The sequence below is a fragment of the Ruegeria sp. BI11 genome (assembly GCF_056538005.1).
Window position 1 is genome coordinate 276,436 of the sequence record NZ_JBQFSM010000004.1, and the last position, 55,241, is coordinate 331,676.

59 protein-coding genes (2 of these 59 only partly in view) are annotated in these 55,241 nt (G+C 58.9%); 29 read left to right on the top strand and 30 right to left on the bottom strand.

The features are described from left to right. The 4 genes in view from ACR0DT_RS11965 to ACR0DT_RS11980 are tightly spaced (at most 49 nt apart) and all read left to right on the top strand, a layout consistent with a single transcriptional unit that may run on beyond the window. Positions 1-708: the 3' portion of a GNAT family N-acetyltransferase gene (locus tag ACR0DT_RS11965; protein ID WP_480710955.1), read on the top strand. The gene continues 21 nt to the left of window position 1, outside the view; the window shows 708 of its 729 coding nt (coding positions 22-729); its start codon lies beyond the left edge, outside the window; its stop codon occupies positions 706-708. Continuing rightward, a complete protein-coding gene (locus tag ACR0DT_RS11970) occupies positions 705-1,277 on the top strand; it encodes a peroxidase-related enzyme (protein WP_480710956.1) in 573 nt (190 codons plus the stop codon). Before ACR0DT_RS11965 ends, ACR0DT_RS11970 begins: the two co-directional genes overlap by 4 nt. Next, the gene (locus tag ACR0DT_RS11975) at positions 1,274-2,176 is read left to right on the top strand and encodes an OmpA family protein (RefSeq protein ID WP_480710957.1); all 903 of its coding nucleotides are present in this window, start codon (positions 1,274-1,276) and stop codon (positions 2,174-2,176) included. Before ACR0DT_RS11970 ends, ACR0DT_RS11975 begins: the two co-directional genes overlap by 4 nt. Positions 2,177-2,225: 49 nt before the next feature. Further along, a complete protein-coding gene (locus ACR0DT_RS11980) occupies positions 2,226-2,945 on the top strand; it encodes an SDR family NAD(P)-dependent oxidoreductase (RefSeq protein WP_480710958.1) in 720 nt (239 codons plus the stop codon). A gap of 180 nt (positions 2,946-3,125) precedes the next feature. On the opposite strand, the gene ACR0DT_RS11985 is transcribed toward ACR0DT_RS11980, so the two are convergent. Both ACR0DT_RS11985 and ACR0DT_RS11990 read right to left on the bottom strand, forming a co-directional pair. Continuing rightward, a complete protein-coding gene (locus ACR0DT_RS11985; RefSeq protein WP_480710959.1) occupies positions 3,126-4,451 on the bottom strand; it encodes a methyltransferase family protein in 1,326 nt (441 codons plus the stop codon). Between the two features lie 24 nt (positions 4,452-4,475). After that, positions 4,476-5,387, bottom strand: coding sequence for a LysR family transcriptional regulator (locus ACR0DT_RS11990; RefSeq protein ID WP_480710960.1), 912 nt, complete (start codon positions 5,385-5,387; stop codon positions 4,476-4,478). A 227-nt stretch (positions 5,388-5,614) separates the two neighbouring features. On the opposite strand from ACR0DT_RS11990, the gene ACR0DT_RS11995 reads away from it, so the two are divergent. Together ACR0DT_RS11995 and ACR0DT_RS12000 are read left to right on the top strand one after the other, a co-directional pair. After that, positions 5,615-6,055, top strand: coding sequence for a DUF4399 domain-containing protein (locus ACR0DT_RS11995; RefSeq protein WP_480710961.1), 441 nt, complete (start codon positions 5,615-5,617; stop codon positions 6,053-6,055). 78 nt (positions 6,056-6,133) lie between these two features. Further along, positions 6,134-6,742: a LysE family translocator gene (locus tag ACR0DT_RS12000; protein WP_480710962.1), complete on the top strand. Its 609-nt coding sequence runs from the start codon at positions 6,134-6,136 to the stop codon at positions 6,740-6,742. Positions 6,743-6,755: 13 nt separating this feature from the next. On the opposite strand, the gene ACR0DT_RS12005 is transcribed toward ACR0DT_RS12000, so the two are convergent. Next, the gene (locus tag ACR0DT_RS12005) at positions 6,756-8,783 is read right to left on the bottom strand and encodes an FAD-dependent oxidoreductase (RefSeq protein ID WP_480710963.1); all 2,028 of its coding nucleotides are present in this window, start codon (positions 8,781-8,783) and stop codon (positions 6,756-6,758) included. Positions 8,784-8,920: 137 nt separating this feature from the next. On the opposite strand from ACR0DT_RS12005, the gene ACR0DT_RS12010 reads away from it, so the two are divergent. The 5 genes from ACR0DT_RS12010 (at position 8,921) to ACR0DT_RS12030 (ending at position 13,002) form a co-directional block, all read left to right on the top strand. Then, positions 8,921-9,406 (top strand): RNA pyrophosphohydrolase, encoded by a 486-nt coding sequence (locus tag ACR0DT_RS12010; protein WP_480710964.1) that lies wholly within the window; start codon positions 8,921-8,923, stop codon positions 9,404-9,406. Positions 9,407-9,412: 6 nt separating this feature from the next. Beyond that, complete coding sequence (sigZ, locus tag ACR0DT_RS12015) at positions 9,413-9,952, top strand: RNA polymerase sigma factor SigZ (RefSeq protein ID WP_480710965.1); 540 nt, start codon at positions 9,413-9,415, stop codon at positions 9,950-9,952. A gap of 64 nt (positions 9,953-10,016) precedes the next feature. Next, on the top strand, positions 10,017-10,727 hold the full coding sequence (locus tag ACR0DT_RS12020; protein WP_480710966.1) for a glutathione S-transferase family protein: 711 nt from the start codon (positions 10,017-10,019) through the stop codon (positions 10,725-10,727). A 71-nt stretch (positions 10,728-10,798) separates the two neighbouring features. Continuing rightward, positions 10,799-12,172: a radical SAM protein gene (locus tag ACR0DT_RS12025; RefSeq protein WP_480710967.1), complete on the top strand. Its 1,374-nt coding sequence runs from the start codon at positions 10,799-10,801 to the stop codon at positions 12,170-12,172. After that, positions 12,169-13,002 (top strand): DUF547 domain-containing protein, encoded by an 834-nt coding sequence (locus ACR0DT_RS12030; RefSeq protein WP_480710968.1) that lies wholly within the window; start codon positions 12,169-12,171, stop codon positions 13,000-13,002. The genes ACR0DT_RS12025 and ACR0DT_RS12030 overlap by 4 nt, the downstream gene beginning before the upstream one ends. Before the next feature lie 13 nt (positions 13,003-13,015). Here the strand turns inward: ACR0DT_RS12030 and ACR0DT_RS12035 are convergent, their stop codons facing one another. From ACR0DT_RS12035 to nth, 3 genes are read right to left on the bottom strand one after another with little or no spacing between them, the layout of a single operon-like run. Further along, positions 13,016-13,867 carry a glycosyltransferase family 2 protein gene (locus tag ACR0DT_RS12035; protein WP_480710969.1) on the bottom strand — a complete coding sequence of 284 codons (852 nt, stop codon included), beginning with the start codon at positions 13,865-13,867 and terminating at the stop codon, positions 13,016-13,018. 29 nt (positions 13,868-13,896) lie between these two features. Beyond that, positions 13,897-14,886, bottom strand: a complete 990-nt coding sequence (locus tag ACR0DT_RS12040; RefSeq protein ID WP_480710970.1) for an adenosine kinase — start codon at positions 14,884-14,886, stop codon at positions 13,897-13,899. Then, positions 14,883-15,527, bottom strand: coding sequence for an endonuclease III (gene nth, locus ACR0DT_RS12045; protein ID WP_480710971.1), 645 nt, complete (start codon positions 15,525-15,527; stop codon positions 14,883-14,885). The genes ACR0DT_RS12040 and nth overlap by 4 nt, the downstream gene beginning before the upstream one ends. A 118-nt stretch (positions 15,528-15,645) precedes the next feature. Here nth and ACR0DT_RS12050 point away from each other — a divergent pair, with 118 nt between their 5' ends. Beyond that, positions 15,646-16,497, top strand: a complete 852-nt coding sequence (locus tag ACR0DT_RS12050; RefSeq protein WP_480710972.1) for a methylated-DNA--[protein]-cysteine S-methyltransferase — start codon at positions 15,646-15,648, stop codon at positions 16,495-16,497. A 53-nt stretch (positions 16,498-16,550) separates the two neighbouring features. Here the strand turns inward: ACR0DT_RS12050 and ACR0DT_RS12055 are convergent, their stop codons facing one another. After that, a complete protein-coding gene (locus ACR0DT_RS12055; RefSeq protein ID WP_480710973.1) occupies positions 16,551-17,990 on the bottom strand; it encodes an aldehyde dehydrogenase family protein in 1,440 nt (479 codons plus the stop codon). A gap of 183 nt (positions 17,991-18,173) precedes the next feature. Here ACR0DT_RS12055 and ACR0DT_RS12060 point away from each other — a divergent pair, with 183 nt between their 5' ends. Next, the gene (locus ACR0DT_RS12060) at positions 18,174-18,824 is read left to right on the top strand and encodes a peroxiredoxin (protein ID WP_480710974.1); all 651 of its coding nucleotides are present in this window, start codon (positions 18,174-18,176) and stop codon (positions 18,822-18,824) included. 71 nt (positions 18,825-18,895) lie between these two features. Here the strand turns inward: ACR0DT_RS12060 and ACR0DT_RS12065 are convergent, their stop codons facing one another. The 4 genes from ACR0DT_RS12065 to ACR0DT_RS12080 form a co-directional block, all read right to left on the bottom strand. After that, complete coding sequence (locus ACR0DT_RS12065; protein WP_480710975.1) at positions 18,896-19,627, bottom strand: glycosyltransferase family 25 protein; 732 nt, start codon at positions 19,625-19,627, stop codon at positions 18,896-18,898. Positions 19,628-19,698: 71 nt separating this feature from the next. Next, on the bottom strand, positions 19,699-20,388 hold the full coding sequence (locus tag ACR0DT_RS12070) for an outer membrane protein (protein ID WP_480710976.1): 690 nt from the start codon (positions 20,386-20,388) through the stop codon (positions 19,699-19,701). 149 nt (positions 20,389-20,537) lie between these two features. Beyond that, complete coding sequence (locus ACR0DT_RS12075; RefSeq protein ID WP_480710977.1) at positions 20,538-21,050, bottom strand: helix-turn-helix transcriptional regulator; 513 nt, start codon at positions 21,048-21,050, stop codon at positions 20,538-20,540. A gap of 23 nt (positions 21,051-21,073) precedes the next feature. Further along, on the bottom strand, positions 21,074-21,346 hold the full coding sequence (locus ACR0DT_RS12080) for a PepSY domain-containing protein (RefSeq protein WP_480710978.1): 273 nt from the start codon (positions 21,344-21,346) through the stop codon (positions 21,074-21,076). 238 nt (positions 21,347-21,584) lie between these two features. On the opposite strand from ACR0DT_RS12080, the gene ACR0DT_RS12085 reads away from it, so the two are divergent. Continuing rightward, a complete protein-coding gene (locus tag ACR0DT_RS12085; protein ID WP_480710979.1) occupies positions 21,585-22,220 on the top strand; it encodes a DUF1326 domain-containing protein in 636 nt (211 codons plus the stop codon). A 52-nt stretch (positions 22,221-22,272) separates the two neighbouring features. Here ACR0DT_RS12085 and ACR0DT_RS12090 read toward each other — a convergent pair whose 3' ends face one another. The 3 genes from ACR0DT_RS12090 to ACR0DT_RS12100 all read right to left on the bottom strand — a co-directional run bounded on the left by ACR0DT_RS12090 (position 22,273) and on the right by ACR0DT_RS12100 (position 25,817). After that, complete coding sequence (locus ACR0DT_RS12090) at positions 22,273-22,611, bottom strand: putative quinol monooxygenase (protein ID WP_480710980.1); 339 nt, start codon at positions 22,609-22,611, stop codon at positions 22,273-22,275. Between the two features lie 124 nt (positions 22,612-22,735). Then, on the bottom strand, positions 22,736-24,886 hold the full coding sequence (pnp, locus tag ACR0DT_RS12095) for a polyribonucleotide nucleotidyltransferase (RefSeq protein WP_480710981.1): 2,151 nt from the start codon (positions 24,884-24,886) through the stop codon (positions 22,736-22,738). A 187-nt stretch (positions 24,887-25,073) separates the two neighbouring features. Then, entirely contained in the window at positions 25,074-25,817 is a 744-nt protein-coding gene (locus tag ACR0DT_RS12100) for a hypothetical protein (protein WP_480710982.1), read from the bottom strand. Between the two features lie 250 nt (positions 25,818-26,067). Between ACR0DT_RS12100 and ACR0DT_RS12105 the strand changes: the two genes are divergently transcribed. Continuing rightward, positions 26,068-27,669: a BCCT family transporter gene (locus ACR0DT_RS12105; RefSeq protein ID WP_480710983.1), complete on the top strand. Its 1,602-nt coding sequence runs from the start codon at positions 26,068-26,070 to the stop codon at positions 27,667-27,669. Between the two features lie 103 nt (positions 27,670-27,772). Here the strand turns inward: ACR0DT_RS12105 and ACR0DT_RS12110 are convergent, their stop codons facing one another. Then, positions 27,773-28,423 carry a Hint domain-containing protein gene (locus tag ACR0DT_RS12110; protein WP_480711029.1) on the bottom strand — a complete coding sequence of 217 codons (651 nt, stop codon included), beginning with the start codon at positions 28,421-28,423 and terminating at the stop codon, positions 27,773-27,775. 63 nt (positions 28,424-28,486) lie between these two features. Between ACR0DT_RS12110 and ACR0DT_RS12115 the strand changes: the two genes are divergently transcribed. After that, the gene (locus ACR0DT_RS12115; RefSeq protein WP_480711034.1) at positions 28,487-28,984 is read left to right on the top strand and encodes a hypothetical protein; all 498 of its coding nucleotides are present in this window, start codon (positions 28,487-28,489) and stop codon (positions 28,982-28,984) included. 326 nt (positions 28,985-29,310) lie between these two features. On the opposite strand, the gene ACR0DT_RS12120 is transcribed toward ACR0DT_RS12115, so the two are convergent. From ACR0DT_RS12120 to rbfA, 7 genes are all read right to left on the bottom strand, one after another. Beyond that, positions 29,311-29,457, bottom strand: coding sequence for a hypothetical protein (locus tag ACR0DT_RS12120; RefSeq protein WP_480710984.1), 147 nt, complete (start codon positions 29,455-29,457; stop codon positions 29,311-29,313). Positions 29,458-29,612: 155 nt separating this feature from the next. Then, positions 29,613-29,882 (bottom strand): 30S ribosomal protein S15, encoded by a 270-nt coding sequence (gene rpsO / locus ACR0DT_RS12125; protein WP_008757925.1) that lies wholly within the window; start codon positions 29,880-29,882, stop codon positions 29,613-29,615. 143 nt (positions 29,883-30,025) lie between these two features. Next, a complete protein-coding gene (locus ACR0DT_RS12130; protein WP_480710985.1) occupies positions 30,026-31,054 on the bottom strand; it encodes a calcium-binding protein in 1,029 nt (342 codons plus the stop codon). A 94-nt stretch (positions 31,055-31,148) separates the two neighbouring features. Then, the gene (locus ACR0DT_RS12135) at positions 31,149-31,652 is read right to left on the bottom strand and encodes a DUF1643 domain-containing protein (RefSeq protein WP_480710986.1); all 504 of its coding nucleotides are present in this window, start codon (positions 31,650-31,652) and stop codon (positions 31,149-31,151) included. A 21-nt stretch (positions 31,653-31,673) separates the two neighbouring features. After that, positions 31,674-32,579, bottom strand: coding sequence for a tRNA pseudouridine(55) synthase TruB (truB, locus tag ACR0DT_RS12140; protein WP_480711030.1), 906 nt, complete (start codon positions 32,577-32,579; stop codon positions 31,674-31,676). 60 nt (positions 32,580-32,639) lie between these two features. Further along, positions 32,640-33,377 carry a phosphodiester glycosidase family protein gene (locus ACR0DT_RS12145; RefSeq protein ID WP_480710987.1) on the bottom strand — a complete coding sequence of 246 codons (738 nt, stop codon included), beginning with the start codon at positions 33,375-33,377 and terminating at the stop codon, positions 32,640-32,642. Then, positions 33,374-33,769 carry a 30S ribosome-binding factor RbfA gene (gene rbfA / locus ACR0DT_RS12150; protein ID WP_480710988.1) on the bottom strand — a complete coding sequence of 132 codons (396 nt, stop codon included), beginning with the start codon at positions 33,767-33,769 and terminating at the stop codon, positions 33,374-33,376. The genes ACR0DT_RS12145 and rbfA overlap by 4 nt, the downstream gene beginning before the upstream one ends. 92 nt (positions 33,770-33,861) lie before the next feature. Between rbfA and dapB the strand changes: the two genes are divergently transcribed. Continuing rightward, a complete protein-coding gene (gene dapB / locus ACR0DT_RS12155; RefSeq protein ID WP_480710989.1) occupies positions 33,862-34,671 on the top strand; it encodes a 4-hydroxy-tetrahydrodipicolinate reductase in 810 nt (269 codons plus the stop codon). A 6-nt stretch (positions 34,672-34,677) separates the two neighbouring features. Here the strand turns inward: dapB and ACR0DT_RS12160 are convergent, their stop codons facing one another. The 4 genes from ACR0DT_RS12160 to tmpA form a co-directional block, all read right to left on the bottom strand. Then, positions 34,678-35,535, bottom strand: coding sequence for a hypothetical protein (locus ACR0DT_RS12160; RefSeq protein WP_480710990.1), 858 nt, complete (start codon positions 35,533-35,535; stop codon positions 34,678-34,680). Between the two features lie 106 nt (positions 35,536-35,641). Continuing rightward, positions 35,642-36,310, bottom strand: coding sequence for an ureidoglycolate lyase (locus tag ACR0DT_RS12165; RefSeq protein WP_480710991.1), 669 nt, complete (start codon positions 36,308-36,310; stop codon positions 35,642-35,644). Beyond that, positions 36,307-36,897 carry a (R)-1-hydroxy-2-trimethylaminoethylphosphonate oxygenase gene (tmpB, locus tag ACR0DT_RS12170; RefSeq protein ID WP_480710992.1) on the bottom strand — a complete coding sequence of 197 codons (591 nt, stop codon included), beginning with the start codon at positions 36,895-36,897 and terminating at the stop codon, positions 36,307-36,309. The genes ACR0DT_RS12165 and tmpB overlap by 4 nt, the downstream gene beginning before the upstream one ends. Further along, positions 36,894-38,030 (bottom strand): 2-trimethylaminoethylphosphonate dioxygenase, encoded by a 1,137-nt coding sequence (gene tmpA, locus ACR0DT_RS12175; RefSeq protein WP_480710993.1) that lies wholly within the window; start codon positions 38,028-38,030, stop codon positions 36,894-36,896. The genes tmpB and tmpA overlap by 4 nt, the downstream gene beginning before the upstream one ends. Positions 38,031-38,129: 99 nt before the next feature. On the opposite strand from tmpA, the gene ACR0DT_RS12180 reads away from it, so the two are divergent. Next, a complete protein-coding gene (locus ACR0DT_RS12180) occupies positions 38,130-38,984 on the top strand; it encodes a LysR family transcriptional regulator (RefSeq protein ID WP_480710994.1) in 855 nt (284 codons plus the stop codon). A 4-nt stretch (positions 38,985-38,988) separates the two neighbouring features. On the opposite strand, the gene ACR0DT_RS12185 is transcribed toward ACR0DT_RS12180, so the two are convergent. Continuing rightward, entirely contained in the window at positions 38,989-39,183 is a 195-nt protein-coding gene (locus tag ACR0DT_RS12185; protein WP_480710995.1) for a DUF1674 domain-containing protein, read from the bottom strand. Positions 39,184-39,272: 89 nt separating this feature from the next. Between ACR0DT_RS12185 and ACR0DT_RS12190 the strand changes: the two genes are divergently transcribed. The 7 genes from ACR0DT_RS12190 to ACR0DT_RS12220 all read left to right on the top strand — a co-directional run bounded on the left by ACR0DT_RS12190 (position 39,273) and on the right by ACR0DT_RS12220 (position 47,740). Continuing rightward, positions 39,273-40,529, top strand: coding sequence for an RsmB/NOP family class I SAM-dependent RNA methyltransferase (locus ACR0DT_RS12190; RefSeq protein WP_480710996.1), 1,257 nt, complete (start codon positions 39,273-39,275; stop codon positions 40,527-40,529). Between the two features lie 90 nt (positions 40,530-40,619). After that, the gene (locus ACR0DT_RS12195) at positions 40,620-42,359 is read left to right on the top strand and encodes a heparinase II/III family protein (RefSeq protein ID WP_480710997.1); all 1,740 of its coding nucleotides are present in this window, start codon (positions 40,620-40,622) and stop codon (positions 42,357-42,359) included. Between the two features lie 22 nt (positions 42,360-42,381). Further along, positions 42,382-43,971: a bifunctional phosphoribosylaminoimidazolecarboxamide formyltransferase/IMP cyclohydrolase gene (gene purH / locus ACR0DT_RS12200; protein WP_480710998.1), complete on the top strand. Its 1,590-nt coding sequence runs from the start codon at positions 42,382-42,384 to the stop codon at positions 43,969-43,971. Further along, complete coding sequence (lspA, locus tag ACR0DT_RS12205; protein WP_480710999.1) at positions 43,971-44,441, top strand: signal peptidase II; 471 nt, start codon at positions 43,971-43,973, stop codon at positions 44,439-44,441. The genes purH and lspA overlap by 1 nt, the downstream gene beginning before the upstream one ends. A 50-nt stretch (positions 44,442-44,491) precedes the next feature. Continuing rightward, positions 44,492-45,010 (top strand): DUF3035 domain-containing protein, encoded by a 519-nt coding sequence (locus ACR0DT_RS12210; RefSeq protein ID WP_480711000.1) that lies wholly within the window; start codon positions 44,492-44,494, stop codon positions 45,008-45,010. A gap of 82 nt (positions 45,011-45,092) precedes the next feature. Then, entirely contained in the window at positions 45,093-46,433 is a 1,341-nt protein-coding gene (locus tag ACR0DT_RS12215) for a M16 family metallopeptidase (protein ID WP_480711001.1), read from the top strand. Continuing rightward, positions 46,430-47,740 (top strand): M16 family metallopeptidase, encoded by a 1,311-nt coding sequence (locus tag ACR0DT_RS12220; RefSeq protein ID WP_480711002.1) that lies wholly within the window; start codon positions 46,430-46,432, stop codon positions 47,738-47,740. Before ACR0DT_RS12215 ends, ACR0DT_RS12220 begins: the two co-directional genes overlap by 4 nt. A gap of 21 nt (positions 47,741-47,761) precedes the next feature. On the opposite strand, the gene ACR0DT_RS12225 is transcribed toward ACR0DT_RS12220, so the two are convergent. From ACR0DT_RS12225 to deoC, 3 genes are read right to left on the bottom strand one after another with little or no spacing between them, the layout of a single operon-like run. Further along, complete coding sequence (locus ACR0DT_RS12225; protein ID WP_480711003.1) at positions 47,762-48,577, bottom strand: SDR family oxidoreductase; 816 nt, start codon at positions 48,575-48,577, stop codon at positions 47,762-47,764. Positions 48,578-48,601: 24 nt separating this feature from the next. After that, complete coding sequence (locus ACR0DT_RS12230) at positions 48,602-50,935, bottom strand: aldehyde dehydrogenase family protein (RefSeq protein ID WP_480711004.1); 2,334 nt, start codon at positions 50,933-50,935, stop codon at positions 48,602-48,604. Between the two features lie 11 nt (positions 50,936-50,946). Beyond that, positions 50,947-51,945 (bottom strand): deoxyribose-phosphate aldolase, encoded by a 999-nt coding sequence (deoC, locus tag ACR0DT_RS12235; protein ID WP_480711005.1) that lies wholly within the window; start codon positions 51,943-51,945, stop codon positions 50,947-50,949. 198 nt (positions 51,946-52,143) lie between these two features. Here deoC and ACR0DT_RS12240 point away from each other — a divergent pair, with 198 nt between their 5' ends. The 4 genes in view from ACR0DT_RS12240 to ACR0DT_RS12255 are tightly spaced (at most 3 nt apart) and all read left to right on the top strand, a layout consistent with a single transcriptional unit that may run on beyond the window. Then, on the top strand, positions 52,144-53,097 hold the full coding sequence (locus ACR0DT_RS12240; RefSeq protein WP_480711006.1) for a metal ABC transporter solute-binding protein, Zn/Mn family: 954 nt from the start codon (positions 52,144-52,146) through the stop codon (positions 53,095-53,097). A 3-nt stretch (positions 53,098-53,100) separates the two neighbouring features. Next, positions 53,101-53,904 carry a metal ABC transporter ATP-binding protein gene (locus ACR0DT_RS12245; RefSeq protein WP_480711031.1) on the top strand — a complete coding sequence of 268 codons (804 nt, stop codon included), beginning with the start codon at positions 53,101-53,103 and terminating at the stop codon, positions 53,902-53,904. A 2-nt stretch (positions 53,905-53,906) separates the two neighbouring features. Then, positions 53,907-55,112: a metal ABC transporter permease gene (locus tag ACR0DT_RS12250; protein WP_480711007.1), complete on the top strand. Its 1,206-nt coding sequence runs from the start codon at positions 53,907-53,909 to the stop codon at positions 55,110-55,112. Further along, positions 55,109-55,241, top strand: the 5' end (the start) of a protein-coding gene (locus ACR0DT_RS12255) for a metal ABC transporter permease (protein ID WP_480711008.1). The gene runs 797 nt beyond the window's last position; only the first 133 of its 930 coding nucleotides appear in the window; it begins with the start codon at positions 55,109-55,111; the stop codon falls past the right edge of the window. The genes ACR0DT_RS12250 and ACR0DT_RS12255 overlap by 4 nt, the downstream gene beginning before the upstream one ends.

The window sequence follows — 55,241 nt, forward strand, 5'->3', positions numbered from 1 at the left end:
ATCGTCGACGGCACCTGGCCCGCTGCGCGCTATGAACGGTTGGGGCCGTTTCAGCTGCGCCAGGGGCAGGGTGGTGGATCACGAGTGTCTGCGGCCAGCGCGCTGGGTCCGGTGACCGAGGCTGATATCAAGGCCGCCGAGGCTGCAATGCAGGCGATTGGGCAAAAGCGTCTGTTTTGTCTGCGCCCGGGGGACGAGGCTCTGGATGCGCAACTTGCCGCGCGCGGGTACGAGATTCTGGACCCGGTCAATATCTATGCCTGCCCTACAGGTCATCTGACCGATACGCCGATCCCGCGTGTGATGGTCTTTCCCACGCCGGAACCCCTGGCGATCATGCGCGAGATTTGGGCGCAGGGGGGAATTGGTCCGGCGCGGGTCGCGGTGATGGAGCGGACGAAGGGCCCGAAAACCGGGCTGCTGCTGCGCCGCGACGATCAGCCCGCCGGTACCGTTTTTGTCGCGATACAGGATGGCGTTGCGATGGTGCACGCGCTTGAGGTTCTGCCCCAGCATCGCCGTCATGGGCTGGGCGTCTGGGCGATGCGTGCGGCGGCCTTTTGGGCGCACGAGAATGAGGCAGAAACGCTCAGCGTGATCTGCACCAAGGCGAATACAGCGGCCAATGGGCTTTATCACGCACTTGGGATGGAGATTGTCGGCGAATACCACTACCGTCAGCTTGCCCAAGGAGAGAGCCCGACGTGACCGACCAGAAATTGCCCACCGCGCTGGACTTGCCGATGGTGGACCCGCTGCCGCCCGAGACGCAGAAATACTTTGATATCTGTGTGGAAAAGCTGGGCTTTGTACCGAATGTGCTGCGGGCCTATGCATTTGATATCGACAAGCTGAACGCGTTTACGGCCACGTATAACGACCTGATGCTGGGCGACAGCGGTTTGACCAAGCTGGAACGGGAAATGATCGCCGTGGTGGTGTCGGCGATCAACAAGTGCTTTTACTGCCTTGTGGCTCATGGCGCGGCGGTGCGGCAGTTGTCGGGCGATCCGCAACTGGGTGAGATGCTGATGATGAACTACCATGTGGCCCCCTTGGACCCGCGCCAGCGTGCGATGCTGGATTTCGCAGCCAAGATGACCACCGCAAGCGCCGAAATCGAAGAACCCGATCGCCAACGCTTGCGGGATGTAGGGCTGAGTGACCGGGATATCTGGGACCTCGCCAATGTCACCGGCTTTTTCAACATGTCGAACCGGGTTGCTAGCGCAACGGCCATGGCCCCCAACGACGAATATCACGCGCAGGCCCGATGACCCGAATTGCCTTTCTGATCTTTTTATTGCTGGCCGGACCGCTTGCGGCGCAGGAATTGACATTGCCCTCTGGCGCGCGCCAGCTCAGCGAACGTATCAGCCCATTGGACAGCTATGATCTGCCTACCGGACCCTTCGCCGATGACAGCCTACCCGTGCGTCACGTCGAAGGGCGAGTCGAGCGGATCACATGGCGCGTACAATCGGGTTCCAGTACGACGCTGCAATTGCTGGCACCTTTACGTGAACAGGTTATCGCGCAGGGCTATGAGGTGCTGTTCGAATGCGAGGCCCGGACCTGTGGCGGGTTCGATTTCCGGTTCGGAACCGAGGTGGTGCCAACCCCCGACATGTATGTGTCCATTCAGGACTATCGCTTTTTGGCCGCCACGCGCGGAGACGACGTACTGAGCCTGCTGGTCAGCCGCAACCCGCCAAGCGGATATGTGCAAATGATCCGTGCTACCCCCGTTGACGCCGAAACTCCGCCGCCGCTGGTGATTGAAGAAACGGTCAACGCATCAGGTGGCCTGTTGACCGAATTGGCCCAGAACGGGCATGTGATCCTGGACGACCTGCATTTTCGCACCGGAGAGATCACACTGGGCGATGGGCCCTATACATCGCTGAACTTGATCGCCGGTTATCTGACCGACAATCCGGGTACGCGTTTGGCGCTTGTGGGTCATACAGATGATACTGGCGCGCTGGACGCCAATATCTCGGTTAGTACGGGCCGGGCGCAGGCGGTGCGGACCCGTTTGATCGAGACGCATGGGGTCGCCGCTGACCGGCTTGAGGCGCGGGGAATCGGCTATCTGGCACCGCTGACGTCGAACGCCACCCCCAAAGGCCGCGACCTGAATCGCCGGGTCGAGGCGGTTTTGCTGGTCAATTGATCACGCCGACATAGGTCAGTGAGAAGGGCCGAGAGTAAAGGAGCACGCCATGGCTGACCAGACGCCAACCCCTCAGGCATTGATTATCGGCGCAGGGGCGGGCCTGTCGGCCTCGTTCGCGCGGGCGTTAGCACGGGAAGGCTACGCGCTGCATCTGACTGCGCGCGATATCACGAAACTGAAACCGCTGGCCGTCGAAACGGGCGCTGTGCTGCATCAATTGGACGGCACGGATGCCATGGGCGTGGCGGCCCTGGTTGCCGATATGCCTGGTGAATTGCGTGTGGCCTGCTACAACCCGTCGGCCCGGCAACGTGGTCCGATCACCGAGTTGGACCCCGAAACCGTGCGCAAGGCGGTTGAGGTCACGGCGCACGGGGCGTTTCTGCTGGGTCAAGCAGCCACCCGCCGCATGTTGGATCAGCCGATGCGCAATGGTCGGCGCGGCACGATTCTGTTCACTGGTGCCTCGGCCGGGGTCAAAGGCTTTCCGCTGTCCGCGCCTTTTGCCATGGGCAAGTTTGCGCAACGCGGTCTGGCGCAATCCATGGCGCGTGAGCTGCACCCCAAGGGTATCCACGTGGCCTGGGTCAATATTGACGGTGGCATCCGGAATGCGTCCCGGCCCGAGCGGGTCGAAGCCGCCGATAACCCCGACAGTATGCTGGACCCCGACGCCATCGCCCGCGAATACATGCATTTGGTACATCAGGACCGATCCACCTGGAGCAATGAACTGACCCTGCGCCCCTGGGTCGAACAGTTCTGACGAACAGGCAACTAAACAAAAAAAGACCCGCACTATTGCGCGGGCCGTCGAGGTTCACCGGGGGAGATATCTCCTGTTCCTTGTACTATCCCAGGTAAAAGAGACGATTTGTCGACGAAACAAAGACGATCTGTGTTTTTTCTTCGACCTGCTTCTCAAAAAGTTGGCGAATTCCGGTTCTCAGGACATCTGATCACGATCATGTTTTCGTAGACGTGCAATCAGGCCGTTCTCTGCGATCCAATTCGCATAGGCCCGATAATCTTTGTCTGCCATAAGGTGCTTTTCTTCCGTTTTGGCGCGCGCGTAGTACATTGCGTTTACCCCCAACAGCAAAATGCAGCTTTGAATAGCCGCCGCTGGCCCGACGGCAGAAAGAAACGGCATAGTAGCCATCCACCACATGATATTCTTGGACAGATAGGCAGGATGCTTGGAATAGCGATACGGCCCGGTTGTGATGATCCCGCGATGGGTCAGGTTTGAAAACCGAAGTCCGAAAGCTACGGTCGCCCAGGCATAAATGATGGAAAGCACCAGAATCGCGCTGCCCCAAACAATCAAAAGCATAGGCTGATCCGACAGCCAATCCGTCCATGATTGCGTGCCCGTGCGATAGTCCAGCGGGCCGCCAGGGGTCATCAACGCGAAGGGCGGATAACATGCCAGCGCCGCGACCCAGGCAGACAGATACGGATTCGCGGTTCTGATATGCGTATCCAGAACTCGGAAGGCGCAGACATAGCCAATGGTTCCGATGCACACATCCACAAGAAAGGAAACCTGGATCAGTAACAGGATAAACAACACCGGATCGGCAAAAAAGCTTTCCAGATCGGCGTTGGTGACGGAGCTGACAATCTGCGGCAGGATGGTGATCATGAAGGCCAGGAAAAAGCCTTTGACCAACCATGCGCGGCAGTGATCCTTGATCTTTTGGGGATCGACGACTGATAGCTGTAGGGTAACCAGTTTGCCAACATGCCAAAGCTCATCGCGCGGTTCGACCATGTGGCGGGTCGTAAAGGCAATATAGGCTGGGGAAACGATCCATATTAAAGGAAACCAGTACAAGGTCAGCGCGCGAACAAGCCCGTATTTGGACGTGTCGTAAGTCGGAATGATCTGGTAGGCCAAGGCGATGACTAGAAAGGTCACCCCCAGGCCCAGAGTCTTGGTCACCGTGATCGAAACGACATCCGATGTGTGTCTTGTCAGTCCGTAGTCCAGCCCAGTAGACGCGCGCAAATGGGCTTTGTCGAGCAGGACCGACGCGGCAATCATCGGCAGCGCAGCCCCGGCCAGCAAAAGCTGAATGGATTGCAGCAACGGCGTGTCGAAATACATAGCTGCCAACGTTGCTGCAAGCAGACCAAACACGCCTATCAGGCCGGTGGTTTCGCTAACGGCAGAAATCGGGAGCGTTTTCGCCCCCGGTGATGACGCCGAACTTGTGGTGTCATCAGTCTGCCCGGCGTTGTCTTGGGTCTGAATAGCTGTATTCATTCAGCAGGCCTCTTGCGCATTGCGTTAATCTACCCAATCCATGCGGCCCTTTTCCGCAAAGGAATCAACCAGGAAATCAATGAAGGCGCGCACCTTGGGCTGGGTGAAGCGACCGGGCGGGTAGACGGCATAGATGCCTTGTACTTCGTCGGGCAGCGACGGCATCGCATCCAGAACCGCGCCGGATTTCAGCGCTTCGGCATACAGGTAGCTGGGCAGATACGCGATTCCCAACCCCGAGATGGCCGCATTCAGCAGTGACTGACCATCATTCACGCTAAGCCAGCCGGCGGTGCGGACCTGTCTCTTTTCGCCGGATGGTGCGGTCAGCCTCCAGACATTGCCGGAGGATTGGCTGGAATAATGCAGCAGCTTGTGTTCGTTCAGATCGTCGATTTTCTGCGGACGTCCGAATTTTTCGATATAGCTGGGCGCGGCGACCATTCGTTTCACGGTTTCGGTCAACTTTCGTGCACGCAGGGTGCTGTCCTCAAGCTCGCCAATGCGCACGGCGACGTCGAATCCTTCGGAAATCAGTTCCACGTAACGGTTGTTCAGAACCATGTTCACGGTGATATCCGGATAGGCTGCCAGGAAATCCGACAGCACTGGTGACAGATGATTCACCCCGAAATCCGTCGCCACGCTGATTCGCAGCAGACCAGACGGTGCCGATTGCATCGAGGTGACCAACGCATCCGCCTCGCCCGCATCATTCAGCACGCGGCGCGCACGGTCGTAATAGGCCAGCCCGATCTCGGTCGGGGATACCCGGCGTGTGGTGCGGTTCAACAATCGTGCGCCCAACCGTGCCTCAAGGCTTGATACGTGCTTTGACACGGCCGATTTGGAGATACCCATTTTCTTTGCCGCATCGGTGAAGCCACCCTGGTCCACCACATTGGCAAAAGCTTCCATTTCGGTCAGTCGATCCATTCTCGTTCCCCGGGTGTTTTGTCTCTGCCTGACTGTGGCGGCCAATCTGGGCGGAAACTGGGCAGACATGGGATAATATCAGGGATTTAATTCGGATCGTTTGCAGATGGGAAACGCGGAAACAATGGTTTCCAAAGCAGCCACGCCCCAAAAAGAGAAGGGGTTTAGGGGCTTTGGCGTGAGTATGCTAAGATGAGAATGGCAAATTTGTGACCACGGAGGAGATCATGAAGTTCCTTTTCGCCCTTGTTGCCCTGTGCCTGTCCGCGACCCTTGCGCTGGCGGGAGGTGAAACGCCATCCAACCCCGACGCGAAGGTCTATTTCGCCAATCTGGCGGACGGAGATACCGTCCAGTCTCCGGTGACGGTGGTCTTTGGCCTGAGCGGTATGGGTGTGGCTCCTGCCGGGACCGAGAAGGAAAACACCGGCCACCACCATCTGCTGATTGACCGTCCACCCTTGGGTGAGGGTGAAGACGGCGCGGATGAGCTGGCCTATGGTCTGCCCTCGGATGACAATCATCTGCATTTCGGCGGCGGCCAGACAGAAGTGACGCTAGACCTTGCCCCCGGTGAACATACGCTGCAGCTTGTGCTTGGCGATGCGGGCCACGTGCCGCACGCGACGCCGATTGTGTCCGAGGTGATAACGATCACGGTGGAGTAGTCACCAGAACTGCCTGCGAAAACGGTTTACATTATTTTGATTGTCGGAAACTCTGCCTCGGAACAAGTTGGAGGCGGCATGTCGCTTGAGTTTTTTCTGACATCCTTAATAGTAGTGCTATTGCCAGGGACCGGTGTGATATACACGCTGGCCGTTGGTCTAGGGCGCGGTTTTCGCGCCAGCCTTGCAGCAGCGGTTGGATGTACAATTGGAATCGTTCCGGCAGCGCTTGCCAGTATCATCGGGCTTGCCGCGCTTTTGCATACCAGCGCGCTGGCGTTTCAGCTCATCAAGTATCTGGGTGTCCTCTATCTGTTTTATATGGCTTGGGGGATTCTCAAAGATGGCGGCGCGTTGGAGGTCAATGCCGAGAAATCCTCGGTAAGCCACGTCAAAATCGCGGTGACCGGAACGTTGATCAATGTACTGAACCCCAAACTGTCCTTGTTCTTTCTGGCCTTCCTGCCGCAGTTTTTACCAGCAGGTACGGCGAGCGCAGGGCTGGAACTGATCAAGCTCGCACTTGCCTTCATGGCACTGACCTTTGTGGTCTTTGTGGGCTACGGGGCCTGCGCGGCGCTGGCGCGGGATTATGTTATTCACAGACCATCCGTCATGGCCTGGATCAAGCGGTGTTTCTCAACCGCGTTTGGTGCGTTGGGCGTCAAGCTCGCGCTTTCCGAATAATCTGCGTAAGAGCTCAGAGACCAGCTGCAAGTCGCGTGCCTTGATTGATCGCCCGCTTGGCGTCCAGTTCCGCCGCCACATCCGCGCCACCGATCACATGCGGGGTGATGCCGCGATCAATCAGTGCGTCGGCTAGGCTGCGCTCGGACACCTGACCGGAACACAAAACAATCGCATCCGCTGCTATGACTGTTGGATCGGAGCGCTCTTCGCCAAAGCTGACATGCAGACCGTCATCGTCGATGCGTTCATAATTCACGCCACCCACGAAATTGACGTCTTTCATTTTCATTGTCGTGCGGTGAATCCAGCCGGTGGTCTTGCCCAGCCCCTTGCCGTGTGCTTGTTTCTTGCGTTGCAACAGGGTGACCTGTCGCTTGGGTGCTTCGGGCTGCGGACCTTCAGGGGCCAAGCCCGAGCGATGCTGTTCTGGGTCCGTCACACCCCATTCCTTCATCCAGACTGGCAGGTCGGTGGTAGGGCTGTGGCCGTCTTCGATCAGGAATTCGGACACGTCAAATCCGATGCCACCCGCGCCGATGACGGCAACAGATGTACCGACCTCTGCCTTGTCACGCAGCACATCGACATAGCTAAGGACGTTGTCCCGATCCTGCCCCGGTATCTGCGGATCGCGCGGAGAGACGCCGGTTGCGATGACGACCTCGTCAAAGCCGCTTAGATCATCGGCGGTCACTTCGCGGTTCAACTCTACCTTCACACCCAGATCAGTCATCATCGTGCGGTACCAGTCGACCAGACCCCAGAACTCTTCCTTGCCCGGCACCTGCTTGGCCATGTTCAGCTGACCTCCGATCTCGCTGGCGCGGTCGAAAAGGGTGACGTCATGGCCGCGCTGGGCGGCGGTCATGGCGGTGGACAGGCCAGCCGGACCTGCGCCCACGATGGCGACGGTCTTTGGTGTCTCGGTCTTGGCAATCTCCAACTCGGTCTCATGGCAGGCACGCGGGTTGACCAGACAAGAGGTCAGCTTGCCGCTGAACGTATGATCCAGGCAGGCCTGATTGCAGGCGATGCATGGCGCGATCTTGGCCGCATCCCCGGCTATCGCCTTTTTCACGAAATCCGCATCCGCCAGCATCGGGCGGGCCAGGGAGACCATATCGGCGCAGCCTGTGGACAACACCTCTTCGGCCACTTCCGGCGTATTGATCCGGTTCGAGGTGATCACAGGGATGCCCACCTTACCCATCAGCTTTTTGGTCACCCACGCAAAGGCGGCGCGGGGAACACTGGTCGCTATCGTCGGAATCCGCGCCTCGTGCCAGCCGATGCCAGTGTTAATGATCGTCGCACCGGCCTGTTCGATCCGTTGTGCCAGTTCCACCACCTCATCATGGGTCGAGCCATTGGGAATCAGATCAATCATCGACAGGCGGTAGATGATGATGAAGTCCGTTCCCACCGCCTCGCGCGTGCGGCGTACGACCTCGATAGGCAGGCGCATCCGGTTCTCGTACGACCCGCCCCAACGATCCGTGCGCTTATTGGTATGGGTCACAAGGAACTGGTTCAGGAAATACCCTTCGGAGCCCATGATCTCGACCCCGTCATAACCCGCCTTCTGTGCCAACCGGGCCGCGTTGACGATATCGCTGATTTGTTTCTCGATGCCTTCTTCGTCCAGCTCATGTGGCGGGAAGGGTGAGATCGGAGACTTCACCGGGCTGGGTGCCACACATTTCGGACCATAGGCATAACGGCCCGCATGCAGGATCTGCATAGCGATCTTGCCACCGGCTTCGTGCACGCGCTGCGCCACAATGGAATGGTTCGCCACTTCTTTGTCGTTGGTCATCATCGACGCACCGGGCAGAACCGAGCCTTCGAGATTCGGGCCAATGCCGCCTGTGACCATCAGCGCCACGCCACCTCGCGCCCGGTCGGCATAAAACTCGGCCACACGGTTCCAGTCGCCGGTTTCCTCAAGCCCCGTATGCATCGAACCCATCAACACGCGGTTCTTCAGCGTGGTAAAGCCCAGATCCAGCGGGGCCAGCATGTTTGGGTACGCAGTCATGGCGAAACTCTCCCTCACGAATTTGCACTCTAAATTGACGCGCGCGTAAACTTTGTCACGCGAAACCTAACGTCACCCCCTTTGCGGACCCTGCGGCGCTTGTTAGAGGTTGCCTGAACAACCCCATGAGGCCGCGCATGACCCCGGAAGAAATCGCCAAACTGCCCTATCGCCCCTGCGTCGGGCTGATGCTGATGAATGCCGAGGGCAAGATTTTCGTCGGCCAACGCAATGACCGCCACAAGGATGCGTGGCAGATGCCTCAGGGTGGGGTGGACAAGGGCGAAGACCCCCGCGATGCCGCCTTGCGCGAGTTGTGGGAAGAAACTGGCGTGACCGCTGATCTGGTCGAGGTTGTGGCCGAGACCGATGGCTGGCTGCCCTATGATCTGCCGCATGAGATCGTGCCCAATATCTGGAAAGGCCGTTATCGCGGGCAAGAACAGAAATGGTTCCTGCTGCGCTTCGCCGGCAACGACGATCAGATCAATATCGCAACCGACCACCCGGAATTCACCCGCTGGAAATGGCAGGACCCCGACAAACTGATCGTAGAGATCGTGCCCTTCAAGCGCGCGGTCTACGAGCAGGTGGTGGACGCATTCGCCGATTACCTGTCATAAACCAGCATGCAGATCGAAGACATATGGCCCAAATATCGCGCCCGCCTAAAGGCGTTTTTGCATTCGCGTGTGTCCAACGCGGCGGATGTCGAAGACCTGCTACAAGAGATTTCGGTCAAGGTCTTCACTGGTCTGCCTAATCTGAAAGACCCGGCCAAGCTGCAGCCGTGGCTGTTCCAGACAGCGGATCGCACCATCATTGACCACTATCGCAAATCGGGCCGGGCGCAGGCGCATCCGGATGATCTGTGGTACCATCGCGATGACCCCGAAACCCGTCAGGATCTTGAAGAATGCGTGGAACCTTTCATTCGGGGCCTGCCCACCGAGACCGCGGATATGCTGATGGCCATCGACATCAATGGAATGTCTCAACGCGACTATGCGCAGGCGCAGGGCCTGTCTTATTCAACGCTCAAGTCTCGCGTTCAGAAAGGCCGGGCCGAGCTGCGCAAGGCGTTCGAGGACTGCTGTAATATCTCGATGGATGTGCGGGGAAACATTTCGGACGTGCAGGAAAAATCCGCTAATTGCAAAAAATGTTGATCTGATCGTCGTCTTTTTGGTGCGGGCTTCGTCTGACAGGTGAAGCAACCAAAAGGAAAGACCAATGATCCGTATCATCAGCTTTACAATCTGCCCCTTCGTTCAACGCGTCACCGCGTTGCTTGAGGCCAAGCAGGTGCCCTATCAAATCGACTTCATCAAACTCAGCGACAAGCCTGAGTGGTTTCTTGAGCTGTCGCCAACCGGCCAAGTGCCGGTGCTGGTGACCGAAGGTGGTACGCCGCTGTTCGAGTCGGACGCAATCGCCGAATACCTTGATGAGGTCGCCGCCCCTTTGCAACCTGATCTGGCGCCTGAACAGCGCGCCCTAAACCGCGCCTGGAGCTATCAGGCTAGCAAGCACTATCTGGTTCAGTGCAGCGCCATGCAAAGTGCGGACAGTACGGTGTTTGGCGAACGTGTGACTAAAATGAACGCCGCGTTTGCCAAGGCGGAACAGCAACTGGGCGATGGTCCGTTCTTTGCAGGGGAAGCGCTGGGCAATGTGGATATGGCATGGCTGCCTCTGTTGCACCGTGCCGCGATTGTGGCCGATCACAGCGGACACGATATGCTGGCCGACTATCCCAAGGTGAAAGCGTGGCAGCAGGCTTTGTTGGCTACGGGCATCCCGCAGAAATCCGTGTCCGAGGACTTCCTCGTCCGGTTTACCGATTTCTATCTGGCCGAACGCACTTGGCTGGGTCGGGGTGCGAATGTGAACGAGGCTCCGTGGGCGGCCGAAGTGAAACAATCCGGTGGCTGCTGCGGCTGATCGTTCACCGGCCCGCACGTTGGCGTGAGGGGGCGTGGCCGCATGTCCGTGCCCTCTCTAGCTTGGTGCGTATGAAAGATACCGCGCATTCTCAGCCCATTATTGCACCTGCCGGACGTAAGTTCACCGGTACTGACCGTCGCGCCCCGCTGCGCGCCGGTTTGCAAGGGTGCGGTGAATATGGTGCGGGTCAGACGGCGGGGCGGTTCTATCCTATTGCTTGCGTCGCGCTTGAGGTCACCCAGCGCTGCAATCTGGATTGTACGCTATGTTACCTCTCGGACCGGGCCGAGATGACCTATGACCCGCCGCTTTCGGTTCTGTTTGCGCGGCTCGCCGCAATCCGCAGCCATTATGGGACCGGAGTCTCGGTCCAGCTAACGGGCGGCGATCCGACCCTGCGCAAGGTCGAGGATCTTGAGGCCCTGTGCCGCGAGGTTCGGCGTCTGGGCATGCGCTCCTGTCTAATGACCAACGGTATCCGCGCCAGCCGGGCGTTTTTGACACGGCTGGCAGCGGCGGGATTAGACGACGTTGCCTTTCACGTGGATCTCACCCAGGAACGCAAAGGGTTCAGCACCGAGGTCGAACTGAACACCGTGCGTCGTGCCTATATCCGTCGCGCGCGCGGGCTGGGGCTGCGCATCCTGTTCAATACCACCGTATTCGGCGGCAATTTTGACGAACTCCCGGCATTGGCCGGGTTTCTGCGCGACCGCCCCGAGGTAGCTTTTGTTTCGTTTCAGATGCAGGCAGATACCGGGCGTGGTGTCCTGCGCGCCCGCCCCGATGCGATCACGCAAGACAGCGTGGCGCGCGCGGTTGAGGCGGGCTATGGCACGTCGCTGCATTTCGGTACTGCGGCTGTTGGGCATTCAAAATGCAACCGTTATGCCAGTGTGGTCACCGCCGGAGGGCGCGCTGTCTCGTTGCTGTCCAACCAGCGGCTGGTGCAGAGGGTAATCGCCGCGCTGGAAGGGGTGGACGACAAACAGGACGCGCATATCCGCATTCGCCTCAAACTGTGGCGCATGATCCGGCAGCACCCACTGTTGGCTCTGCGCGTGCTGGGTCATCTGGCGCATAGTGTGGCGCGATTGGGACCGGGCCTGCTGCGCGGTCAGGTGCGGCGGCAGGCGGTATTCATTCATAACTTCATGGCGGCGGATGCGCTGGAAGAGGATCGCTGCGCCTCATGTGTGTTCATGGTGGCGACGGCGAATGGTCCGCTGTCGATGTGCGCGCACAATGCGCAACGCGATATTCACCTGTCCAGTCCAGACCAGATCGACGGCCCCACTGGCCCAAGCTGGTGGAACGCCGCCGTGCCGCGCCTGTCCAGTGGCCCGGATTTGCCCGAGATTGGCGACCCCTCACTGGCCCCGTTGAAACGGCTCAAAGGTCAGCTACGGGCTCTGCGCCAGACTCAGAAGGACGCGTCATGAGATATCTGTTGATCTTGCTGCTGCCCTTACTGGCCGCTTGTGCCAGTGTCGAACGTCTGGCGCTGCCCGCACCCGAGGCTTTGCCTAGGCAGACCCTGACCAGCTATGCGCCACCCCCCGGTCAACGGGTTGATCACGGAGATTGGACCGCCTTCCTGTCCCGCTATGTGGCCCCAGATGTGCAGGGTGTGAATCGAGTGGCCTATGGGCAGGTGACCCAAGCAGACCGGGCGCGGCTGGATAGCTATCTGATCGTCCTGCAAGCTGTCGATCCAATGAAGCTGACCCGCGATCAGCAGCTGGCCTATTGGATCAATCTTTACAATGCCGTGACGGTGGATGCGGTGCTTGAGAATTATCCCGTCGCCTCGATCCGCGATATCAAGGACGGACCGTTATCGATCGGCCCCTGGAACCGACCTCTGGTGCAAGTGGCGGGACAGCCGCTGTCCTTGAACGATATCGAGCATCGCATCATCCGGCCCACCTTCGATGAGCCCCGCATCCATTATGCGTTGAACTGCGCGGCTGTGGGCTGTCCCAACCTGATGGATCGCGCCTGGCGGGCCGAAACGTTGGAACGGGACTTCGCCGCTGCCGAGCGCGCCTATGTCAACGACCCACGCGGCGTGCGGATCAATGATCGCGGGGGATTGATCCTGTCGAAAATCTACATCTGGTTCCGCGAAGATTTCGGGCCGGATGAACAGGCCGTACTGGCCTATATCCGCACGGTTGCCGATCCCGATCTTCGGTCAAAATTACAGCAAACACAGCGAGTCTGGGCGTATAAATACGATTGGGGACTGAACGACGCCGTCGGTTCCTAGCGCGATCTTCCGATCACACCTGACCAATTATGCCCTGCGGAAGTTCCACAACGCGGTTCATCTCATTCAATGCAACCGGCACGATGATACCGCGTCGAAACCAGGCCGGTTTGCGTCGTGTGCTTTGTATGCCCCAGACATGGCGCAGATGAGCGTCACTATCTTCGACCAGTCCCAAAGCAATTTGGTCGAAAATGATCCGTTCCCACTTGTCCACCTTCTTCCACGAGCGCGGCGCGTTCTTCATCGTTCTCTTCCGGTCACGATGGGCTTTATGCACTGCCTTTGAACACATCCGCATATGCAACAGATACAGCCCTTCGGGCATATTCACAGTGCGGAAAGAAGGATCTTGAGGGTTCAGGTGAACCCCATGGTTTTGCAACCGTGCACCATTCCTGACTGCAAAAGCCTTGGAATACCTGGACAGGACCAAGCCAAAGCGCCGTTGCGTGGTGATCGGCTCTGGCGTCAATTCCGCTTCGTCTTCGTGTTGGAAAATTTCAAGCCCAAGGGCGAAGGCGAACGGAACTTCCTGGCGTTGCAAGATTTCGGGTACAGTTCCAAAAGCGCGATCCGCGACAATAAATTCATCCGAATCTGTGCGAATGACCCAGTCATAAGAACTGGACAGGAACTGGACAAAGTGGTGTAACATTTCAAACCGCCACTGGTCGAATTCCTCGACCGGTTCTCTTGGAACGGTGATGCAATTACACCCTTTGGCAATCTCACGGTGCTTAGGATCCGCGCCGTGAGAGACAATATACAAATTTTCGCGACCCAGCATGTCTCCGTAATAGTCACACCAACGCGTCAGCATTTCGTAGTCGCGATAAACCATCGTTAGTGCAGCTATTTTCATGCGATGCCCTTTGTCTGGCTCTGGCTCTATTACAGCAGGCCTTCGGTGCGCAGCAGTTCTTGCATGTTGGCCTCGGGGCGCGGGCCGATATGGCTGATCACCTCGCGGGCGCAGACATTGCCGATGCGGGCGCAGGTTTCATAATCGCGACCGGTGGCCATGCCATACAGGAACCCGGCGGCAAACTGGTCGCCCGCGCCGGTTGCGTCTACCGGAACTACCTTTTCCACTGGCACGTCGATGCGCTGACCGTCATGCAGAACCGTCACGCCGTCGCCCGACCGCGTACACACGACCAGCGGGCAGATCGCGGCGGTTTTCGCCAGTGCCTCTTCCAGATCGTCAGTTTCAAACAGCGACTTGATCTCGGCCTCGTTGCCGATGACAAAGTCAAGTTCGTTCTCGATCAGCAGCAGGAAGTCGACCCGGTGACGTTCGACGCAGAACGGGTCGGATATGGCGATACCCGCTTTGCCGCCGCCTTTGTGGCAGGTCCGAGCAGCCTCAAGAAACGCGGCCTTGCCCTTTTCCTTGTCGAACAGATACCCCTCTAGAAACATAAGCTGGCTGTTGCCGGCCACGTCAGCAGAGACGTCCGCCGAGGACAGCTCGGACGAAATCCCCAGATAGGTGTTCATCGACCGCTCGCCATCGGGCGAGACAAAGATCATCGAGCGTGATGTCGGCAGTTCGCCACCCGGTACTGGCGGGTTCACGAAATCCACGCCGTCTTCGTTCATTGCGTCCGCATAGAAACGGCCCAGTGCGTCATCATGCACCCGCCCGATAAATGCGGCATCCAACCCAAGTGTCCCAGCCCCGGCAATCGTATTGGCGACCGACCCGCCCGGCGTCTGCACCCGACCTTCCATCGAGGCATAAAGCACCTCGCCGCGTTCCTGCTCGATTAGCTGCATGATGCCCTTTTCGATGCCCATCAGTTCCAGGAAACTGTCATCGGCCTGAGAGATCACGTCCACAACGGCGTTGCCGATGCCAACAAGCTGGTAGGTTTTCATAGGTTCTTGTCCTCAAATTCGCAGAGATCGCGGATGATACAGGTGCCGCATTGCGGTTTGCGCGCCTTACAGTGATAGCGGCCATGCAGGATCAGCCAGTGATGCGCATGCAGCTGGAAATCAGTCGGGATGTTGTCCTCGATGGCACGCTCGACAGCATCCACGTTTTTACCCGGACAGATGCCGCTGCGATTGCCGACACGAAAGATATGGGTGTCCACGGCCTGCGCCGGATAGCGCCACCACATGTTCAGCACCACATTTGCCGTCTTGCGCCCGACGCCCGGCAGCGATTGCAGCGCGGCGCGGGAATTAGGCACCTCGCCACCGTAATCTTCGACCAGAATTCGGCTAAGCTTGATGACGTTTTTGGCCTTTTGGCGGAACAGGCCGATGGTCTTGATATGTTCGATCAGACCTTCTTCGCCCAAATCCAGCATCTTTTTCGGTGTGTCCGCGACCTTGAACAGTGCACGCGTGGCTTTATTTACGCCCGCATCGGTCGCCTGTGCCGACAGCGCAACGGCAACGACCAGAGTGTATACGTTCACATGCTCCAACTCGCCCTTGGGTTCGGGGTCTGCGTCATGGAAACGTGTAAAGATCTTGCGGATCGTGTGATAATCGAGTTGCTTTGCCATCCGAGCCTTAATGCCGCCCGCAGGGCCGTGACACAAGCCCAAAGCCATTGCGCAAGTTCCGGGTCGCTTGGGCGTGACCTGCGCGCTATGGTTTATCAAAGACAATGAGGTGAAAGACATGAACGTCCAGACCCCCGAAAGCGGCTATCACTACAACGTCATGCGGCGCGCGATCGAGCTGATTGATCAGGGTGGAGAACCCCTCAGCCTGGATGAGCTGGCCCGCCAAATGGACATGAGCCCAGCGCATTTCCAGCGCCTGTTCTCACGTTGGACTGGCGTGTCACCGAAACGCTATCAGCAATATCTGACGCTGGGCCATGCCAAGGCACTGCTACGCGAACGGTTCACGACATTGGAAACTGCCCATAATGTCGGGCTGTCCGGCTCTGGCCGCCTGCATGATCTGTTCCTGAAATGGGAATCGATGAGTCCCGGTGAATACGCCCGCAAGGGGGCTGGGTTGACGATCTATTGGGGCTGGTTCGAAAGTCCCTTTGGTCCCGCGCTGGTGATGGGCACCGACAAGGGGATCTGCGGCATGGCCTTCGGCGCCGAGACCGGTGAAGAAGACGCGATGGAGGATATGTTGTCGCGCTGGCCGCAGGCGGACTTTGTCGAGGACCCGATGCGCCTGCGCCCCTGGGTACTGAGCGCGTTTGGATCGGTCAGCGACAGGCTGGAGCCGACGCCCATATACCTGATCGGTTCACCCTTGCAGATCAAGGTGTGGGAGGCGCTGATGCACATCCCCTCGGGTCAGGTCACCACCTATTCCGAGATCGCGCAGCGGGTAGGGTCACCACAAGCCGTGCGTGCGGTTGGGACGGCAGTGGGGCGTAATCCGGTCAGCTGGCTGATTCCCTGTCACCGCGCACTTCGAAAATCCGGCGGTTTGGGAGGTTACCATTGGGGTCTGCCGGTCAAACGCGCCATGTTGGCCTATGAGGCCGCGCAGGCGGATGCCTGAAAACAGAGCGAGGCACCGTAAGGTGCCTCACAATTGGACTAATCCAAATCTGGTTACTCGGCAGCCCAGCCGCCGACGGATTTGACTTCCAGAAAATCCTCCAAACCCCAAACTCCGCCTTCGCGCCCGTTCCCGGATTGCTTCATCCCTCCGAAAGGCGATCCTGCACTGCGTGACTGGCCATTCATCTCAACCATGCCCGACCGCAGCACCCGAGCCATGCGATTGGCTCGCGCGGTGTCCTGTGTCTGGACATAGTTGGTCAGGCCATAAGGTGTGTCATTGGCGATCTCGACGGCCTCTTCTTCGGTGTCAAAGGGCATCATGGTCAGAACCGGGCCAAAGATTTCTTCACGCGCGATGGTCATCTGGTTGTTGGCATCGGCAAAGACGGTGGGACGAACATAGTAGCCCTTGTTCAGACCCTCGGGCCGTCCGGTTCCCCCAGCAACTAGACGCGCACCCTCGTCAATGCCTTGTTGGATCAGGTCCTGAATCTTGGTCCACTGGACCTCGTTCACCACAGGGCCGATATGGCGACCTTCCTCAAGCGCCGGACCAACGGTGACCTTGTTGGCCGCCTCTGCCGCTATCTCCACCGCCTGATCATAGATCGGGCGTTGTACCAGCATGCGGCTAGGGGCGTTACAGCTTTGGCCGGTGTTGTTCATCATGTGCAGAACACCGCGCTTGACGGCCTTTTCATCGGCATCTGCAAAGATCACATTCGCACCCTTGCCACCCAACTCCAGATGCACTTTTTTCAGCGTTTCAGCCGCAGCTTTGGAGATCGCGGTTCCGGCGCGGGTCGATCCGGTAAAGCTGACCATATCCACATCCGGATGTGCTGAGAGTTGCGAGCCGACGCCCACGCCATCCCCATTTACCAGATTGAACACGCCGGGCGGGAAGCCTGCGGCGTCCATCATCTCGGCAAAGATCATCGCGTTCAGCGGGCTCTGTTCGGAGGGTTTCAACACCATGGTGCAGCCTGCAATTGCCGCCGCACCGACCTTGAGCGTGATCTGGTTCATTGGCCAGTTCCACGGTGTAATCAGGGCTGCTACGCCGACGGCCTCGTGAATGATACGGTCGTTGGGGGCATGATCGCCCAGCGGGCGCTCGAATTGGAAATCCTTTGCGGCGCGGATGAAGTTCTTGAGGTGATACACCCCCGCACCCGCCTGCGAACTGCGCGACATATCCAGTGGCGCGCCCATTTCCAGCGACATGGCCTGCGCCAGATCTTCCGAGCGGGTCTGATAAACCTCAACGAGTTTCTCCACCAACGCGATCCGTTCCGCAACCGGCGTGGCCATCCAGCCGGGCAGAGCAGCTTTAGCTGCAGCGACGGCGGCATCCGTATCGGCCTGCGCCCCCAGCGAGATTACTGCACAAGGTTCCTCGGTCGAGGGGTTGATCACGGGAAAGTCATTGGCCGCCAAGGGGGCGACCCACTGACCGTTGATATAGAAATCGCGTTTTTCGATCATGGCGCATCCTCCTGTGCCAGCAGCCCAAAGCTGGGTTTCGCGGCCACTCTGTCACCGGGACAGGGGCACGGCAAGTAAAAATTTGATCAAATTATTTGACGGCCAAATATGGTTTAACAATCGCGCAAAGTGTTTAGGTTTACGGCAACCGACTCGGGTTTTTCACAGAAAAGGAGATTCACCATGGGTTTGCGCATCAACGATACGGTTCCGAACTTCACTGCAGAAACGGATCAGGGCACCATTCAATTCCATGACTGGATCGGCGACAGCTGGGCCATCCTGTTCTCGCATCCCAAGGATTTCACCCCTGTTTGCACCACCGAGTTTTCGGCCGTGGCTCAGTTGAATGACGAATGGGAGGCCCGCAATACCAAGGTTCTGGGTGTTTCGGTCGATGGTGTCGAAGACCACAAGAAGTGGAAGAAAGACATCGAGGCCTATGGCAACGCCAACCCTGGTTTCCCGATCATCGCCGATGACGGTCTGGCCGTATCCAAGGCCTTCGACATGCTGCCGGCCGAAGCGTATCTGCCCGACGGTCGCACGCCTGCAGACAGCGCCACGGTGCGCTCGGTCTTTATCATCGGGCCGGACAAGCAGCTGAAACTGTCGATGACCTATCCGATGACTGTGGGCCGCAACTTTGCTGAGATTCTGCGCGCGCTGGACGGGTTGCAGATGTCGGCCAAGGGCGTTGCGACGCCTGCCAACTGGGTGCCGGGTGAAGACGTGATCATTCCGCCCGCCGTGTCCAACGATGAAGCGAAAGAAAAGTTCGGCGAGTTCGAGACGATCTTCCCTTATCTACGCAAGACCAAGGCGCCGTCGTAAGACGCGGCCGGGCTCGGGGGGCTGTCTGCCCCCCATCGCGCCTTGGGGGCGCAACTCCCCTGAGGCTATTTTCAGCCAGATGAAGCAGGCGGGCGCTGCGGGTGCAGGTGCAGCTTTGCCCGATAAGCCGCGCGTTTGAACTCGCGGGTCAGTTTATCCGACAGTGGCGGTTTGGTCTGGATGGTCGACCCTCCGATTTCGCGCGCCACTTCCTGATTGCCGCTGCCGAGCAGGGCGTGGATAGGTTGGCCGGTCAGCCAGTGCATTTGCATGAACGTATCTACCGGGCGGTCAATCTGTTCGGTTGCGGCAAGCAATCGTTTTGCCGCATGTCTTCCCACCATCTGACAGACACATTGCAACCCGATAACCTTGGGCAGGATCAGCCGCAAACCATTCTGTTCCGTCAGGGTTTGAACCGGGACCTCGCGCTGTTTTACAGGGATGCGGATATAGTGGTCCGGCGTGGCGATCGGTGCCAGAACCTCGAGCGTCTCGGCCATGCGGGTGGGATCGATACGCAGGTCATCTTCGGTGATGATGGCCAGATCGATCTCTTCGTCGACCAGTTTGTGCCAGATGCGGCGATGGCTTTCGAACACTCCGATCTCGGCCGGGCGCAGGGGAAAGGGGTAATGCGGACGGTGCAGATTGCCGGGATGAAGTTGAACATCGGCGATCTGGTCAGGATCACGGCCATTCACGGCCTCGAACAGTTCGGCATTCGGTAGGTCGGCGCACAGCTTGTCGGCATTGGGTCGCCGGGCCGTGCTAGAGGACATATGGATGATAAAGGATCGCATGATCCCGTGCATAGAACACGGGACCATGCGGGGGAAGAGGAACCGGATAGAAACTCTGCCCCCGTACGCACTCAAAACCCGTAGCGCAAACCAACATTGACGCTGAACGTGTCGATATCGTCTTCGACCGAACCGGTGGAGGCCCCATTTGGTGCCACCCGGTTGGTTGAAACGTCGAAGGCGCGAGAGTAGCGGGTGTCGAGGGTCAATGCGGTGGTTTCGTTGACCTCATAAGCCACGCCTGCGATGACTTGGGCTGCGAAGTTCGTCTCGCTGTCGTCCAGCCGTACGCCAGGACCGTATGAGATGTCGATATCGGAATAGGTGACGCCCAGACCCAGACCCACATAAGGGGTGAAAGCGCCGCTTTGTTTGATATCGAACAACACGTTGCCAAACAGTGAGGTCTGTGTGATATCGCCCGACGTATTGCCCTCGTTCCCCGGCCCGTTGCCCGAGAAGTTGACGCCATCCACGTCATTGTCGCGGTAGGACAGTTCCAGCTCGATCCGGGTGCCGATCCGATCATTCGACCATTGTGGAATTTCTTTGCCGACGGCGATGCCCAGCCCATAGCCCGAGTCAAAATCGGTATCCACAGATTGCGACGAACCGTTGACCGTGCCTCCGAAGTCGGTGTCCTGCAATTGGCTGTAGCCAGCGAAACCCTGAATATAAAGGCCATCCGCCAAGCTCTGTGCAGCCAGCGCCGATGCGCTGACCGTCAGGGCCGCCGAGGCAAGAATAAGGCGCGTAAACATAACCATGTCCTTTGTTCCGGTGTTTGTATGACACCGATGTGGGCTATGCAGGTTGGAAAGAAAGGCGCTGGGCCTTCACTTCGTTTCACAGGTTTTTTGGGAGGTGTGAGTGAATAGATCCGACGCCGCGACCGCACTTTTGCCGCGTTTCAGGCCGCTGGGTCTGAGGAGTCTGTGATAAGCGGTTCCGACAGCAGTTCATCGACGAAGAAACTGAGCAGTTGCAGACGACCCGAAACCCCTGCCTTGCGATAGACTGCCGCGCTTTGCGCCTTGATCGTGCCTTCTTTAGTCTGCCGCAGTTCGGCGATTTCCGCGATGGACAGACCCTTGATCGAAAGCAGGGCAACGTCACGCTCGGCGCCGCTGAGTTGCCACTCAGCGAACTGGCTTTCGATGATCTGGGCAAAGGCCCCCTGTGCCACACCCAGTTGCCTCTCCATATCCTGCACCCGTCGGGTCTGAGATCGGATCAATGTAATCGTGGCGATCAGGCCGCCGACAAGGGCAAGGGCCAGAATCAGCTCAAACGCGTGCAGGTGACGGAACCCTGCGCTTTCCCCGCCGGTCCAGTCCAGCGCCGCATCGGTCATGAAAAAGGCGGCGCAGAGGGCCTGCACCACCAGAAGAAGCCAGAGCAAAGACGTTTGTGAAATCTTCATGTGGCCCCTTGGAAATCGCGTGATCAGTCGTCGTCCAATTCCAGTTCGATGGCGGTGACAATGCCGTCGGTCTTAGACAGGACCAGTTCAGTTTCCACGCCATCCTTGACAAGTTCAACCTCGATCTCACCGTCTTCGAATTCGATTTCTTCGATCTGGTATCCCTGTGCCTCTAGTGCGGCGCGGATGTCGGCCTCGCTGGTGCCCAACTTGTCGCCCAGCCCAACATTGGCAAGGGCAAGGACCGGTGCGGTTGCGATCAATCCGGTCAGAGTCAGCAGTTTTAAAGTTTCCATTTTGCATCTCCTTTTTTGCGTTTGGCGATGCAGTTGAACTGGGGCCCGGCGCGGAGCGCTGCGATTGTTCTTTGGTTGAATCGGCGCGAATTGAACCAAAGTTTAGGTCGTTTCGAAGGCGATTTTCGCCCTGAGGTTCTGAAAACGGCCGATCTGTGCTAGGGTGCCACGGGGGAAAATCTACAGGCATGTAACCAGCGACGTCGGGCAATCAGACTGTTTTGAACAGGAGATGACGATGGCATTTACAGATTGGTATGTTGAGGGGGATGCTTTTGGGAATTGCAATTGCGGGTACGCCTGCCCTTGCCAGTTCGAGGAATTGCCCACCCATGGGCATTGCCGTGGGTTCGAAGTGCTGGAGATTACAAAGGGACATTTCGGCGAGACGGATCTAACTGGCACAAAGGCCGCTTTGATCTATGCCTGGCCGGGCCCCATCTTTGAGGGCGGCGGCGAGATGCAGGTTATCATCGACCCAAGTGCCTCGGACGCCCAACGCGCCGCATTGGAAAAGGTCTTTCACGGAGAAGAGACCGAGGAAATGGCAACCCATTGGCACGTCTTCCGTACGATGTGCGATAACGTTCACGAGACTCTGTATGTGCCAATTGATTTTGAGATGGACATGGAGGGGCGCACGGCCCAGGTCACCATCGGGGACGTACTGAAGTCAACCGGCGAACCGATTCAGGCACCACATGGCGGTGGTCCGCATCGCGTGCGGATCGACATCCCTGGCGGTATCGAATTCACTCTGGCTGAGATCGGCAGCGCGTCGACAAAGGCAAATGCGGCGATCACGCTGGACCTGAACGACAGTTATGGCCAATGGCATGTCATGAAGCACGGGCCAACGGGGATAGCGCACTGATATTCGGGCTGCGCTGCATTTGTCCAAAACAAGAACTGCGGCACGGCTCCCACTACCTGTCGAGAGTCCGAGCACCTTTGAAGGTCTCGAACCCATTGGTTGTCTCGGTCAGCTCTGCCTCGTAATGGGCAATCATTGACATTGCGATGGGCTCGATCTGCTCGTGCCAGACTGGCCCTTCGTAGAAGTCATTCTTTATCTGCTCTCGTGCTTCCAGCGAGGGAAAAGCGCGCATCCAGTGTACTTTGTTGGCATCCTCAAGATCCCGCAGTGGTCCGAAAACAAGCATGCCTGCATCCCGCAGAGCAGAGCGGTTATGCTGTTCGAAAAACGCAATAAACTCTTCTCGGAGACCGGGCTTCAGCGTGTAGTGACGAATTTCCAGGATCATTGCATTGCCTCACAGAACACCACTTTAACTGTCGGCTTGGTTCGAAGGCGTTTCAAGAGCAGTCCAAATAAAAAAGACCCCGGCTGAAACCGGGGTCTTTCCTGTTTTGAAAGAGAAGGGCAGATTACTCTGCGCTTTCCTCTTTCTTTTCTTTCTTCTCGGGAACGATCTCTTCACCGGTTTCCTGATCGACCACTTTCATCGACAGGCGTACCTTGCCGCGATCGTCAAAGCCCAGCAGCTTGACCTTTACTTCCTGACCTTCTTTCAGAACATCCGACGGATGGTTCAGTCGGCGGTTTTCGATCTGGGACACGTGGACCAGACCGTCGCGCTTGCCAAAGAAGTTCACAAATGCGCCGAAGTCGACGATTTTGACCACTTTACCGGTGTAGATCTGACCCTCTTCCGGCTCTGCCACGATCGAATAGATCATGTCGTAGGCCTTCTTGATCGATTCACCATCGGGCGAGGCGATCTTGATGACACCGTCGTCGTTGATGTCAACCTTCGCACCCGAGGTTTCTACGATCTCTCGGATGACCTTACCGCCCGAGCCGATCACTTCGCGGATTTTGTCGGTTGGGATGTTCATGGTCTCGATGCGCGGCGCGTGGACCGAGAATTCGTTGGTCTCGGACAGGGCTTTGCCCATCTCACCCAGGATGTGCATCCGGCCGTCCTTGGCTTGCGCTAGGGCTTTCTCCATGATCTCGGGTGTGATGCCCGCAACCTTGATGTCCATCTGCAGCGAGGTGATACCGTTTTCAGTACCAGCCACTTTGAAGTCCATGTCGCCCAGGTGGTCTTCGTCACCCAGAATGTCCGACAGGATGGCGTATTCGCCGTCATCTTCCAGGATCAGCCCCATGGCCACACCGGCAACCGGTGCTTTCAGCGGAACGCCTGCATCCATCATCGACAGGGAACCGCCGCAAACCGACGCCATCGAGGACGAGCCGTTGGATTCGGTGATCTCCGACACGATACGGATCGTGTAGGGGAAGTCGGTCGCCGCAGGCAGAACCGCCTGCAGGGCGCGCCATGCCAGCTTGCCGTGGCCGATCTCACGACGGCCGGGGCCACCAACGCGGCCAACTTCACCAACCGAATAGGGGGGGAAGTTGTAGTGCAGCAGGAAATTCGATTTGAAGTTGCCGTGCAGCGCGTCGATGAACTGCTCATCGTCGCCTGTGCCCAGCGTGGTCACGGCCAGCGCCTGCGTTTCACCACGGGTGAACAGGGCCGAACCATGGGTCCGCGGCAGCATCGAGGTTTCTGCAACGATCGAACGGATATCGGTGGTCGAACGACCGTCGATCCGCTTGCCGCCCTTGACGACGTCGCCGCGCAGAATGCCTGCTTCCAGCTTTTTCATCGCAGAACCGAGGTTGCCGTCTTCCAGCTGCTCTTCGGTCAACGCTTCCTTGATCGCCTCGCGCGCGGCAGCAACAGCAGCGGTACGCTCTTGCTTGTCGGTGATTGCGAAGGCGGCGCGCATCTGCTCTTCACCGGCGGCCTTAACGGCAGCGGACAGCTCGGAGTAATCCGGTGCCTGGAAGTCGAACGGCTCTTTCGCGGCTTCTTCGGCCAGCGAGATGATCAGGTCGATAACCGGCTGAATCTGCTCATGCGCAAAGTTCACGGCGCCCAGCATTTCTGCCTCTGACAGCTCGTAAGCCTCGGATTCCACCATCATCACGGCGTCTTTGGTGCCGGCGACAACCAGATCCAAACGCTGCTCAGGGTTCAGGCGCAGGTCCTGCATGTCATCGACCGTTGGGTTCAGAACGTATTCACCATCCTCGAAACCAACACGGGCACCGGCGATCGGGCCACGGAACGGTGCGCCGGAAATCGTCAGCGCGGCCGACGCAGCGATCATCGCAACGATGTCGGGGTCGTTGACCAGATCGTGGGACAGCACGGTGCACATCACCAGAACTTCGTTCTTGAAGCCGTCAACGAACAGCGGGCGGATCGGACGGTCGATCAGACGCGCGGTCAGCGTCTCTTTCTCGGTTGGGCGCGCCTCGCGCTTGAAGAAGCCACCCGGAACCTTACCGGCGGCATAGTATTTTTCTTGGTAGTGAACGGTCAGCGGGAAAAAGTCCTGACCGGGTTTTTGCGCCCGTGCAAAGGTCACGTTTGCCATGACGCTGGTTTCGCCCAGCGTGGCAATCACGCTGCCGTCGGCCTGACGGGCAACCTTGCCGGTTTCCAGTGTCAGCGTCTCTTCGCCCCACTGCATTGATTTCTTCGTTACATCAAACATATGCGTATCCTAGATGGGAGCACTCCCGGCCCTCCGGGTCTCCCGTTTGCATGGCGGCCCCATTGCCGCCGACCCCATTTTAAACTTTCGTCTGAGTGCCGAGGTCAGGGCACAACGTCTCAGATATCGCGCGCATACATGAGATCGCGCCCAAAGGGAAGGGATAAGGCTGTGGGAAACGCGCGGCTTAGCGGCCGCCGTAGTTCTTGTTGCCGCCTGCTGTGATCGTATAGGTTCCGCCGCGCGGGCCTGTATAACACTTGGAATAGGATCGCCTGACAGCTGGCGCAGGTCGACGATAAGTAGACACCTTTCGGATCTGCGCGCCCCGCTCGCAGACTAGGCCGTCGCCATCGCCATCAAGGTTATGAGGGTCAGTGATTGGCCCCCCAGAGGCTAGAAAAAACTTCTGGGCTGCTGCACCGTTTGGAAAGTCACTACAATCGTAGCTATCCAGACCTGTCATCAAATCGGTTGAAGTAGGCCTAGTATATACAGTCTCTCCTAAGGTCGACAGGCTGTGTTGACCGTAGTTGCCCAGAACACATTGGTTCACCCTGCGTCCCGCCAGTTCCGCTTCAATCATGAGTTTACCACGGGACGTAGTGCGGGGTTGAAAATAGGCAGCGCACAATTTTGAAGTCGAAGCCTGAGCGACTTTGGACGATAGTGCTGCGGGGGAAAGCAAATCAGCGGTGCAGGCTGTTAGTAGCATCATCGCTAAATAGAGCAGGACACGCATAAAAGTTCTCAATTTGGCTAAATATTGGATGGAGTAATTCGGGGGCGACTGGTTGGAATGCCTAAATCTAGATTTTTGAGGAATGATTAACCCCTTGAGAACTCTTTTGAAAGAGGCGCATCGATGCACATGGGGCGGGTTATTCGAAATAAAAGCCACAGCGACGCTGGCACGATAGGCGGCGGTCAAGAAAGTTACTCTTTGTTTTGATAGGCGCTGTAGTTTGCAGAGACTTCGAATGCCGCAGTTCCGCCTCCATTATCAAGCGCTAACATTCTGAGTGATGAATGGGTTTTGTGAAATTTCGATGCCGGTATAGGATGTTACCACTGAACCCGCGGTTGAAAAGACGGAAGCGCGCCAAGGGGGTTACACACTCATATCCGTCAGTCGACCGAAGACCTTGGCGTTTGCACGCAGCAAACTGAGGGAAAGTCGAATGTCTCAAACCAAGAAAATGCTGGATCCGGATCCACGGATCTATGATTTCGAGACCGAATATGAGTTGGGCCAGGATAACGTCCGGCCCTTCGGTCTGGATATCCACAACCCGGTCTTTTTGATCTCAAGTATCCTGATCTTTGCGTTCGTTCTGATCGCATTGGCCAATCAAGAGGCCGCCGCCGCATTCTTTGGCTGGCTTCGGCCCTGGTTGACCAGTACGTTCGACTGGTTCCTGGTTCTGTCCGTGGACGCGATCACCTTGTTCTGTCTGGTGCTAATCATCTTGCCTGTGGGCAAGGTCCGGATCGGCGGCAAGGACGCCAAGCCCGACTATTCCTATGCTGGCTGGATCGCGATGATGTTCGCCGCCGGTATCGGCATCGGCCTGCTGTTCTTTGGCGTGATGGAGCCGGTCTATTACAACTTTGCCGAAGACGGTAACGCCGTGCCGCTGGGCATTGATATCGCGGTGCCGGGCAATGAGTATGCTGGCGTCGTAGGTACTATCCACCATTGGGGCCTTGAAGGTTGGGCGGTGTATGCCGCAGTCGGTCTTTCTCTTGCGATCTTCAGCTATAACCTTGGCTTGCCGCTAACACTTCGGTCTGCGTTCTACCCAATTCTGGGCGAACGTGTCTGGGGCTGGTGGGGCCATTTCATCGATACGCTGGCCGTCTTTGCTACCTTGTTTGGCCTGACAACCTCACTAGGTCTGGGCGCGCAGCAGGTAGCGGCGGGGCTGTACGAGGTGTTCGGCATCGAATCCAGCCCGACGGTTGTTGTCCTGCTGATCATCGGTATCACCATGATCGCGCTGGGCTCGGTCCTGATGGGTATGGACGCGGGCGTCAAACGGCTGAGTGAGATCAACATGATCATGGCCGTAGGGCTGTTCATTTTTGTCATCGTTGTCACTGGAGTTGGCACTGCCATCTCTCGGTATTTCAACGTTATGACGGATTACGTGCTGCACCTGCCAGCGCTGTCCAACCCGTTCGGGCGCGAAGATACCAGTTACTTCCACGGCTGGACTACCTTCTACTGGGCTTGGTGGATTGCATGGTCGCCTTTCGTGGGCATGTTCATCGCCCGCATTTCCAAGGGTCGCACAGTGCGTGAATTCGTCATCTGCGCTCTGCTGGCGCCAACGGCAGTCTGCGCCCTGTGGATGTCGACCTTCGGTGGTGCCGCTATCGACATGCTGAACGCAGGTGGAGCGGAAGGCGTTCGCGCAACGGTGATCGACAGTTATGCCCCCGAAGGCGCGCTGTTCGGCTTCCTGAAAGAGCTGCCGCTCTACAGTATCGTGGCTCCCATCGCGCTGGTTTTGATTGTGGTGTTCTTTGTTACCTCGTCGGACTCGGGTTCACTGGTGATCGACACGATCACGGCAGGCGGCAAGATGGACGCTCCGGTCATCCAGCGCGTGTTCTGGTGCACGCTCGAAGGTCTGGTTGCCATCGCATTGCTGCTGGGAGGTGGCCTCGCCGCCCTGCAAGGCGCGGCCGTGTCGACCGGCATCCCATTCACGCTGGTGGTTCTGATCATGTGCTACTGCCTGTGGCTGGCGCTGAAATCAGAAAAAGCGAAGATGTGAGGTAAGCCCTGACACAATTGAAACGCCCGCCGAATGGCGGGCGTTTTTTTTATTGTGCAACAGGTCGGCTCTGAGCCCAATCACCGAATGCTCGGACTTGCTATCAAGTAGATGAACTTGAAGCAGGGAATTCGCCGAACAAAGGTTTTTGGTTGATCTGGTGTCGCTGGACAAGCTTTCGCATCTGCTTGCCCTTTTTCGGGATATAACGAGCCGGCGGTGCCTCAACCTGGGGATCGCAACATGCTGGAAACAAATCCATTATCTCTTGCCAGGCCTCTGCCGAGACTGATTTCAGGGCTTCGGGGCCTGTAAAAAGGCTTTCCGTTGGCGTGCCGTTGGACCAGATGATTTCATGCGCATCAAACAGAATATGGAAATAGACAATTCCGTTTGGTGAATCTTCCAATGTCTCGATGCCGTCCAGCGAAAGAAGTTTTTGCGCCGGGATTAATACATCCTTCCGATCAAACATGCGCATAGCGACCGTTGAAGACACAAGAACACGATGTTGTGGCGAGACGACAAGGTCCTGCTTAGGGTAACCTGTTCCCAAAGCGCCGGCGCGGATCAAGATGGGTCTTAGTCTCGGCTGCGCTTCAAGTTCTGCGTTGCTGAGGGCGCGTGACCCGATCCATCGGATGGGTTTATAACCGTGATCATAGGTCAAAACCTGATCTGACACTTGCAGGTCCTCGACCCGCCTCGGACCCTGAAGCGTTTCAATAAGGGTTCCTGACGCAAAGCACAGCACGTCAACAAACTCACCGCTTGCGTTTGTGGGGCCTGTCTGTGACTGGTTGATGTCAATTTCATTTTGCCCGCTATCATTCCAAACCGCAGCAATTGCATCGGTGTTTACGGTCAATCCATTGAACAGCGCCAGTGGTTCCAGCGGCCCATTGTTCACCTTCACACCAAACAGCGCGATGGTTCCGTCCGGATTTACCTCCAGTCGGACAACAGGTTCGCCATTTGTGTTCCCAAGCTGCCAAACGGCAGGTGTGTCAATCTCATACCTGTCACCATCGGCAAACTGGACCGTTTGACCAGCAGTGCTGGGTATTTGGAACTGAAGCTCATTGGGTGCCGCCGCAGGCCCGCCGACAAACAGTTCGACATCGTTGATCTGAAGGCTGAAGCTATTATCCAGAGTATCGAAATCGATAACGAAACCGCCGCCGGGGGAGGTATCTGTAAAATCAGCGGGGTCACCATTTGCGATGCTAAAGTTTGTCATTTAGTTCTAAAGCAATTCCAAATTTCACGACGAAACAAGATCCACATACGCGGGCTCAATCAAGGCGGTTGTTAGGTCATTTTACGGCATCGGAAAAGCGTGTTCTGACGATGAATTAGTCGCAACATTGACGAAAATCTGCTTGGTTTCAGCAGCTTCGCACACCGATACGAGGGCAGCATGTGAAACCCTCAGCCAAGTCGCAACCAACTCGATTTATTCCAGCAGGCAGGGTGAAGCGTCAGCGCAGTTAAATCCCGTTCGAGCTGTTGTAAGAAGCGACAAAAGTTCGGCCCCGAAGAAACGCCGCTCGCATGCTATTTGAAGGAGTTTTTTAGCGTTGGGGCCGGAGCCGAAAGTGCTGACATCAAAAACAGTGAGGCTGTCTACAGCGAGCCCCGTCAGGGCGTTACAGGCGAGTATTTCATAAGCGAGGCAAAGGTTTCGATACCGGCCGAGTAACCGGTTGCGACACCTCTGGCGCACGCGGTTTCCGGGACTGTTCTGTCGTCCCAAGTGAAATTACGCAAATCGTTATCACTGGGCACTCATTTCTTCCAATCACACCGGAAAGCCAGCAACTATCAGTGAACTCGGTAAATTGAATTTCGTTGGCGTTGCAGACCTTTGGAAACGAAAAAACGCCCGCCGGAAGGCGAGCGTTTAATTCGGACAAACCGTGGCTCAAAGCCGCGGTAAAAGCTTAACGGCGGATGCCCAGCTTTTTGATCAGGTCCTGATAGCGTGCTTCTTCTTTGCCCTTCAGGTAGTCCAGCAGCTTACGGCGCTGGGCAACCATCTTCAGCAGACCGCGACGACCGTGGTTGTCTTTTTTGTGGGTCTTGAAGTGCTCGGTCAGGGTGGTGATGCGCGAGGTCAGGATAGCAACCTGGACTTCAGGCGAACCGGTGTCGCCGTCCTTGGTTGCGAATTCTTTCATGACGCGTGCTTTTTCAGCGGCAGTAATCGACATCGGGGTCTCCTTTAAAGGTTAGAGTTGATGGCGCAGGCCGGGATGTCGTCCAGCACAGGCCCATGGAGAAAACCGCACCGATTCCGATGCGGATGCGCGCGTATAAGCGTATTTGCGGTGAATGGCAAAAGGATTCTGTCGGTTCACCCCAGCGCGGTCAGCTGCGCCAAATCGGCTTCTGCTATCAATTGGATGTCGTCAGCGGTCAACCCTTCGGCCCCCAGCAGCTGCGCCACATTCTGCCCGTCGATCAGAACATGGGACAGGTTCTCGTTTTCAGCATCGGTTTCGATTTGGATGTCAGGGTCTTCCTGACCGTCCCAGGACACAAACAGCTTGTCCTGGCCGGGTTGGAAATCCATCACTGTTACCGCTTCATCCTCGTCCTCGGGTGTGAGGATGAATTCATCCGCGCCGTCACCGCCGGTAACGACGTCGCCGCTGTCTGCCAGGATCGTATCATCCCCGGCGCCACCGTTCAGGAAATCGACTTCGTCTTGCTCTTCTTCGCCGGTCAGGATGTCGTCGCCATCGCCGCCGAACAGAACGTCCTCACCCGCGCCACCGTCCAGTACATCATTGCCGTAACCGCCGTGTAGCGCATCATCGCCTTCGCCCCCTTCAAGGGTGTCATCGTCCTGCCCACCATAGAGGGTATCTTCGCCTTCGCCGCCCTCCAGTTGATCTGCGCCGAAATGACCATAGAGCATGTCATCGTGTTCCCCCCCGGCCAGCAGGTCATCCCCATCTTCGCCGTGCAGAATATCGTTACCTTCGCCCCCCGACACGATATCGGCCCCACCGCCGCCATGCAGTACATCATCCCCGGCACCACCGTCGATGGTGTCATCCGCACCATATCCGTTGATTTGGTCATCGCCGTCCTGACCGGCCAGCACGTCTGCTTGTTCGGTTCCGGCAATGACCAGATCGCCTTCGAATTCGGACAGAACAGTTCCGGTTGATGGCTCCGGATCTTCCGCGGCTTCATCAGGTGTGGATGCGTCTTCGCCGATATCATCGATCTCAAGGAACTTGCCCTCGGAAACCGCATCGGGCTGATCGTCAATACTGTCGTCATCCTCGGGTGCGTCTTCGGGAACGAACGCGTCACTTATGGCATAGGCTGCGCCGCCAACTGCGGCCAGGCTCAGCAATCCGATCAGAAACATGGGAACCCTCCGTGAACGCAATGCCCCGAGGGTAAATGTCTCATGTGATCAACCACTTGGTCAAAGCCAAGCTGATCTTGTGGTTAACCTTTTATCACCAAGGTTCAGGTTGTTGGGTATAGGCGATATAGAGCGGGTGTTTCGGGTGCCCGCCCTTTGTCAGCCCCAGATGAAACAGTGGCTGGCCGGTGCCGCGCAGTAGGGTTTCAACCGCCGGACCACGATCCAGATGCGCGCCATGGGTGCCCCATGCGGCGATGACCTGATCAGCCCATTCGACGCCGTCCAGAATCGCCGCGTTATTCTTGGGACCCACAGGATCAGCGGCGGCGCGCATCTTACGCGGGTCGGTGTCGCGCCAGGCAAAGATGTTGGTCACCTGAAACGCTCCGAATCCCAGCGCGCGCGCGCGGCGTTCACAGCGTTCGACGGTGGGGTCGTTCTGCACCTCGGTCGCGGTCGAGGGATTCAGCATCACGAACAGCGCCTTGCGCCCGGCCGGGTCCCAGATGCGGGTCAGGCTGTAGCGATAGTGCTCGCAATCGGAATAAATGGCGGTCGAGGGCGCGTCGCCCTTGGTGTGCGTTCGGGTGATCATGCCCTTCGCCTAACACGTGGCTCAGGCGACGAACACCCGGCTGGGGTGCAATTTGCCGGATTTATAGACCCCCACGGCCACGGCCTTGCCGTGAAGTGAGGCCCAGGCCTCGTCGCCATATTCCACGTCCGAGGCCAGCACCATGCCCGGATTGCCATTGCGCAGACGGGTGGCGCCTTCGGGGGTGCATTTCAGCTCGGGCAGGTCCGACAGGCCGGTTTCCAGCGGGTGCAGGTAGTCATCCAACGCGGTTGTCTTGGCCATTTCGTCGATCTGTTCGATGCTCAAACCGTCCTCGGCTTCGAACGGGCCGGACCAGATGCGGCGCAGCTCCCGGACGTGGCCGTGGCAGCCCAGTGCCTCGCCCAGATCGCGGGCGATCGAGCGAACATAGCCGCCCTTGCCGCAGGTCATTTCCAGCACGACGTGGTCTGCGTCGGGGCGGTCGATCAGAATCAGTTCCTCGACCCACAGGGGCCGGGCGGACAGTTCTACATCCTCACCATCGCGGGCCAGCTTATAGGCGCGCTGGCCGTCGATCTTCACAGCCGAGAATTTGGGCGGCACCTGCATGATGTCGCCCAGAAACGGGCTCAGCGCCTGTTTGATATCGTCATCTGAAGGGCGCGCATCGCATTCGGCAATCACTTCGCCCTCGGCATCGTCGGTGTTGGTGGCCTGCCCCAGACGCACGGTGAAGGTGTAAGCTTTCAAAGCGTCGGTGATGTAGGGAACGGTCTTGGTCGCTTCACCCAAAGCGACGGCCAGAACTCCGGTTGCCTCTGGGTCTAGCGTGCCCGCATGACCCGCCTTCTTGGCGTCCATCGCCCATCGCACCTTGTTGACCACTGCGGTCGAGGTCATGCCCGCAGGCTTGTCCACCACCAGCCAACCGGAAATGTCGCGACCCTTGCGTTTGCGTCCCATCATGCACCTTGAATCTTGCTGAGGCGCGCGAGTTAGCGGATCGCCAAGGCGCTGTCAATTTCAGGGCGTGTCTTCAACCACGCCCACGATTGGCCCCAGCGAAAAGCCGACGTCAGAGCGGTTGCTGGCCCGGTCATACATGCGAGAGATATTGCCGTCGAAGAACAGCGCATTCGGTGTTTTCAGCACATTGCGGAACAGGCTGCCGAACTCGTGGAAGGTCACGTAGTCGTCCGAGATCGCGAAAACCACACGCGTACCGTCGGCGCTGGTGCCTACTCCGTTGCGCACATAAAGCGAGGTCGAATCGGGCAGGAAGCGTGGGTGCAACTCTCCGTCGATCACCAACATCGGGCCAGATTGGGTGGCAAAGCGGCAGTCGGGGGCTTGGTCGACGAAGGCCAAAGTCTCGATGACATCGGCGCGGCCGTCCCGGATGCAGAACACACCATTGGGCAGCAGGCCGAAATTGCCGGGGCCAGGGTTCGGGATCACGCGCATGACCTCTTCACCCTCTTCGATATAGTGTCCAACGGGCGAGCGGTCGTCGTGATACATCCCTGCGTTCATTGCAAAGGCCAGACGCTTGCCACCGGGTTCAAGCGCCTCGTTCACCGATGAGAAATGCCCCAGCAACTCGCCGTTTTCATCGTTGAGAAACAGGCGCAAGTCTTCGCTGGCGGCGTCCACCTCGCAAACGGTGTACCGCTTATCCTCGTGGGTTAGTTTTTCACAGGTGACCGCCGAGGCTTGCGCGGCCCAAAGGACCGCGCTCAGCGTGACCAGCGTGCGGATCACTCGTCCAGATCGCGGCGCACCGCGTCCTGGCTGAACATGCGGCGGGTGTCGTCCAAACGGTCAAACGTATCATCCAGACGGAACCGCAGATCGGGCGAGAATTTCAAGTTCAGCTTCTTGCCGACCATGCGCCGCAACTCGCCCTTGTTGCGGGCGAGCAGTTCGATCACGTCCTCCTGCCCCTTTCCGCCCAAGGGCAGCACATAGGCGGTGGCAATCTTCAGATCAGGCGAGGTGCGCACTTCACCTACGGTGATAGACATGCGGTTCAGGTCGGGGTCGTGGACATCTCCGCGCGCCAGAACCTCGGACAGGGTGCGACGGATCAGTTCGCCGACACGCAGCTGTCGTTGGGACGGGCCGGGGCCATCGTGGAATTTGTTCTTTGCCATATCCCCGATCTAAGCCCAAAGCAGGGCTTTGCCAAGCGGGCGCGAACGGGGTAGGAGGCTTTGAGCCGACTTAAACAAAAAGGACCAGCGCAATGACCCATATTCCGGGGATCGTTATCACAGGAGCTTCGGGCCGTATGGGGCAGATGCTGATCAAGACTGTCACCGACAGCGATCAAGCGCGTCTGGTGGGTGTGGTCGAGCGTAAGGGCCATGATTGGATCGGTCAGGATGTGGGAGAGGCGATGGGTGGTCAGGCGCTGGGCGTCACCGTGACCGACGATCCGCTGGAGGCGTTTGCGCAGGCGCAGGCCGTCATCGACTTCACCGCGCCGGAGGCGACTTTGGAATTTGCCGCGTTAGCCGCGCAGGCGCGCTGCGTGCACGTGATCGGTACCACCGGCATGACGGAAGAGCAGATCGCGGCGCTGGAGCCAGCCTCGCGCCATGCCGTTATTGTGCGGGCCGGGAACATGAGCCTTGGCGTCAACCTGCTGGTACAACTGACCAAGAAAGTTGCCGCCGCGCTGGATGAGGATTTCGACATCGAAGTCATCGAAGGGCACCATCACCACAAGGTCGATGCGCCCTCGGGCACCGCGCTGATGCTGGGTGAGGCGGCTGCCGAAGGTCGAGGGGTCAATCTGGCCGACGTGTCCGACCGGGGCCGCGATGGCATTACTGGCGCCCGGAAACGCGGCGACATTGGGTTTCATGCCATTCGCGGCGGTGACATCGTGGGTGAACATGACGTTTTGTTCGCCGCGCCCGGCGAGCGCATCGTCCTGCGCCATTTGGCCACCGACCGCGCCATCTTTGCCCGTGGCGCGCTGAAGGCGGCGCTGTGGGGGCAGGGCAAGGCCCCCGGTCAGTATGACATGGTGGATGTGCTGGGGTTGTAAGCCCGTTTAGCGAAATGCTGTCAGACCGGGAGGGTTGGTGCCCTCTTGTTTCGCCATTGCAAACAGCGCTCTCTGCCGTTGGTCCCAAGTCGGATACTGTCCGGTTCGGGCATAAGTAAGGCGCTCGGCCCCGATGGAAATGCCAAAGGGTGCGGCCTCGCCTCCAATCACGATCTCACCGATCTCGGTCCAGTTGGCCGATGGGGGATAGGCTGTGGGGGCAGGTTCATCCGTATCACCAACGCGGTAATAGACGCCCATCGTCACGATGTAGTCATCGCCAAAGGGGTCCGGAAAGAAATAACCCGAAGCATCGCGGGCTGCCAGGGCCTCGGCCTCATCGCGCAGCAGCACTTTTTCGGCAAAAGGCAGAGCCATCTCGTCTAACACCGTGCGCATATCCTCGGACTGCGGCACGCTGACAAAGGCAATGCGAGCGGGATCAAGGTCAAACCTTTCGGTCAAAATGCGCAACATCAGACGCGTCGTGGCCTGACCGTCGGCATCCGAAGGATGACAGCCGACTTCATGAAACAGCGGCAATACATCCACGCGCGATTTTTCATCCACATCGGCAACCCGCGCCAGCGGTTGAATGACAAAGCCGTCCGATGGCAGCGCGGACTGATCGAAATCGTGTCGCAGCCCACCGTTATAGTCGTCGCGCCCGGATGCGATAGAAAGCGGAGCAGCTTCGTTGAACCCAAGCCCCGAGAATGACTTTCTCAGATTATCGAGCGTTTTACTGAATTCCTTTTCGAACGCTTCATTCTGGTCTGCCGCCGCTGATGCCACACGTGGCAACAAGGTTCCGACCGTCGCTGCGGTTCCCAGCTGGACAACTTTACGTCTGTTCCATCCCATCTGAAATCTCCCGTGCCTGTTGGACGTGGCACGAGCGTATCACAGATGTTTCGGATGAGGGTTAAGGGTTTCTGAAAACGCGCCACTCGGTCTGTGGCGCGCTGGTTCAGAAATCTTTGATCTTGTCCGCGCGCAGCGGGCAGGAAAGGTAGACGCCGAATTCTTTGCCGATATCCGCGCTGACCCTTGCATGGACCCGGCCTTGTCGGTCCAGAAAACGCTGATTGTCTTCGACTGGGAAAATCCCCTCATGCCAGATACCGGGATGGATATAGAGACCCTGCGAGCCGTCACACCAAAATGCCACCACTTTCTCGGGAGTCAGGTTGTCGCCGGGCAGCGCAGCGGGAACGATGAAGGGCTTGTTATCCAGTGGCCAGAACATCTGTCCGCCATCCGGGTGATAGTTCATATGCCATAGCAGCACCTGATTGCGGGGCGCGGTTTGTCGCTCGGTTTGTGCCTGTTGCGGATCGGCGGACCATCCAAGGACATAGTGGCCTTTGACCGCCTCGTTCTCACCATAAAGCACGTCGCCGTGCCAGTCGCATTTGAACGTGCCCTCGACCCAGCCGCCTTCGTCGCCGGTGCCTTCGTCGATGGGACGCCAGCCTTGCTGGGGCCAGCGGGTAATCTCAATCTCGCAGCTATCCGGATCATCGACCAGACAGCCGTAACCTTTGACCGATGCGTCCGTGGCCCGGATCAGGGGCACCTCGTGCCAGGGCAAGGAAGGCTTTGAACTGGCCTCAAAGATATATTCGGGGGCGCTCATGCCGCCCCCAGATGCTTGTCGACCATACGCTGCACCATCGGCGCGAAATGGGTGAAATCGGGCGTTTCCATATCCGCGCGCTTGCCTGCCTCATCCAAGTAACGCACCTGAATGATCTCCTTAAGGTTCGGGTTCGCCTCGAATTCCGCGACTTCCTCGGCGTTCATCGGGCCGCCCTGCAGTTCCAGCGTATGGACCGAAGCGGTGGACAGGCGGCTGAAATATTCCGGCTTGGTGGCGCAGAGATACCGCTTGGCTGCCACGTGATAACGGCAGCAATCTGTGATGACCGAAGGGAAGAACTGCTCCAGAATCGCGGCGCCCGCATCTTCGTGGTGGCGGTCCTCGGTATCGTCGGGGTGATAGGTGCCGAATTCGGAGGTGAAATGGCCGATATCGTGCAGCAACGCGCCGACGATGATTTCCTCGGACTGGCCATTCTGTTCGGCGATGGTAGCGCCTTGCAGCATGTGTTCGGCCATGGTGACGGGTTCGCCCAGATATTCCTCACCACCGCGACGCTCGAAGATATCGCCGATGAAGGCCACGATATTGTCGCGGTTCAGGGTCGAGAAATCGGGTTTCATTCCGCCGCCTCCGGCTGCGCCATCTCCATCGCCGCCAGCGTCGACAGCAACCCGTCCTTGTCGGCATAGCACCCCTGCAACCAGCGTGACCCGGCACCGGAATAGCCCAACCGCGCATGCAAAACGCGGGTGTTGTCGACGATAAAGCTTTCGCCCGGTTCCAGCTTGAAGGTCACGCCCATGGCCGGATCGTCGATGATCTCACCCAGCTGGCGATAGGCGGTGTAATAGGCCTCCATCTGGTCGAACGGCACGTCAACGAATGGCGCGGAAGACCGGTTGTTAAAGCGGATGCCGATCAGCTCACCATCTGGTGACAGTTCGATCATCGGACGACGGGAGCGCAACCAAACCGCGTCCGAGCCCTTGTATTCGAACCGTGCCGGGTAACCGGCCAGCAGGGCAAAGCCTTCGGGATTCTGGTCGCGCAGTTTTTCGGCTGCACGGAAGCCGTCAACGACGATCGAGTCGCCGCCCTCGGCGCTGTTTTCCAAACAATAGAGGATTTGCAGGGTCGGGACCGGATCGCGATAAGGGTTGTCGGTGTGGGCCTGCAACCCAAGGCCAGTAAAGGCAAGGTTGGTCGGGTTCACCTCGGTCCGGACCTCGAAGTAGGGGCCATAGTTGGTTTCGCGGACATAGCCGAACAGATCTGCCACTTTCAGCAGCGATTCCGGCTCGGTCGGACCGCCGGTCAGCTTGGCAAAGCCGAACTCGGTCACTGCGCTCAGCCAATCGCACTTGGCGGCGGGGTTGGTGTGGACCTCTTTCCAATCGGCGCTAGGCGCATCAATGCCCCGTTCCCAAGTGGTGATGCCAGGGGCGATGCGACCTGTTTCCTCGGACCGGTCGCAATCATAAACGTGGTCGGCCAGCCAGGCGGCGGGGAAGGTCACGGTCTTGCTTTCGGGTTGGAAAGTGACGCTCAGATCGCCGTTGATGACTTCGGCGATGCTGATCGCAAGATCGGCGGGGATGTCGCCGATGGTGATCAGGCGTTGCCCGTTACCAGGTGCGCGCGTTTCTGGATCCAGCGCGTTGTCGCGCAGCCAAATGGCGTGGAAACGGGCCTTGGATCCAGTGTCAAACTCAACGGTCACAACCGAGGCATCGTGGGTGGCAGAGCGCAGCATGGGGGGTCTCCTGTTCGGCGCGGGCTTTGGTTGAGCAAATACGCCTCTTATGGCATTACTACAATTAATCCTTATTTCGTCTTAGGCTTTGAAAATCTTATGACTAAGAAAAAGATCGGCCTGCCACCATTGGATTGGCTGCGTGTGTTCGAGGCCGCAGGTCGGTTGGGCGGATTTTCAGCCGCAGCGCGCGAGTTCGGTCTGACACAGGCGGCGGTCAGTCAGCGGATCGGTAATCTTGAATCCTGGCTGGGGCGGTCTCTTTTTGTGCGCGAGGCACGCGGTGTATCTTTGACGGTTGAGGGCGAAAGCTATCTGCCGCTGGTGCAGGACAGTTTACAGGCGCTGGAGCGGAATACCGAGGATCTGTTTGGAAAGACCCCGCGAGAGTTGCGAGTGGCCGGGCTGTCTTCGAACATTCACGCATTGGTCTTGCCCAGCCTTGCAGCATTTCAGGAATTGCAGCCCACAGTGCGTGTGATGACGGATTCCGTCGCACGGCGTTCGTCGTTGGATGAAGAGCGGACATGGCTGCAAATCCGGTACGGCAGGGGCGTGTGGCCTGGGCGCGATGCGGCATTGATCGCACATGAGGTTCTGGTACCCATGGCGGCCCCCGAGGTCAGCTGGGGGGCAGCTCTGATAGACTTGCGCGGTGAGCGACCGGGGTGGAGAGAATGGGCGCGCAAAGCGGGGCAAGACGATCTGCCACCCTCAAAGATCAGCTTTGATTCGATGGAACACGCGATCTCGGCTGCGCGGCAGGGTCTGGGTGTGGTTTTGGGGTCCGTCCCACTGGCGACGCAAGATCTTCAGGCAGGTCGGGTGCGCATGCTGGGTTTGCCAGAGTTGCAGACTAGAGACGGGTATTGGCTAACCTGGCCAGAAGAACGGGCAAAGTCCCGAAAACAGCGCGCCCTCATCGGTGACTTTTTGAAAGCGTTGCGTTCTTGATTGATCAGAAGTCGATCGCGATGCCCTTTTTCTCCCAATCGCCATAGCGGGCCGGGTCGGGGCCGTCGCGCCCGCCCAGTTCCTTGGGCAACTTCTTAGCTTCGGCCTCAGCCTTCTTGCGGCGCTCTTCTGCTTCGGCCAGGGCGCGTTGGGCGGCAGGCGGCAGGTCTTTGCGGTCGTCATTCGTGGTGTCGGGCATGACATCGGGTTCCTTTCCGTGCACGGGCTTGATATACGCCCGCGTCCGCCCTTGGCAATGCGGGCGGGTGTTAAATCAAAGGCGGTTCCATGTCCGACAACGCAACGGCGGCGCGACGCAGCGCGATCTATCTGCTGGATCAGATCCTGGGCGAGGGGCGTCTGTTGTCCGAATGTCTGGCCGCAGGGGCGCTGGATCGGTTGGCCCCCGAGGATCGCGCACGGGCGCAACGCCTGGCCCTGCAAACACTGCGCGGGCTGGAACGGGCGGACCGTCTGCTGGACAATCACCTGAACCGTACGCCTGCGCTGACCGTCCACAACGCCCTGCGCCTTGGCGCGGTTGAGCTGTGCCAGGGAGAGGCGGCGCATGGCGTGGTCAACTCGATGGTCGAGATTGTGGGGCGGTCGCGCAAGCATGGTCGGCTCAAGGGGTTGGTGAATGCAGTACTGCGCAAGGTCGCTGCCGAAGGGCCGGACGCATGGCCCAAGATGCGGGTGCCGCGCCTGCCGGAATGGCTGCGCGAGCCGCTGGTAATGGCTTGGGGGCCTGAGGCCGTTACAGGTATGGAACAGGCGCATTTCGCAGGCGCACCGCTGGATCTTTCGCTGAAACCGGGCGCATCGGGGCCGGGTGAGGCGTTGCCGACCGGGTCGACGCGTGTGCAGGATGCGGGGCAAGTTTCGGTTTTGCCGGGGTTTGATCGAGGCGACTGGTGGGTGCAGGACGCTGCGGCGGCTGTGCCGGCGCGCGTACTGGCGCCAAAGGCCGGGGAATCTGTGCTAGACCTCTGTGCTGCGCCGGGTGGTAAGACGCTGCAACTGGCGGCTGCTGGGGCAAACGTGACAGCTCTGGATATTTCGGAATCGCGGCTGGAGCGCTTGCGTGAAAACCTCAAACGCACTGGCCTAAGTGCGCAGGTCGTCGCTGGTGACGCGCTAGAGTATCAGGGCCAATATGACGCGATCCTGTTGGACGCGCCTTGCTCGGCTACGGGCACCATCCGCCGCCACCCGGACCTGCCCTTTGCCAAGGACGGTTCGGAATTTGGCGGGTTGATCGAGCTTCAGGCGCAGATGCTGGCTCATGCCTGGTCCCTGCTGAAGCCCGGCGGGCGGCTGGTCTATTGCACCTGTTCTTTGTTGCCCGACGAAGGCGAAGTACAGATAGAAGAAGCGCTGGAACAGTACCCCGACATGAGCATCGACCGCGACGCGCTGAACGTTCCCGGGGTGGATCAAGACTGGGTCACCGAAGAAGGCGGCCTGCGGTTGCGGCCCGATTATTGGGCAGATCGCGGTGGCATGGACGGGTTCTATATCGCCTGCCTTAACAAATCCGACTGACGTCACGCTTTTCGATGACTTGACGAGCGCACCGGTCTATCGTTGGGTCTCAGGCGCCAGCAGAGCGCGAGAGGCAGAGTAACGAGCGTCATGTCGAATTCAGATACCATGACAAACCGGTGGACGCGGTTTCAGAACCGTCTGTATGCGCGGCTCAGCCAGCGGCGCAAGGCCGTTGCCGGCTTCGTCTCCGAGCCTGAACCGCGCACTGTAGGATCGTTTGCCCGGGGTCGGCAGTTGGTTGCCGGAAATCTGCTGTTTGCCGGGTATCTGGTCGAGGCACAGGATACCGGCCTGTGGGACGTGACGGCGCCTAGCAACGGATTTGACAATGAACGTCACGGCTTTGCCTGGCTGGATGATCTGGCCGCCGTCGGAGATATGCGCGCAAGGGAAAAGGCGCAGCGTTGGGTGTGGGGTTGGATCGACGCGCATGGCCGCGGGCAGGGGCCGGGTTGGGCGCCCGATCTGACCGGCCGACGGGTGATGCGTTGGATTAATCATGCCGTTTTTCTGTTGCGTGGTATGGACGACAAGCAGACCACTGTGTTCTTTCGAGCGCTGGCACAACAAACTTGGTTTCTGTCCAAACGCTGGTCCGCTGCCACGCCGGGCCTACCCCGGTTTGAGGCTCTGGCCGGTCTGGTTCAGGCAGGGCTGGCGCTGAAGGGGCTTGAGAAGATGGCCGACCCAGCCCTGCGCGCTTTGGCAAGAGAATGCGAGAGACAGATCGACGCGCAGGGCGGCATCTCCACCCGCAATCCTGAGGAACTGCTTGAGGTGTTTACCCTGCTGTCCTGGACCTCGGCTGCGCTGAGCGATCAGGGGCGGGGCACCCCAGGCGCGCAAGCCGATGCGATCAAACGCATGGCACCGACCCTGCGCAGCCTGCGCCATTCCGACGGCGCGCTGGCCCGCTTTCATGGCGGCGGGCGTGGGGTCGAAGGGCGCTTGGATCAGGCGCTGGCCCAAAGCGGGGTCCGCCCGCAGCACGCGACCGGGCTGGCCATGGGGTTTGCGCGGCTCTATGCGGCCCGAACCAGCGTGATCGTCGATGCCAATGTGCCGCCCAAAGGAACCGCGTCCTACAACGCTCATGCCTCGACCTTGGCGTTCGAACTGACCTCGGGGCGTCGGCCGCTGATCGTGAACTGCGGCTCGGGTGAAAGTTTCGGCACGGAATGGCGGCGGGCCGGGCGCGCGACACCTTCGCATTCGACCCTGTGTCTGGATGGCTATTCCAGCGCGCGTCTGGCACCAGCGGGGAATGGCGGTGAAAGAGAAGCTTTGGTCGATGCGCCGCAAGAGGTACCGATTGATTTCGAAGAGGCATTCGAAGGCACCCGTTTTATGGTTGGCCATGACGGTTACTCCAAAGTGTTCGGCCTGACCCATGCCCGCACCTTCGAGCTGCGTTTTGACGGGCGCGAGCTGACTGGCGAGGATATTTTGCTGACCGCCACCGACAAGGCCAAGCGGCAGTTTGACCGGGCGCTGGACGCCTCGGGGTTGAATGGGGTGGGGTTCGACATCCGCTTTCACCTGCATCCCGATGTGGATGCGGCCATTGATTTGGGCGGCGCGGCGGTATCAATGGCGCTCAAAAGTGGTGAGATCTGGGTTTTCCGCCATGATGGCGTGGGAAAATTATCTGTTGAACCAAGCGTTTACCTCGAAAGGGGCAGATTAAAGCCCCGCGCGACAAAACAGATCGTTCTATCTGGGCGCGCAATGGAGTATGCGACCCGCACCCGGTGGACGCTGAGTAAGGCTCAGGATACAGCCTATGCCGTGCGCGATCTGCACCGGGACGAGCCCGAGTTTGACTGACGCCAAAAGGACCTTTGGACCCATGACTGATCTTCACCCCGTGCGCCGCGCGTTGCTTTCCGTTTCCGACAAGACCGGATTGATCGAGCTGGGAAAGGCACTGGCCGAGCGCGGGGTTGAGCTGCTGTCGACCGGCGGCACCGCAAAGGCGCTGCGGGATGCGGGGCTAGAGGTTAAGGATGTTAGTGAGATCACCGGCTTCCCCGAGATGATGGATGGCCGGGTCAAGACGCTGCACCCGATGGTGCATGGTGGCCTGCTGGCCCTGCGCGACAATGACAGCCACGTGGCTGCGATGAATGAACATGGCATCGGTGCGATCGACTTGCTGGTTGTGAACCTCTATCCGTTCGAGGCGACGGTGGCCAAAGGTGCCGACTATGACGAGTGCATCGAGAACATTGATATCGGTGGCCCGGCGATGATCCGCGCAGCCTCGAAGAACCACGCCTTCGTAAACGTGGTTGTGGATGTCGAGGACTATTCCTCGCTTTTGGATCAACTGGAAGAAAACTACGGCAAAACTTCTTATGGTTTCCGTCAGTGGTTGGCGCAAAAGGCTTATGCCCGGACCGCGGCCTACGACACCGCAGTTTCGAATTGGATGGCCGACGCGTTGCAGCTTGAGGCCCCAAAGCGCCGCGCTTTTGCCGGCGAGTTGAAACAGACCTTGCGCTATGGCGAGAACGGCCATCAACAAGCGGCTTTCTACGCTGACGGAACCAACCGTCCGGGTGTGGCAACTGCCGTTCAGCACCAAGGCAAGGAACTGAGCTACAACAACATCAACGACACCGACGCCGCGTTTGAGTTGGTGGCAGAGTTCGATCCGGCACAGGGCGCGGCCTGTGCTATCATCAAGCACGCCAACCCTTGTGGTGTGGCGAAGGGAGCGACGCTGCTTGAGGCCTACAAGGCTGCTTTCGACTGCGATCGCACCTCAGCCTTTGGCGGTATCGTGGCGCTGAACCAGCCGTTGGATGCCGAAACCGCGCAGGAAATCACCGGGATTTTCACCGAGGTTGTGATTGCCCCCGGTGCCTCGGAGGAGGCCAAAGCGATCTTTGCTGCCAAGAAGAACCTGCGCCTGCTGACGACCGAAGCCCTGCCCGATGTGACCGCCGGTGGCAAAACCGTGCGTCAGGTGGCCGGTGGCTTGCTGGTGCAGGACAAGGACAACGGATTCGTCGGCATGGATGACCTGAAAGTCGTGACCAAAAAGGCCCCGACCGAGGAGCAGATGCGCGACCTGTTGTTTGCGTGGAAAGTGGCCAAGCACGTTAAGTCCAACGCCATCGTCTATGTCAAGGATGGCGCGACCGTGGGTGTCGGTGCGGGGCAGATGAGCCGCCTGGACTCGGCTATGATTGCCGCGAAGAAAGCCGAACGTATGGCTGACGCGCTGGGCTTGCCGCAGCCGCTGACCATCGGATCTGCCGTGGCTTCGGACGCATTCTTCCCATTCCCCGACGGGTTGATGGAGGCTGCCGAAGCCGGTGCCACTTGCGTCATCCAGCCCGGCGGCTCGATGCGCGATGATGAGGTGATCGCAGCGGCGGACGAGGCCGGTCTGGCCATGGTCTTCACCGGCATGCGCCACTTCCGCCACTGATGCGCTCTCGTCTTCTGCTCTGGGCCGCGCTGGCCGCGTTTGCGATCGACCAGATCAGCAAGTATCTGGTCGTTCACGTGATGCGCGTAGCCGAGGGCAATATCGACGTGCTGCCGCCACTGCTGGTGTTCAAATACGGTGAGAATCGGGGCATCAATTTCGGCCTGTTTCAGGGCGACAGCGACACCGCCCGGTGGGTGCTTATTGGCATCTCGCTGGCTGTGTCGGTCGGTGTGCTGATTTGGCTGATGCGCGCGACCCCGTCAAAGCTGACGCTGTTCTGCGGCGGGTTGCTGATCGGTGGTGCGCTTGGAAATGTGGTGGACCGGGTGCTGTACGGCTATGTTCTGGACTTTCTGAACATGTCCTGCTGCGGCATCAACAATCCGTTTGTGTTCAACCTGGCCGACGTGTTCATTTTTGCTGGCGCTTTCGGACTTGTGTTGTTTGATGGCAAAAAGCCCTCGTGACGTGCCGGGTGATATGCGATAAAAGCGCCTGAAACTGGCTGGAGACTCTGATGCGGTTGCCGCGTTCCATACTTGCTGTGACATTGGCCTTTGCGGTTGCCGGGTGCTCGGATATCGGTTTGCGTCATCTTGAGGCGCCAGGGGACGGCCCGGATGAGTTCTCGGTCATGCCGGTCAAACCGCTGACCCAGCCCAAGGATTACCAGTTCTTGCCCGCGCCCACGCCGGGGGGAGGCAACCTGACCGACCCGAACCCCAAGGCGGATGCCGTGGTGGCATTGGGCGGCAGCGAAGCGGCGCTGAATCCGAACGCGGCAATTCCTGCGTCAGATGGCGCGCTGGTGACGGCGTCCAGCCGCTATGGCGTGCCGTCCAACACGCGTCAGGTCGTCGATACTGAGGATGCCGAATTCCGCAGAAAACAGGGCCGTTTGACTCGTCTGCGTTTGTTCAAGATTGACCGCTATGAACAGGTTTACCGCCGCGAAGCGCTTGATTCTAATCGGCAGAACGAAGCGGCGCGTCGGGCCGGGATCGAGACACCCTCGGCTCCTCCGGCTGATGAATAAATCTTAACTTTCCGTCATCGGCCTTGAACCTGCGCACTACAACCGTAGTTTGAACACCATCAAACGAAACGGAGGACGCCCCATGGTTCGGGCCCTGGCATTGTCTGCCGCCCTGTTCGCCGCCACCCCTTTGCTTGCCAAGGAAGGGCATGAGGCGGTTACCACTTTCACGCTGGATAACGGCATGGATGTCGTCGTGATCGAAGATCACCGCGCCCCGGTCGTGCAGCACATGGTCTGGTACCGCGCCGGATCGGCGGACGAGCCTGTGGGCTCGTCCGGCGTGGCGCATTTTCTGGAACACCTGTTGTTCAAGGGAACCGATACGTTGGCACCCGGTGAGTTTTCCGCCACCGTTGCGGCGAATGGCGGCAATGATAACGCGTTCACCTCATACGATTACACCGCCTATTTCCAACGTGTCGCCGCCGACCGGCTGGAGTTGATGATGCGGATGGAGGCGGACCGGATGCGCAATATCCGTCTGTCCGAAGAGGATATTCTGACCGAACGGGATGTGATCCTTGAGGAGCGTAACCAGCGCACTGAAAACAGCCCCCGCGCCCTGTTTGGCGAGCAGATGAGCGCGGCGCAGTATCTGAACCATCGTTACGGCGTACCGATCATCGGCTGGCGTCACGAAATGGAGACGCTGGATATGGAGGACGCGCTGTCCTTCTATCAGACCCACTATGCGCCCAATAACGCCATTCTTGTGGTGACCGGCGATGTGGAACCGGATGAGGTCAAGACACTGGCCGAAGAGTATTACGGCGTCATCCCGGCTAATCCGGACCTACCCGAACGGGTGCGCTCGCAAGAACCGCCGCAGTCGGCTGAACGTCGTCTGACTTTCAAGGACGCGCGTGTTTCGCAGCCTTATGTGCAGCGCAGCTATCTGGCACCCGAACGGGATGCGGGTGCGCAGGAAAAAGCTGCTGCTCTGTTCCTGTTGGCCGAACTGTTGGGGGGCAGCACCACGTCCTACCTGAACGAAAAACTTCAATTCGAACAGCAAAAGGTCGTCTATACCGGCGCCTTCTATCGGGGTGTTTCGCTGGACGACACGACCTTTGACCTGCTGGTCGTTCCGGCGCAGGGCGTGTCGCTGCAAGAGGCCGAGGATGCAATGGATCAGGCTGTGGCCGATTTCATCGCCGAGGGTGTGAACGAAGAAGACCTGGACCGGATCAAGATGCAGCTGCGTGCAGCCCAGACCTATGCACGTGACAATGTGGATGGGATCGGCAACCGCTATGGCCGCGCCCTGAGCAGCGGCCTGACGGTCGAGGATGTGCAGGCCTGGCCCGATATCCTGCAGGCCGTGACCGGGGATGAGATCATCGCCGCCGCCCGTGAGGTTCTGCAGCCCGAGTCGTCGGTCACCGGATGGCTGATGCGCGACGATGAGGTGACGCAATGAAACGGATTTTTGCAACCCTGATCGCCGTTGTCATCGCGCTGCCCGCCTGGGCTGAGATTGAGATCGAAGAGGTCACCTCACCCGGTGGTATAACCGCATGGCTGGTCGAAGATCATTCAATCCCCTTCACCGCGCTGGAACTGCGCTTTCGCGGCGGCACCTCTCTGGATGAACCCGGCAAACGGGGGGCCATCTATCTGATGAGCGGTCTGATCGAAGAAGGCGCAGGCGACATGGACGCCCGCACCTACGCGCGCGAGTTGGAGTCGTTGGCGGCCTCGTTCCGGTACAATGCCTCGGATGACTCGGTGTCGATTTCCGCACAGTTTCTAACCGAAAACCGGGATGAGGTCATCGACCTGCTGCGCACCACGATCCACGAACCCCGATTTGATGAGGACGCCGTGGAGCGGGTGAAGGCCCAAGTTCTGTCCGGCCTGCGTTCGGACCAGACCGACCCCAATGACATTGCCGGGCGCAACTTTGCGCAGATGGCTTATGGTGATCATCCCTACGGCACTGAGGGGAAGGGCACGATCGAAAGCGTGTCCGCCCTGACACGGGATGACGTGGTCACCGCCTATGACAATGTGTTCGCCAAGGACCGCCTCTACGTTGGTGCGGTGGGCGACATCACCCCCGAAGAGCTGGGCGCGCTGCTGGACAAGCTGCTCGCGGACCTGCCGGAAGCCGGGAAAGCGATTCCGGGCCGTGCCGATGTGGACATCGCGGGCGGTGTCAGTGTGGTCGAATTCGACACGCCGCAATCCGTGGCCCTGTTCGGGCAAGCGGGGATCGACCGGGACGATCCGGATTTCTTTGCCGCCTTTGTCCTGAACCACATTCTGGGTGGCGGCGGGTTTGAAAGCCGTCTGATGCAGGAGGTACGCGAAAAGCGGGGTCTGACCTATGGTGTCGCGACCTATCTGGTGCCCAAGGACCTCGCCTCGGTCTACCTGGGCTCGGTGTCCTCGGCCAATGACCGCATTGCAGAAGCGGTGGAAGTGATCCGCGACGAATGGGCTCGTGCAGCGACTGAAGGCGTGACCCAGAAAGAGCTGGACGACGCCAAGACCTATCTGACCGGTGCCTACCCGCTGCGGTTTGATGGCAATGGTCCGATTGCCGGGATCATGGTTGGGATGCAGATGGAGAACCTGCCCATCGACTATATCGCCACCCGCAACGACAAGGTGAACGCGGTGACGTTGGACGAGGTGAACCGTGTGGCCAGTGAATTGCTGGACCCCGAGGGGCTGCATTTCACGGTTGTCGGCAAACCAGAAGGTTTGGAAACTACAAACTGATCAATAAGGGCTGAGTAATACTCAGCCCTTTTTCCCTGCTGCGCTACGCAGCATCTGTCCCATCATCTGCCCGAACTTGCCTGATCCGCGCTGATACAACGCGCCGTCCACGGACAGAACCGTACCGCTGATATAGCTGGCCATATCCGAGCTGAGGAACAGGCAGGCATTGGCCACGTCCTGTGTGTTCCCCCAACGCCCCAGCGGCACATCACGGCGCAGCTCTTCATGGGCGTTTTCCGTCGGGGCCAGACGCCGCGCGCCTTCGGTGCCTTCGATAAAGCCTGGCACGACTGAGTTCACGCGGATACCCTCGACCCCCCACTCCATCGACAAGGTACGAGTGATTTGATCGACACCCGCTTTGGCCGCGCAGACATGCGCCTGCCCTTCGTATGGCAGAAACGCCTGCGGGGCTGAGATGTTGATGATGCTGGCGCCGGGACGTTTTAGATAGGGGTAAGCTCCTTTCATCACATGGACCGTGCCCATCAGGTCGATGTCCACGACTGTCTTGAATGCGTTGACTGACATCTCGGAGGTGAGCGCCGGGAAATTCCCCGCCGCGCCTGAGACCAGAACGTCGAAATCGCCCAAAGCGTCGTGGAACTGTTTCAGCCCGTCCGCCACGGCTTGCGCATCACGCACATCAAAGGCCGCGCCGATCACCTCGGCAGCGCCTGCCTCTTTCAATGCGGCAAGCGTGTCATCGACCTTGTCCTGTGATCGGCTCGCGACGGCCAGTTTGGCCCCCGAGGCAGCAAAGGCCTCGGCAATGCCACGGTTGATGCCGCTGGTGCCGCCAATGACGATGACGGTCTGTCCTGAAAAATCCATGTAGGCCTCCCTAGAGCGGGAGCCCTACTCGCCGTAGGGCACCCAGATGTTTTTCACTTCGGTCGCAGCCTGCAGGAAGCGGCGGGAATGGTCCACGCCCCAATCAAATGCCGTGGCGTTATTCACCCAGGTGCGTTTCAGGTTTCCGGCCGATACAACCTCGATCTCTTGGGACAGATCGGTGGATGAGAATGACCAGACAGCATCGACGTTCAGATGTGAGGCCAGCGGCTTCGCCAGTTCCACATGGCTGCCGGTCAGGATGTTGACCACGCCAGCAGGGACGTCGGAGGTTTCGAGGATCTGGTAGAAGTCGGTTGCTGCCAATGGATAGGGCTCTGAGGCGACCATAACTGTCCGGTTACCCATCGCGATCGCCGGGGCCATCACCGAGACCAGACCCAGCAATGGTGCTTCGTCAGCGCACAGCGCGCCGATAACACCAACGGATTCCTTCATTGCAATGGCCACGCCCCGGATCGGAACGCCATGCACCTGACCGTCGTACTTATCCGCCCAGGCAGCAGCAGTGAACAGGCGCTGGATCGAAGTCTCGACCTCTTTTGCACCGCCTTTCCTACCAGTCATGGCGTCGATACGAGCCGCGAATTCATCCGCGCGGGCCGAAAGGTTCTCACCGATGTAATATAGGATTTGCGCCCGCAGATGGCCGGTTGTCTTGGACCAGCCCTTGGCACCCGCTGCAGCCTCAACCGCGTTGCGGACATCTTTGCGGTTGGCCAGGCCCACATGGCCCAGCAAGCCGGATTTGCCCCAGACAGGTTTGGAATAGCCACTATCAGGCCTTGCCTGCTTGCCACCAACATACATCTTGGCGGTCCGGTCAATGGGATCGACCGGAGCACCTTCACCCAGGGTCGCCTCAACCTTGGTCAGAGGCTTAGCCTTGCCCTTGGGCTTGGTATAGGCCGCCAAACCTTCCCAACCCCCTTCGCGGCCAAAGCCGCTTTCGCGCACGCCGCCGAAACCGGCGGCCGCATCGAACAGGTTGGTGGAGTTCACCCAGACCACACCCGCGACCAGTTTGGGCGCGATATCCAGTGCAAGGTTCACATTCTCGGTCCAGACCGTCGCGGCCAGCCCGTAGCGGGTGTTGTTGGCCAGTTCCACCGCCTCTTCCGGAGTGCGGAAGGTCGAGGAAACCAGCACCGGGCCAAAGATTTCTTCCTGCATCAGCGGATCGGACGTTTCGAGGCCCGAGATCAGCGTCGGCGGGTAATAGCACCCGTTCGCGGGCAGTTCAAAGGCGGCTTGATGCACATGGCCAACCGTGTTGCTCTCAACCAGCCCCTTGATGGTCTGCAACTGAACCGGGTCCACCACCGCACCTACGTCGATGCATTTGTCCAGCGGATCGCCGATGCGCAGTTTGTCCATCCGCGCGCGCAGTTTCTCGTGGAAACGGTCCGCGATACCTTCCTGCACCAGCAGGCGCGAGCCCGCGCAGCAGACTTGACCTTGGTTGAACCAGATCGCATCAACCAGACCTTCGATGGCCGAATCGATATCTGCATCATCAAAGACGACGTAAGCGGACTTGCCGCCCAGCTCCAGAGTCAGCTCTTTACCAGACCCGGCGGTTGCCTCGCGGATGCGGCGGCCTACAACGGTCGAGCCGGTAAAGGCGATCTTGTCCACGTCCGAGTTCACGATCATCTCACCCACCGTGCCGTCGCCGGTGATGATGTTGACCACGCCCTTGGGCAGTCCAGCTTGGGTGCAGATATCAGCAAACAGCAACGCAGTCAGCGAGGTGTACTCGGCTGGTTTCAGAACCACGGTGTTGCCCATCGCCAGCGCCGGTGCGATTTTCCAAGCCAGCATCAACAGTGGGAAGTTCCACGGAATGATCTGGCCGCACACACCCAGCGCCTGGGCATCGGGCAATTCGCTTTCCATCAGCTGCGCCATGCCCGCGTGGTAATAGAAATGCCGCTGTGCCAGCGGGATATCAATGTCACGCGATTCCCGGATCGGTTTGCCGTTGTCGAGGCTTTCCAGCACGGCAAACAGGCGCGCGTGTTTCTGCAAAAGCCGCGCAATGGCATAGAGGTATCGCGCACGACCCGCACCGCCCAGCTTTTCCCATTTCGGTTGAGCTTTGCGGGCGGCGGCAACGGCTGCGTCTACATCGGCTTGTTTGGCTTGTGTCAGCTTGGCTAGCACCTCTTCGGTCGCGGGGTTGCGGCTTTCGAACCCTTTGCCCGGTTTGGTAAAGGTACCGTCGATATAGTGACCGAACTTATCGCCCTGATCGACCAGCCAAGCCAGTGCCTCGGCGGCGCTTTCGGGGGCGGGGCCATAGTCCATGGTTTCGAAAATTTCTTTGACTGTCATTGTTCTTGTCCTCAGCCCATGGAGTGACGGTAGCCAGCCGAGTAGGCCCCGGTGACATAGTGTTCCAACTGCCGTTCGATATCGCCCAGCAGGGACGAAGCGCCAAAGCGGTACAGGTCCGGCTGCAGCCAGCGGTCGCCCAACTCATCCTTGATCAGCGACAGGTAAACCAGCGCGTCCTTGGCTTTAGAAATCCCGCCCGCAGGCTTATAGCCGACGCGATACCCGGTGCGGTCAAAGTAGTCGCGGATCGCGCGGATCATCACCAATGACACGGGCAGAGTGGCGTTGACGCTTTCCTTCCCGGTCGAGGTTTTGATGAAATCAGCGCCCGCCATCATGCACACCAGCGAGGCACGGGCGACGTTTCGCAGGCTGCCCAGCTCTCCGGTTGCCAGAATGGCTTTGACATGGGCATCGCCGCAGGCCACGCGGAAGGCTTTCATCTCATCATACAACGCCTGCCAGTCGCCCGACAGCACATGGCGGCGCGAGATCACGATGTCGATTTCCTCGGCCCCGGCCTTCACGCTTTCCTCGATTTCGGCAACGCGCAGGTGGAAAGGCGACAGGCCTGCGGGGAAACCGGTCGAGACTGCGGCGACGGGGATGCCGGTGCCCTTCAGCGCCTCAACCGCTGTTTCGATCATATCGTGATATACGCAGACCGCCCCGGTGGTGATCGGCGGCATGTCCAGCGCCTGCAATATCCCGGGCGACACCGGCTGGCGCGCCTTGGCGCACAGACGGCGCACACGACCCACCGTGTCATCGCCGGACAGCGTGGTCAGGTCGATCATTGTGATTGCCTTCAACAACCATGCGGCCTGATACTCTTTCTTGACCGACCGCCGGCCGGGCAAGGTCGCGGCGCGGCGTTCGATGGCCGAGGTATTGACCTGCACGGCGCGCACCCAATCCAGATCAATATCCATACCGGGGTTTCTGGGTTCGGTTACTTGCGGCAGATGCGCGGTGCGCACGGGGCTTTCTGAGCTCTGCGTATCCATAGTCACGTCCTTTGGGAGGTTTGCGCCAAAATCGCACGGGCGGCGTGTAAAGGGAAGGCGTTGCAGGGGGTGATTGGTAAAATTTTTGACCAAATGGACAAAATAAGCGTTTTCTTGCGAGTAATTCGCAATAGCATTGACTTAGTTGCGAATGGTTCGCATATTTATCCTCAACAGGGAACCAAAACGGGATCTGACATGATTCGTCGCAGCTTTCTTGCAGCACTGGCATTCGCCGCTGCTTTGCCACTAGCGGCTTGGGCCGAAGCCCCTCTGAAAGTGGTCGCAACCACTGGTATGATCGCAGACGCGGCGCGTCAGGTCGGCGGGGACCAGGTCGAGGTGAAGGGCCTGATGGGTCCCGGTGTCGACCCACATGCCTATCGCCAGACTCGTAGCGATATCGTGGCAATGACCCGTGCGGACCTGATCCTGTGGCATGGCCTGTATCTGGAGGCGCAGATGGAAGATTTCTTCCACGATCTGGGCCGCAAACGCACCGTGGTGGCCGTGGCTGAGGGAGTCGACAAATCCAAGCTGCGCGCGCATGACGATTATGCCGACAAATATGACCCGCATGTGTGGATGAGCCCCACCCTGTGGCGCGATGTGGTGGTTGAGGTGCAAGAGGCCCTGACAGCCGCGCGCCCCGCGGCCGCTGATGTCTTTGCCGCCAATGCGCAGGCCCATCTGGCCGAGCTTGATGCGCTGACCGCCTATGCCGATCAGGCGCTGGCGGCTGTACCCGAAAACAACCGCGTATTGGTCACCGCACATGACGCCTTTGGCTATTTCGGCGCGGCATACGGGTATGAGGTGATGGGCATCCAGGGCATCTCGACCCAATCCGAGGCCGGGCTAAACCGGATCGGAGAATTAGTGGATACGCTGGTCGATCAGCAGCTGACGGCGGTGTTCGTTGAAAGCTCGGTCTCGGACCGGTCAATGCGCGCGCTCATCGAAGGTGCCGCAGCCAAGGGTCACGAAGTGGGTGTGGGCGGAGAGTTGTATTCCGACGCCATGGGCGAACCCGGCACCTATGAAGGTACCTATGTCGGTATGCTGGATCACAATATCACCGTCATCGCCGGAGCGCTGGGCGCAGAAGTGCCTGATCGCGGCATGAATGGCAAACTGTCGGCGGGGTTTTGAATGATGCTGGAACTGGCTGCTGATCAGGGTGTTTCGATTTCCCAGCACAGCTTGGATGACAGCCCTCTGGCCATTCGCGGATTGACCGTTTCCTACGGTCAGAAACCTGCGGTGTTTTCGGTGGATATGACCGTGCAACCCGGTGCAATGACGGCGATCATCGGACCCAACGGCGCAGGGAAATCGACCCTTCTCAAGGCCGCATTGGGGATCGTGTCGGCTCTCTCCGGGCAGGTCACTGTTTATGGCAAACCACTAGAGAAGCAACGCGCCCGCATCGCCTATGTCCCGCAGCGCGCCAGTGTGGACTGGGATTTCCCAACCCGCGTGATTGACGTGGTGCTGATGGGCTTGTCGCGGCAACTGGGTCTGCTGGGCCGTATCCGTGCGCGGCACATGTCTCGCGCGATGGATTGCCTGAACCGCGTCGGTATGCGCGATTTCGCGGATCGTCAGATCGGTCAGCTTTCCGGCGGCCAGCAGCAGCGGGTATTCCTTGCCCGCGCATTGGCGCAAGAAGCTGATCTTTACTTGCTGGACGAACCCTTTGCTGGGGTTGATGCGGCCACGGAAAAGGCCATCATCGCGGTGCTGAAATCGTTGAAAGAGGCAGGTAAAACCGTCGTTGTCGTGCATCACGATCTGGCCACTGTTACCGACTATTTCGACCATGTCTTCCTGATCAACACCCGCAAGGTGGCCGAGGGAACTGTGGCTGAGGCCTTTACCGCCGAAACTCTGCAATCGGCCTACGGGGGCCGTCTGGCCACCGCCCAGATCGACCAGATCTCACGCGCGCTGGGGTAATCATGCTTTGGGATGCTCTGAGCCTGCAGCTTGGCTATAACGCCACGCTGGTCGCCATTGGTGCGACCTTGTTGGGTGTGTCCGCCGGGGTGACCGGCACCTTCCTGTTTCTGCGCAAACGCGCACTGGTCAGCGATGCGATCAGCCATGCGACCCTGCCGGGCGTGTGTTTGGCCTTCATGGTGTTGGTCGCTTTTGGAGGCGATGGGCGCAACCTGATTGGTCTGTTGGCGGGATCAGCGATCTCGGCCTGGATTGGTCTGCTTTGCATGAACTGGCTGACCCGGCGCACGCGGTTGGCCGAAGATGCAGCGATCGGCGCGGTTTTGTCGGTGTTCTTCGGATTTGGAATTGTTCTGCTGACCGTGATCCAGACAATGGGCGTCGGACGTCAGGCAGGACTCGAAGGGTTTTTGCTGGGCTCGACGGCCGGAATGCTGTGGGCGGATGCTCTGATCATTGCGGTGGGCGGCGCCGCAACGCTTGTTCTGGTGATGATCATCCGCCGTCCGATGACCATGGTGGCGTTTGATCCGGAATATGCGGCGGCGCGCGGGCTACCGGTGCATCGGATTGACCTGGCGATGATGGGATTGGTGATGGCTGTCACCGTTGTCGGGTTGAAGATCGTCGGGCTGATCCTGATCGTGGCATTGCTGATCATCCCGCCCGTGACTGCGCGGTTCTGGACCGACCGTTCGGATCGGGTGGTCTTGCTCGCTGGTGTGGCGGGTGGATTGGCCGGGTATCTAGGCGCGGCTCTATCGGCCTCGGCCCCGAACCTGCCTACCGGTCCGATCATTGTGCTGGTCAGCTTTGGTTTTTTCGCGCTTTCTCTTCTGTTTGCACCGGTCCGGGGTGTTCTGGCGTCGGTGCTGCAACATCTGAAGTTTCAGCGCCGAGTGCATATCAGGCAGGGTTTGCTGGCGCTGGCACAAGGCCAGAAAATCTATGAACCTCTGACTCTGCGCTTGCTGAAACGCGCCGGACTGGCCCGCGCCGATGGCGTTGCCACCGAAGCTGGTAAGGCCCGTGCAGCCAAGGCATTGCGCGACGAAAAACGGTGGGAAGTCGTGCGTGCGGATCAGGCGCACGAAGCGACGGCGGCGCTTTACGATGGGCTGCGCGATATTGAAACGGTGCTGACCCGCGATCAGATCGCGGAAATCGACCGTCTGATCGGCGGCCCACAGGAGATCCGACCATGAGCGGTGAAGAGTTTGTCCCCCTGTCCTTGACGCCACTGCTGATCGGGATCTTCGCCGCCATTGCCTGTGCTCTGCCTGGAAATTTTCTGGTGCTGCGCAAACAGGCCCTGATCGGGGACGCAATCAGTC

Coding starts and splice junctions, on each gene's coding strand:
- ACR0DT_RS11975 (WP_480710957.1), top strand. CDS start 1,274: ATGACCCGAATTGCCTTTCTGATCTTTTTATTGCTGGCCGGACCGCTT.
- ACR0DT_RS11980 (WP_480710958.1), top strand. CDS start 2,226: ATGGCTGACCAGACGCCAACCCCTCAGGCATTGATTATCGGCGCAGGG.
- ACR0DT_RS11985 (WP_480710959.1), bottom strand. CDS start 4,451: ATGAATACAGCTATTCAGACCCAAGACAACGCCGGGCAGACTGATGAC.
- ACR0DT_RS11990 (WP_480710960.1), bottom strand. CDS start 5,387: ATGGATCGACTGACCGAAATGGAAGCTTTTGCCAATGTGGTGGACCAG.
- ACR0DT_RS11995 (WP_480710961.1), top strand. CDS start 5,615: ATGAAGTTCCTTTTCGCCCTTGTTGCCCTGTGCCTGTCCGCGACCCTT.
- ACR0DT_RS12000 (WP_480710962.1), top strand. CDS start 6,134: ATGTCGCTTGAGTTTTTTCTGACATCCTTAATAGTAGTGCTATTGCCA.
- ACR0DT_RS12005 (WP_480710963.1), bottom strand. CDS start 8,783: ATGACTGCGTACCCAAACATGCTGGCCCCGCTGGATCTGGGCTTTACC.
- ACR0DT_RS12010 (WP_480710964.1), top strand. CDS start 8,921: ATGACCCCGGAAGAAATCGCCAAACTGCCCTATCGCCCCTGCGTCGGG.
- sigZ (WP_480710965.1), top strand. CDS start 9,413: ATGCAGATCGAAGACATATGGCCCAAATATCGCGCCCGCCTAAAGGCG.
- ACR0DT_RS12020 (WP_480710966.1), top strand. CDS start 10,017: ATGATCCGTATCATCAGCTTTACAATCTGCCCCTTCGTTCAACGCGTC.
- ACR0DT_RS12025 (WP_480710967.1), top strand. CDS start 10,799: ATGAAAGATACCGCGCATTCTCAGCCCATTATTGCACCTGCCGGACGT.
- ACR0DT_RS12030 (WP_480710968.1), top strand. CDS start 12,169: ATGAGATATCTGTTGATCTTGCTGCTGCCCTTACTGGCCGCTTGTGCC.
- ACR0DT_RS12035 (WP_480710969.1), bottom strand. CDS start 13,867: ATGAAAATAGCTGCACTAACGATGGTTTATCGCGACTACGAAATGCTG.
- ACR0DT_RS12040 (WP_480710970.1), bottom strand. CDS start 14,886: ATGAAAACCTACCAGCTTGTTGGCATCGGCAACGCCGTTGTGGACGTG.
- nth (WP_480710971.1), bottom strand. CDS start 15,527: ATGGCAAAGCAACTCGATTATCACACGATCCGCAAGATCTTTACACGT.
- ACR0DT_RS12050 (WP_480710972.1), top strand. CDS start 15,646: ATGAACGTCCAGACCCCCGAAAGCGGCTATCACTACAACGTCATGCGG.
- ACR0DT_RS12055 (WP_480710973.1), bottom strand. CDS start 17,990: ATGATCGAAAAACGCGATTTCTATATCAACGGTCAGTGGGTCGCCCCC.
- ACR0DT_RS12060 (WP_480710974.1), top strand. CDS start 18,174: ATGGGTTTGCGCATCAACGATACGGTTCCGAACTTCACTGCAGAAACG.
- ACR0DT_RS12065 (WP_480710975.1), bottom strand. CDS start 19,627: ATGCGATCCTTTATCATCCATATGTCCTCTAGCACGGCCCGGCGACCC.
- ACR0DT_RS12070 (WP_480710976.1), bottom strand. CDS start 20,388: ATGTTTACGCGCCTTATTCTTGCCTCGGCGGCCCTGACGGTCAGCGCA.
- ACR0DT_RS12075 (WP_480710977.1), bottom strand. CDS start 21,050: ATGAAGATTTCACAAACGTCTTTGCTCTGGCTTCTTCTGGTGGTGCAG.
- ACR0DT_RS12080 (WP_480710978.1), bottom strand. CDS start 21,346: ATGGAAACTTTAAAACTGCTGACTCTGACCGGATTGATCGCAACCGCA.
- ACR0DT_RS12085 (WP_480710979.1), top strand. CDS start 21,585: ATGGCATTTACAGATTGGTATGTTGAGGGGGATGCTTTTGGGAATTGC.
- ACR0DT_RS12090 (WP_480710980.1), bottom strand. CDS start 22,611: ATGATCCTGGAAATTCGTCACTACACGCTGAAGCCCGGTCTCCGAGAA.
- pnp (WP_480710981.1), bottom strand. CDS start 24,886: ATGTTTGATGTAACGAAGAAATCAATGCAGTGGGGCGAAGAGACGCTG.
- ACR0DT_RS12105 (WP_480710983.1), top strand. CDS start 26,068: ATGTCTCAAACCAAGAAAATGCTGGATCCGGATCCACGGATCTATGAT.
- rpsO (WP_008757925.1), bottom strand. CDS start 29,882: ATGTCGATTACTGCCGCTGAAAAAGCACGCGTCATGAAAGAATTCGCA.
- ACR0DT_RS12130 (WP_480710985.1), bottom strand. CDS start 31,054: ATGTTTCTGATCGGATTGCTGAGCCTGGCCGCAGTTGGCGGCGCAGCC.
- ACR0DT_RS12135 (WP_480710986.1), bottom strand. CDS start 31,652: ATGATCACCCGAACGCACACCAAGGGCGACGCGCCCTCGACCGCCATT.
- truB (WP_480711030.1), bottom strand. CDS start 32,579: ATGGGACGCAAACGCAAGGGTCGCGACATTTCCGGTTGGCTGGTGGTG.
- rbfA (WP_480710988.1), bottom strand. CDS start 33,769: ATGGCAAAGAACAAATTCCACGATGGCCCCGGCCCGTCCCAACGACAG.
- dapB (WP_480710989.1), top strand. CDS start 33,862: ATGACCCATATTCCGGGGATCGTTATCACAGGAGCTTCGGGCCGTATG.
- ACR0DT_RS12160 (WP_480710990.1), bottom strand. CDS start 35,535: ATGGGATGGAACAGACGTAAAGTTGTCCAGCTGGGAACCGCAGCGACG.
- ACR0DT_RS12165 (WP_480710991.1), bottom strand. CDS start 36,310: ATGAGCGCCCCCGAATATATCTTTGAGGCCAGTTCAAAGCCTTCCTTG.
- tmpB (WP_480710992.1), bottom strand. CDS start 36,897: ATGAAACCCGATTTCTCGACCCTGAACCGCGACAATATCGTGGCCTTC.
- tmpA (WP_480710993.1), bottom strand. CDS start 38,030: ATGCTGCGCTCTGCCACCCACGATGCCTCGGTTGTGACCGTTGAGTTT.
- ACR0DT_RS12180 (WP_480710994.1), top strand. CDS start 38,130: ATGACTAAGAAAAAGATCGGCCTGCCACCATTGGATTGGCTGCGTGTG.
- ACR0DT_RS12185 (WP_480710995.1), bottom strand. CDS start 39,183: ATGCCCGACACCACGAATGACGACCGCAAAGACCTGCCGCCTGCCGCC.
- ACR0DT_RS12190 (WP_480710996.1), top strand. CDS start 39,273: ATGTCCGACAACGCAACGGCGGCGCGACGCAGCGCGATCTATCTGCTG.
- ACR0DT_RS12195 (WP_480710997.1), top strand. CDS start 40,620: ATGTCGAATTCAGATACCATGACAAACCGGTGGACGCGGTTTCAGAAC.
- purH (WP_480710998.1), top strand. CDS start 42,382: ATGACTGATCTTCACCCCGTGCGCCGCGCGTTGCTTTCCGTTTCCGAC.
- lspA (WP_480710999.1), top strand. CDS start 43,971: ATGCGCTCTCGTCTTCTGCTCTGGGCCGCGCTGGCCGCGTTTGCGATC.
- ACR0DT_RS12210 (WP_480711000.1), top strand. CDS start 44,492: ATGCGGTTGCCGCGTTCCATACTTGCTGTGACATTGGCCTTTGCGGTT.
- ACR0DT_RS12215 (WP_480711001.1), top strand. CDS start 45,093: ATGGTTCGGGCCCTGGCATTGTCTGCCGCCCTGTTCGCCGCCACCCCT.
- ACR0DT_RS12220 (WP_480711002.1), top strand. CDS start 46,430: ATGAAACGGATTTTTGCAACCCTGATCGCCGTTGTCATCGCGCTGCCC.
- ACR0DT_RS12225 (WP_480711003.1), bottom strand. CDS start 48,577: ATGGATTTTTCAGGACAGACCGTCATCGTCATTGGCGGCACCAGCGGC.
- ACR0DT_RS12230 (WP_480711004.1), bottom strand. CDS start 50,935: ATGACAGTCAAAGAAATTTTCGAAACCATGGACTATGGCCCCGCCCCC.
- deoC (WP_480711005.1), bottom strand. CDS start 51,945: ATGGATACGCAGAGCTCAGAAAGCCCCGTGCGCACCGCGCATCTGCCG.
- ACR0DT_RS12240 (WP_480711006.1), top strand. CDS start 52,144: ATGATTCGTCGCAGCTTTCTTGCAGCACTGGCATTCGCCGCTGCTTTG.
- ACR0DT_RS12245 (WP_480711031.1), top strand. CDS start 53,101: ATGCTGGAACTGGCTGCTGATCAGGGTGTTTCGATTTCCCAGCACAGC.
- ACR0DT_RS12250 (WP_480711007.1), top strand. CDS start 53,907: ATGCTTTGGGATGCTCTGAGCCTGCAGCTTGGCTATAACGCCACGCTG.